This window comes from Micromonospora sp. M42, from assembly GCF_000568915.1.
GTDB classification, from domain to species: domain Bacteria; phylum Actinomycetota; class Actinomycetes; order Mycobacteriales; family Micromonosporaceae; genus Micromonospora; species Micromonospora chalcea.
The window spans coordinates 2,763,866-2,806,223 of the sequence record NZ_KK037233.1; the positions used below are offsets into that span (position 1 = coordinate 2,763,866).

Sequence of the window (42,358 nt, forward strand, 5' to 3'; positions counted from 1 at the left end):
GAGGGCCCGCGCGTACTCCGGGTCGAGCGCGTGCTCCGCGTCGATGAACGCGGCGATGCCGCCGGCCCGCTGGGCGTTCGCGACCGCGTGCAGCGCGACGGTGGTCTTACCGCTGGACTCCGGACCGTAGATCTCGACCACCCGGCCGCGCGGCAGACCGCCCACGCCGAGCGCCACGTCGAGCGCGATGGAGCCGGTCGGGATGACAGCCGTCTGCACGACGGGCCGCTCCCCCAGCCTCATCACCGAACCCTTGCCGAACTGCTTGTCGATCTGAGCGAGAGCAAGGTCGAGCGCCTTCTCCCGGTCAGGCCCTGCTGCCATCGTTGCCACCCCTGCCTTCGCCGGCGTCTTTCCTGAGCTTCGCGTCACGCGGGACACGCTAGGCGCTGGGTCCGACAGAAAACCAGCCGACGGGCCGTGAGCTGTGGACGAGCACCCCGCTGTGGACAATAGCCGAACAGGTGTACGACTGGGCAAGCGACACGCGGGATCGATGAAAAGGCTGCTCAGCGTAGTCGGGCGGGCACCCGGTCGGGGTACGCGGCGACCACGGCGCGCCACACCACGTGCGTTTGCTCACCGGCCGCGAGCGCCTGCTCGATGGTCCGCCCACCGAGCTGGGACAGCACCTGGTCCCGGGCGATGCTGGCCGCGTAGCCGGGCCCGAACGCCTCCTCGAGCCGCGTCCAGAAGTCGGTCAGCCGCACGTGTTCAGTCCTCCTCGTCGAGTGGCGCCGGGCCGGGACGGCGCAGCGCCAGCGCCACCAGCGGCACCACGGCGATCGCCGCCAGCAGGGTGAGCGTCGGGTACCCCACGGCCCGCATCACGAACCCGCTCGCCGCCGCCGCGCCCGCCCCGGCCAGCCCCATGAGCAGGTCGGACAGCCCCTGCACACCGGGCCGGTCGGCGGTCGGCACCGACTCCGACAGCAGCGTCGAGCCCGCCACCATCGTGCCCGACCAGCCCAGCCCGAGCAGCGTCAGCCCCACCGACAGCGGCGCCGTGTGGTGCCCGGCGGTGCCGGAGACCGCGCACGCGGCCAGCAGCAGCGCCACCCCGCCGAGGATCACCGGCCGCCGGCCCACCCGGTCGGTGAGCCACCCCACCACCGGCGACAGCGCGTACATGCCGGCGATGTGCAGGCTCAGCACCAGGCCGACCACCGGCAGCACGTCCTCGTCGGAGTGCCACTCGCCGAGGTGCACCGGGGTCATCGACATGACAGCGACCATCACCAGGTGCCCCACCGCGACAGCGGCGATGCCGAGGCGGGCGGCCGGCCGCCCGCGTACCGTGCGCCACGCGGCGACCATGCCACCGCGGCGGGTGACCGCCGGCGCGGCGCCCGGCGCCGGCTCGGCCGCCGCCAGCCGGCGCGCGGTGAGCAGCGGGTCCGGCCGCAGCAGGACCAGGAGTACGACGGCGGTCAGCGTGAACGCGACGGCGCTGAACGCGAACGGGCCGGACAGCGCCGGCAGGCCCCAGCCCCGGGTGGTCTCGTCGGCGAGCGCGGCGAAGTTCGGCGCGGCCACCGCGCCGATGGTGGTGGCCCACACGACCAGCGAGAGCTGCCGCCCCCGGCGCTGCGGCTCGGCGAGGTCGACCGCCGTGTAGCGGGCCTGGAGGTTGGCCGCCGTGCCGCCGCCGAACAGCAGCATGCCGACGAAGAGCAACGGCACCAGGCGCGTCACGGTGGCGACCACCACCAGCACGCCGCCGACCGCGCCGACCGCGTACGCGAGAACCAGGCCCGGTCGCCGGCCACGCGCGGCCATGAGCCGGGTGACCGGGATGGCGAGCAGCGCGGCGCCGACCACCCCGGCGCTCTGCGCGAGCCCGGCCAGGGCGGTGCCGGCGACCCGGGCGGCGAGCAGCGCGCCCACCGAGATGCCGATGGTGACGCCGATGCCGCCGATGATCTGGGTGAGGAACAGCAGCCGGACGGTACGCCGCTGGATGCCGGCGACGTCGGGCCGGGGCGGGGCCGGCGCGGTCAGGTCGGTGGACATGCGCGCTCCTGGTGGGACGGGTGCCCCATCCTCCCGCACCGGCCCGCCCGGCCGGCACCCGGTTTCGCTACAGGCCGAGGCCCCGGCCGATGATCTCCTTCATGATCTCGGTGGTGCCGCCGTAGATGGTCTGCACGCGGCTGTCCAGCCACGCCTTCGCCACCGGGTACTCCGCCATGAAGCCGTAGCCGCCGTGCAGCTGCACGCACCGGTCGGCCACCTTGGTCTGCAGCTCGGTGGTCCACCACTTGGCCTTCGCCGCGTCGGTCACCGACAGGCGGCCCGCGTTGAACTCGGCGACGCAGTGGTTGACGAACGTGCGCGCGATGGTGACCTCGGTGTCCAGCTCGGCCAGCAGGAACCGGTTGTGCTGGAACCGGCCGATCGGCCGCCCGAACGCCTCCCGGGAGCGGGCGTACTCGATGGTGAGCGCGAGCAGCTTCTCGCAGGCCGCCACCGCGGCGACGGCGATGCTCAGCCGCTCCCGGGGCAGGTTGGCCATCAGGTGGTAGAAGCCGTGGTTCTCGGTGCCGATCAGGTTCTCCGCCGGCACCCGGCAGTCGTCGAAGAACAGCTCGGCGGTGTCGTTGGCCTTCAGGCCGACCTTGGCCAGCCGGCGGCCCCGGCTGAAACCCGGCGTGCCGCTCTCCACCACGACCAGGCTCACCCCGTGGGCGCCCTGGTCCGGCGCGGTCTTGACCACCACGACCACCAGGTCGGCCATCTCACCGTTTGTGATGAACGTCTTCTGCCCGTTGAGGACCAGGCTGTCGCCGTCGCGCACCGCGCCGGTGCGGATGCCGGCCAGGTCGCTGCCCGCGCCCGGCTCGCTCATCGCGATCGCGGTGACCAGGTCGCCGGAGCAGAAGCCCGGCAGCCAGCGCTTGCGCTGGTCGTCGGTGGTCAGCTCGGTCAGGTACGGCGCGACCACGTCGTTGTGCAGCCCGAACCCGAGGCCCGAGCACCCGGACGCGACGATCTCCTCGTCGAGCACCGCGTTGAACCGGAAGTCGCGCTGCCCGCCGCCGCCGTACTCGGGGTCGACGTCGGGGCCGAGCAGCCCGGCCGCGCCGGCGGCCCGCCACACCTCCCGGTCGACGATCCCGTCGGCCTCCCAGCGCTCGTGGTGCGGCACCGCCTCCCGGGTCAGGAACCGGCGGCACAGGTCACGGAACTCGTCGTGGACGGGTTCGTAGAGATGCTGCTCCATGCCGGCAAGTCTGGCACCGCTCACCCGCCCCGGACAGGGGCGAGCCGGGCGGGGTGGCCCGCCCCCGCGCGGTGGGCCAGGATGGCCGGATGGGCACACTCACGGGGAAACAGGTCGCCGAGGCCGGGCTGGACGGGTGGACGTACCTGCTGGGGGCGTTGCAGACGCGCATCCGTACCCCCGATTTCGCGGCCGGGCTGGCGCTGGTGGCCGCGGTGGGCGCGGAGGCCGAGCGGGTCGATCATCATCCCGATCTGGACCTGCGCTACACCCACGTGGACGTGCGGCTGTGGTCGCACGACGCGGGCGGGGTGACGCAGCGTGACCTGCGGCTGGCCCGGTTCGTCTCGGGGCTGGCCGCGGACTCCGGGCTGACCCTGTCGGCCGCCGGGCTGGCCCGGCTGGAGCTCGCGCTCGACACCCCGGAGCACGCGGCGGTGCTGCCGTTCTGGCGGGCGGTGCTGGCGCCTGGCGCGCCGCCCGGCCCGGGCGGCGACGAGGTACGCGACCCGGACGGCGTGCTGCCCACGGTCTGGTTCCAGCGCTCCGGCCGGGACGAGCCCCGGCAGCGGTGGCATCCGGACGTGTGGGTCGACCCGGCCGAGGTGGACGCGCGCATCGCCGCCGCGCTGGCGGCCGGCGGGACGCTGGTCAGCGACGCGGAGGCGCCGAGCTTCTGGGTGCTGGCCGACCCGGACGGCAACCGGGTGTGCCTGTGCACCTGGCAGCAGCGCGCCTGACTCAGCGCAGCGCCTTGGCGGCCACCTTCAGGTCGGCGACCAGGCCCTCGTACGCGACGTCCTGGTTGTCGGCGCGCAGCACCGCCGACGGGTGGATGGTGGCGAGCAGCCGGGCCGCCGGGGCGTCGGCGACCGCGCCCGTCCGGTCCACCGGCACCCGTTCGAAGTCCTCCGGGTGCTGGGCGGCGGCGGGCCAGGGCAGCAGCTCGCCGCGTTGCTTCGTCACCCGGAAGCTCGGGCCGAGCAGCGCCTTGGCGGCGGTGGCGCCGAGCACCACCACGATCTCCGGGCGCAGCCGGGCGAACTCGGCGACCAGCCAGGGCCGGCAGGCGGTGACGTGCACCCGGTCCGGGGTCTGGTGGATGCGCCGCTTGCCGCGCAGCTCGAACCGGAAGTGCTTGACCGCGTTTGTGAGGTAGATCTGGGCGGGGTCGAGCGCCGCGTCGTCGACGGCCTTGCGCAGCAGCCGCCCGGCCGGGCCGACGAACGGCAGGCCCTTCTGGTCCTCGATGTCGCCCGGCTGTTCGCCGACGAAGACCACGCGCGCGTGCTCGTCGCCGCGGCCGAAGACGGTCTGGGTGGCGTCCCGGTACAGCTCGCAGCCCCGGCAGTCGCCCGCCGCGGCGCGCAGTTCGTCGATGGTGTCCGCCGACGGCGGGATGAACTCCTGCGCTCCGGGTGCGCTCTCGGTCTCGGCCATGCCGATCGTTCTACCCCGTCCGGCGGCGCGCACGCGAGTGGCCCGCCGCGCTCGCCCGGAGGTGTTAAGAAGGGGCCCTTCCTATACCGAATGCGTTAAGAAGGGGCCCTTCCTTCCGGCGGTGAGCGCGTCGGCGAGCGCGGGGATGTCGGCCTCGTCCAGCGCGCTCACCGAGACGCGCACGGCGGGGTCGGCCGCGATCCGGTAGAGCCGGCCGGGCGCCACGGCCCATCCGGCGTCGCGCAGCGTCGTGACCGTCACCGTCTCGTCGGGCACCGGCACCCAGACGTTGATCCCGGTACGCCCGTGCGCGGCCACCCCGCGCGCGGCCAGCGCGGCCACCAGCCCGTCGCGCCGCCGGTCGTAGCTGTCCGCCGCGCGCCGTACCAGCCCGGCGGTGGCCGGGTCGCGCCAGAGCGACACGACCAGCCGTTGCAGCACCGTGGACACCCAGCCGGCGCCGACCCGCGCCCGGCCGGCCACCCGGGCCACTGTGGCCTCGTCGCCGGCCAGCACCGCGAGCCGCAGGTCGGGCCCGTAGGGCTTGCTCACCGACCGGACGAACGCCCACGCCGGTGTCGCCCCGGCGAGCGGATGCAGGGGTACGCGGGCCAGCTCGGCGGCGTGGTCGTCCTCGATCAGCAGCAGGTCGGCGCGGCCGTCCAGCAGTGTCCGCAGCGCGTCGGCCCGGTCGGTGGAGACGGCCGCGCCGGTCGGGTTCTGCGCCCGGCTGGTCACGACGAGCGCCCGGACCCCGGCGGCCAGCGCCGCGCGGACGCCGCCGACTGTGGGGCCGTCGTCGTCCACCGGCACCCCGACGGTACGCAGCCCGAGCGCGGCGATCAGGTCGAGCAGGTTGGCCCAGCCCGGGTCCTCCACCGCCACCGCGTCGCCGGGGCGCAGGTGGGCGGCGAGCAGCCGTTCGATGCCGTCGAGCGCGCCGCCGGTGACTGTGAGCTCGCCGGCCGGGACCCCGTCCGCGGCGAGCCGGTCCGTCGCCAGGGCGGCCAGGTCGGGCAGCACGGCGTCGGTCGCGTAGCCGCCGGGGGGTCCGATGTCGGCGGCGAGCGCGGCGAGGTGCGGCCCGAGCGGGGGCAGCAGCCGGGGGTCGGGCTGGCCGGCGGAGACGTCGCGACCGCCGGGCAGCGGCGGGGGCAGCAGCGCGGCGCGGCGGGCGGCCACCGGTGGGCGGGGGCGGACCCGGGTGCCGTGCCGGCCGGCGGTCGCGACCAGGCCACGTTGCCGCAGTTCCTGGTACGCCTTCGCGACGGTGGCCGGGCTGACGCCGAGGTCGGCGGCGAGCGCCCGGACGGCGGGCAGCGCGTCGCCCGGCGCGAGGTCACCGCTGCGGATGCCCGATTCGACGCTGGCCGAAATCGCGGCCGACGTGGACCCGCTGACCTGATAATGTGCTGCCACAGTTTGGGAATTGTACTAGAACAAAGGTGGGATGTCACATGTACCCTCCGACCCCCCGCACCACGGCCAGCCGCGTCCGCGACCGGATGCGCTACGACGCGGCCACCGCGCACGCGCTGCTCGACGAGGCGTACCACTGCGCGCTGTCGTTCACCGTCGACGGCGAGCCGCGCGTCCTGCCGACCCTGCACGTGCGCGTCGGCGACACGCTCTACCTGCACGGCTCCACCGGCAGCCGGCCACTGCTGGCCGCCCGGGGCGAGGCCGGGCTGCCGGTCTGCGTCGCCGTCACCCACCTCGACGGGCTGGTCTACGCGCGGTCGCAGTTCCACCACAGCGCCAACTACCGGTCCGTGGTGGCGCACGGCACCGCCCGGCTGGTCGAGGACACGGACGAGAAGGCGGCGGTGCTGACCGCGCTGATCGAGAAGGTGGCCACCGGGCGCTCCGCCGAGAGCCGCCCGCCGAACCGGCGCGAGCTGGCCGAGACGGCGGTGCTGGCGCTGCCGCTGCGGGAAGTGTCGGTACGGGTGCGCACCGGCGGCGTCAACGACGAGCCGGCCGACGAGGCGCTGCCGTACTGGGCCGGTGTGGTGCCGCTGCGGCTCACACCGGGCCGACCCGAACCCGCCCCCGGGGTGAGCGCGCCGGTGCCGGCGTACCTGCGGGCGGCCCGCTCGCCGTGGCACGAGCCGGCGGTGCTGCGCGGCGAGCACGTGGTGCTGGAGCCGCTCGACCTCGCCCACGCCGACGAGCTGCACGCCGCCACCGACGACCCGCAGGTGTGGCAGCACCTGGGCGGTACGCGGCCGGCCGACGCCGACGAGATGCGCCGGGTGATCGGCGGCTACCTGGACGCGCAGGAGCGCGGCGAGCAGGTGTGCTGGGCGCAGCGCTGCGCCACCACCGGCGCGGTCATCGGCACCACCTCGTACTACGAGATCGACCCGGTACGCCGGTCGCTGGCGATCGGCTACACCTGGCTGGGCCGCCCGTGGTGGCGTACCGGCGTCAACACCGAGGCGAAGCTGCTGCTGCTGGGCCGCGCCTTCGACGAGCTGGACGCGGTGCGCGTGGTCTGGCACACCGACATCCGCAACGAGCGCTCCCAGCGGGCCATCGAACGGCTCGGCGCGAGCCGGGAGGGCGTGCTGCGGCAGCACAAGCAGCGCGCCGACGGCTCCTGGCGGGACACCGTGCAGTACTCCATGCTCGCGCAGGAGTGGCCGAGCGCACAGGCCAGCCTGCGGGAACGTCTTCGCGCGGCGGCCCCCGTGGCGTCATGATGTCCGGCGTGCTGGGGATCACCGACATCTGGACGTACGTGCTGGGCACCGTGGCGATCGTGCTGCTGCCCGGACCGAACTCTCTCTTCGTGCTGGCCACCGCCGCCCGCCGGGGCGTGGCCACCGGTTACCGGGCCGCGGCCGGGGTGTTCGTCGGCGACGCGGTGCTGATGTTCCTCTCCGCCGCCGGGGTGGCCTCGCTGCTCCAGGCGTACCCGCCGCTCTACCTGGTGATCAAGTACGCCGGCGCGGCGTACCTCGGGTGGTTGGGGCTGGCCATGCTGCGCGGCGCGTGGCGGCGCTGGCGCGACCGTAACGACCCGGCCACGCCGCGCCTGATCGACGAGGTCGAGCCGGCCGGGCCGCAGGAGCCGTTCCGGCGGGCGCTGGTGATCAGCCTGCTCAACCCGAAGGCGATCCTGTTCTTCGTCTCGTTCTTCATCCAGTTCGTCGACCCCGGGTACGCGTGGCCGGCGCTGTCGTTCCTGCTGCTCGGGCTGATCGCGCAGGTCGCCAGCGCGCTCTACCTGACCGCGCTGATCTTCACCGGCACGTTCCTGGCGGCCCAGTTCCGGCAGCGCCGTCGGCTGGCCGCGACCGGGACCACGGCGGTGGCGATGCTGTTCCTCGGCTTCAGCCTCAAGCTCGCCGCCGGCTGAGGTGTAAGGAAGGGCCCCTTCTTAACGCCTCCGGCATAGGAAGGGCCCCTTCTTAACAAGATCACGTGCCGTCGCCCCCACCGCCACCGCCGCCGATGCCCGCGCCGCCGGCCGTGCCGCCGAGCCCGTAGCCGGGCGCGACCGGACGGTCGGGCGGGCGGCTGACGTGCGCCGACTCGCGGATCGTGGCCGACCAGTCGGCGTGCGCCGCCGCTGCCGCGTGCCGGTCGATGGCGTGCCGCAGCCAGCCGTCCACAGTCGCCACCCAGTCCCGCTGGTCGGCCCCGGCGTGCCAGATCCGGAACCGGCTGATGCTCTGGTGGGTGATCCCGGCCAGGGAGAGCCGCCGGTCCAGCCAGAGCAGCACCTCCATGCCGGCCGAGTCGGTCAGCATGATCATTTCGAGTTCGGTCATCGGGCCGGCGTAGAGCGGGGCGGCCCAGAAGCCGTACCACTGCTGGAACGGCAGCGTCTGCTCCACCCCCGGCAGGCGTCCCTCGCGCAGCCCGGCCTGCCGGATCGCGAAGCCGAGCGTGTCCAGCGCGGCGAGCACGTGCTCCTGGGAGGGCAGCGGGTGGATCAGCACCGGCACCATCGCGCCCTGGTCGACCTCCGGATCCACCGACACCTCGGTACGCAGCCCGGTACGCAGGCTCAGCAGCGGCACCCCGCCGTACGTGGTCACCGGTGACTCCCACGGCAGCGGCACGGCGAACTCGACGGCGCGCCGTCGTCCGGCCGGCACCACGAACCGGCCCGCGATCGTCCACGTCTGGAACTGCACCAGGCGGCGCGGCGCCTCCGGGTCCTCCGGTTCGACCTGGGTGACCAGGCCGAGCCGGATGTGCCGGACCGGTACGTCCGATCCGCCGGCGCTGAGCGTCACCCGGCCCGGCAGGCGCAGGCCCGGCCGGGTGCTCGGATTGGGCAGCGTGGTGCTCACCGAGAGCCCCGTCCAGGCGGAGTCCCGCGACACCCCGGTCAACCGCATGCCGGGGCATTCCCGCTGCCCGCCGGGCCATGCCCGACCGAAGCGGACGCCGGACGCCGGCTGCCGGGCGCCGGACGCCGGGTGCCAGACGCCGCAACGGACGCCGGCCCGGCGAGGTGGTCTCCCACCTCGCCGGGCCGGTACGGATCATGACGGTCAGCGCATCCGGCGGCCTCGCGGCACCGGGTCGGTCTCGTCGTCGAACTCGCCGATGACCTCCTCCAGGAGGTCCTCCAGCGCGACGAACCCGATCGGCCGGGTCGGCCCGCCACCGTTGCTCACCAGCGCGAGCTGCGCCTGCTGCGCCCGCATGGCGGCCACCGCCTCGGTCACCGACGCCTCGGCCGGCAGCGTGAAGGCGTTGGTCATCAGCTCGTCCGCGGTCGCCGGGCGGCCGGTGGTGACGGCACGCACCGCCTCGCGTACGTGCACCAGGCCGCACACCTCGCCACCGGCGTCGACCACGGCGAGCCGGGACCGGCCGCTGTCGCGGGAGACGTGCTCGATCCGCTCGGCGGTCTCGTCGCGGCCCACCGTGACGATCCGGTCGAACGGCTCCATCACCTGCGCCACAGTGGTGCCCTGAAGCTCCAGCATGCTGCTGAGCAGCTGGTGCTGCTCGGCGCCGAGCAGCCCGTGCTCCCGGGACTGCTCCAGCAGGATGCGCAGCTCGTCCGGGCCGTGCACCTGGGCGAGCTGGTCCTGCTGCTGCACGCCGAACAGCCGCAGCATCGCGTTGGCGAGCCCGTTGAGCACGGAGAGCACCGGCCGGACGATCCGGGCGAAGGCCCGGAACGGCAGCGCCAGCAGCGTCGCGGAACGCTCGGCGTCGGTGATCGCCCACGACTTCGGGGCCATCTCGCCGACCACCAGGTGCAGGAACGTCACCAGGGACAGCGCGAACACCAGCGCCACCACGTGGCTGGCCGCGGTGGGCAGGCCGACCGCGTGCAGCAGCGGGCTGATCAGCCGTTCGATGGCCGGTTCGGCCAGCGCGCCCAGACCCAGCGTGCACAGCGTGATGCCGAGCTGCGCGCCGGCCAGCATGAGGCTCAGCTCGCGGACGCCGTCGAGCGCCGCGCGGGCGGCCCGGCCGCCACCGGCGGCCGACTGCTCCAGCCGGTACCGCTTGGCCGCGACGAGCGCGAACTCGGCGGCCACGAAGAATCCGTTGAGCGCGAGCAGCACCACGGAGAAGAACAACGCGAACCCGGGGGTCATGCCGCTCCCTCCCCGGACACGTCGGCGGTGGACCGCAGCCGTACCGAGTCGGCCACGTGCCGGTCCACGGCGAGCACCTCGACCAGCACCCGCGGGCCGGACGCCGGCTCGTCGCCGTCGGCGGCGACCGGGATCTCCAGCCGGTCACCGACCTCGGGCACCCGGCCCAGCTCCCGCATCACCAGACCGGAGAGCGTGTCGTACTCGGGCGCCTCGGGCAGTTCGATGCCGGTGCTGTCGGCGACCTCGTCGATGCGCCAGCGCGCGGGGACGACCCAGGAGCCGTCCTCCTGCCGCGCCGCGGCCCGGTCCGGCGGGTCGTCCTCGTCGCGGATCGGCCCGACCAGTTCCTCGGCCAGGTCCTCCAGCGTGATCACGCCGGCGAAGCCGCCGTACTCGTCGACCACGCAGGCGAGCTGCCGGTGCCCGGACCGCAGCCGGTCGAGCACCGTCGGCAGCGGCAGCGTCTCGGGCACGAGCAACGGGGGTACGGCCACCGCGTCGACCCGGGTGGTCGCGCGCTGCGCCGGGGGCACCCCGAGCACGTCGGCGATGCCGACCACGCCGATCAGGTCGTCGACGCCCTCGGCGCCGCGCACCGGGAACCGGGAGTGGCCGGTGTCCAGCAGCTCGACGATGCGGCTGACCGGCTCGTCGGCCCGCACGGTGTGCACGTCGACGCGGGGCACCATCGCCTCGCCGGCGGTCAGCTCCCGGAAGTCCAGGCCCCGGTCCAGCAGGTCGGACATCTCGGCGTCGAGGTGCCCCTCCTCCCGGGACTCGGCGATGATCTGCTCCAGGTCCTGCGGGGTGGCGCCGCTGGGCAGCTCCTCGATCGGCTCGATGCCGATGCGGCGGAGCAGCCGTACCGCGGCCCGGTCGAAGAGCGTGATCAGCGGGCCGGCGATCTTCAGGTACATCAGGGTGGACCGGGACAGCGCCCGGGCCAGCGGCTCGGCGCGGGCGATGGCCAGGTTCTTCGGGGCCAGCTCACCCAGGACCATCTGCACCACTGTGGCGATGACCAGGGCCAGCGCCACCGACAGCGGCAACGCCACCGCGCTGGAGATGCCGGTGAGGCCGAGCAGGTCGGCCAGCCCGGCGCCGAGGAACGGCTCGGCGACGTAACCGACGAGCAGGGCGGTCACGGTGATGCCCAGTTGGGCGCCGGACAGCATGAACGAGAGCCGCGCGGTGACTTCCAGGGCCCGGGCTGCGGCACGATCGCCACCGTCGGCGAGCTGCTTGAGCTTGCCCCGGTCCACGGCGACGTAACCGAACTCCTGGGCCACGAAGTAACCGGTGGCGGCGGTGAGCACGATGATGAGAAGGAGACCGACGAGGATCAGCACGGGAGGTTCAGTGCTCCCGGGGTCGTCGGGGAGGGAATTCGCCGGGTATGACCCGGCCGGCTACTGCTGCCCTCCGGGGCAGGAGAGTCGATCATGCGGCCCATTTTATCGGTACCGGCTGGACGTCCGCTGAGGGTGCCGGGAACCCTCCCCCACGTCCGGTTCACCGCCCGGCGAGCTCGTCCACGTCCAGCAGGCTCCGGTCGACCCGGCCGGACCGGTAGGCCGCCCGGCCGATCATCTGCGCGGCGACCGGCGCGGTGGAGAGCTGGAAGATCGCCACCAGGACCAGCATGCCCAGGTCCGAGGGGGTACGCAGGCGCAACGCCAGCCCGGCCAGCAGCAGCAGGACGCCGAGGACCTGCGGTTTCGTGGCCGTGTGCATCCGGTCCAGCACGTCCGGGAAGCGCACCAGTCCGATGCCGGCGACCAGCCCCAGCACCGCCCCGGCCAGCAGCAGCGCTCCACCCGCCCAGTCCGCGACGGCAGCGACGCTCACGATTCGCCCCGGACCGCGAAGCGCACCAGCGACACCGAACCGATGAAGCCGAGCAGGGAGAGCACCACGAGCACGGGCAGCGTGGTGGCGTGCCGGTTCACGGCGGCCTCCGCCCCCACCGCGGCGAGCATCGCCGTCAGCAGCAGGTCGGCGCCGACGACCCGGTCGAGCAGGGACGGGCCGCGGTAGATGCGGGCCAGGGCGAGCAGCGCGGTGGCCGAGAGCAGCACGGTGAGCGCGACGGCGAGCAGGACTGTCACGGGTGGTTCCTCCGTTCGGCGGGTTCGAGGTCGAGCCGGCGTACCTCGGCGGGAGATCCGATGGCGCGGACGATGCGCCGTTCGACGGCGAGCACGCGCTCGCGGCTGCCGGTGATGTCCTCGGGGCCGCGCACGTCGAGCACGTGCACGTAGAGCACGCCGGCGGCCCGGTCGACGTCGATGATCAGCGTGCCCGGCACCAGCGAGATCACCTCGGCGGTGAGCGCCAGGTTGAGGTCGGTACGCACGCGCAGCGGCACCGCGATGATGGCGCCGCGCGGGCGGTAACCGAAGCGCAGCGCCACGGCGGCCACGTGCAGGCTGGCGCTCACCAGCTCCGCGATGAAGGTGATCAGGAAGACCAGCAGCGCGCGGGGGCGGAACCGGCCGCCGAACGTGACCGGCGGCAGCGGGAAGAACAGCAGCACGGCCGCGCCGACCACCAGCCCGGCGATGAGGTTGCCCACTGACACGTCGCCCCACAGCAGCAGCCACGCGGCGACCAGCCAGCCGAGCGCGAGCGCCTGTTCGCGGCGCCGCCCACCCCGGCCCACCACCTGAATCGGCGCGTCGGGCTCGGGCGCGGCCCGGGGTACGCCGGTCGGCTCCCCGGTCGCGCCCCCGCCCGGGGGCAGGTCGTCGGTCATGGCACGTCCCGGGGCAGGACCGCCCGCACGTACGGGGTGCGTTCGCGCAGGTCGGTGGCCGCGTTCGAGGTGACCTGGAACAGCGGCCCGGCCGCCAGCGTGAACAGCACGCCGAGCGCGACCAGGGCGGTGGTGGCGCCGACCATCAGGCCGGGCAGCCGGGCCGGCACGGTGGTGGAGGCCAGCCGGGGCGCCCGCCAGAACGCGATGTTCCACACCCGGGAGGCCGCGTAGAGCGTGAGCAGGCTGGTCAGCGTGCCGGCCCCGACCAGCACGGCGGGCAGCGTCCCGCCCGCCGCCACGCCGGCCTGGAGCAGACCGAGCTTGCCGAGGAAGCCGGAGAACGGCGGGATGCCCGCCAGGTTCATCGCCGGGACGAAGAAGAGCACGCCGAGCATCGGGGCGACCCGCGCCAGCCCGCCGATACGGCGCAGGTCGGTGCTGCCCGCCCGCTCCTCGACCAGGCCGGCGACCAGGAACAGCGTGGTCTGGATGGTGATGTGGTGCACCACGTAGAAGATCGCCCCGGACAGGCCGGCGACGCTGCTCAGCGCCACCCCGAAGATCATGTAACCGATGTGGCTGACCAGCGTGAACGACAGCAGCCGCTTCAGGTCCGACTGGGCCACCGCACCGAGGATGCCGACCACCATGGTCAGGCCGGCCACCACCATCAGCAGGCCGGCGACCTGGCCGCCGGGGAACAGCAGCGTCTCGGTGCGGATGATCGCGTACACGCCGACCTTGGTGAGCAGGCCGGCGAAGACAGCGGTCACCGGCGCGGGCGCGGTCGGGTAGCTGTCCGGCAACCACGCCGACAGCGGGAACACCGCCGCCTTGATCCCGAACGCGAGCAGCAGCATCAGTTGCAGCGTCAGGCGTACGCCCGACGGCAGCGCGTCCAGCCGGCCGGCGAGCTGCGCCATGTTCAGCGTGCCGGTGGCGGCGTACACCAGCCCCACCGCGGACAGGAACAGCAGCGACGACAGGATGCTGACCACCACGTACGTCGATCCGGTGCGCAGCCGCACCTCGGTGCCGCCCAGCGTGATCAGCACGAAGCTCGCGGCGAGCAGGATCTCGAAGCCGACGAAGAGGTTGAACAGGTCCCCGGCCAGGAAGGCGTTCGTCACGCCCGCGGTGAGCACCAGGTACGTGGGGTGGTAGATGCTCACCGGCGCGGTCTCGCCGGTCTCCCCCCGGCCCTGGCCGATCGAGTAGAGCAGCACGCACAAGGTCACCGCTGAGGAGACCAGCACCATCAGCGCCGCCAGCTGGTCGGCCACCAGCACGATGCCCACCGGCGCCGGCCAGCCGCCCACCTGCACCACCACCGGCCCGAACCGGTACGCCTCGACCAGCAGCACCGCCGCCACCACCAGGACGCTGGACAGGCAGAGCACGCTTATCGACCGCTGCAGGCGGGGCCGCCCGGACAGCAGGAGGGTGAGCGCCGCGCCGAGCAGCGGCACCACCACCGGCAGCGGCACGAGCCCGCTCATGTCTCACCGTCCCGGCGCAGCCGCCGGCGGGCCGGCTCCGGGTCCACCTGCTCCGGGTCGTCGTCCGGGCCCTCGCCGCCGTGGTCCGCGGTCGACACCTCGTTACTCTCGGCGAGCCGGACGATCTGCCGGTCCTCCAGGTCGTCCTGCACCTCGTCGTCGCCGCTGGTGTACCAGCTGCGGTACGCGACGGCGAGCAGGAACGCGGTCAGCCCGAACGTGATCACCACTGCGGTGAGCACCATGGCCTGGGGCAGCGCGTCGCTCATCTCACCCTGCGGGGAGGAGCCCACGAACGGTGCGGCGCCGGCTCGCCCGCCGAGCAGAATGAGCAGGTTCACGCCGTTGCCGAGCAGGATGATGCCGAGCAGGATCCGGGTCAGGCTGCGTTCCAGCAGCAACGTGACACCGGCGGCGACGAGCACCCCGACCGCCAGCACCAGCACCAGCGTCGGACCGGCCGCGCCCCTGGTCACTGAGCCACCTCTGTTCGCGACTGCGGGGCTCGCAAACCCGGCTCACTCCTCGCGCTCACGGGTGCCACCTCTGTTCGCGACTGCGGGGCTCGCAAACCCGGCTCACTCCTCGCGCTCACGGGTGCCACCTCTGTTCGCGACTGCGGGGCTCGCAAACCCGGCTCACTCCTCGCGCTCACGATGGGCCGTCCCGCTGGACGATCAACCCGCGCCCCGCCTCACCGGCGGCCTCCACGTGCCGGTCCACCTCGGCGCCCAGGCTGCGCAGGATGTCCAGCACCAGCCCGACCACCACCAGGTAGACGCCGATGTCGAAGAAGAGCGACGTGACCAGGTAGAAGTCGCCGATCACCGGCAGCCACAGGCCGACCTTGACGCTCTGCAGCACGTCGCCGGTCAGCGCCAGCCCGAGCACCCCGCTGCCGACCGAGATGCCCAGACCCGCGCCGAGCACGGTGCCGGCCCCGACCGGCGCCGCCTCGGCCAGCTCGTACCGGCCGCCGGCCAGATAGCGCAGGGCCAGCGCGAGGCCCGCCACCAGGCCGCCGGCGAAACCGCCACCGGGGGCGTTGTGCCCGGAGAAGAGCAGGAACAGCGAGAAGATCAGTACGGTGTGGAAGATCAGCCGGGTGACCACCTCGAACACGATCGAGCGCCGCCGCTCCGGCAGCGTCTGCCCGCCGCGCAGCCACACCGTGCGCCGGTCACCGGCGCGCATCGCGACCGGCCGCGGGCGGCGCGGACGCGGCCCGGTGCGGGAACGCTCGTAGATCAGGCTGGCCACACCGGTCGCGGTCACCACGAGCACCGAGATCTCCCCCATGGTGTCCCAGGCCCGGATGTCCACCAGGGTCACGTTCACGACGTTGCGGCCGTACCCCTCGACGAGGGCGAGCTGGGGGAAGTCGGCGGAGATCGACGGCGCCCGGCGCGCTCCGGCCGCGGTCAGCGCCAGGCCGGCCATCACCACGCCGGCGGCGATCCCGATGCCGCGCCGCACCCAGCGGCTGCGGCGCAGCGGACGGGCCGAGAAGCGTTCCGGCAGCCGGCGCAGCACCAGCACGAACACGGCGATCGTGGCGGTCTCCACCAGGAACTGGGTCAGCGCCACGTCCGGCGCGCCGTAGAGGACGAACATCATCGCGGTGCCGTAGCCGGTGACCCCGACCAGCAGCATCGCGGTGAGCCGGCGACGCGCGCCGACCGCGAGCAGCGCGGCCACCGCGATCACCACCGCGACCACGAGCTGGGCCGGGTTGTCCCACACCGCCAGCTCGACCCGCCACGGCGCGGTGGCGAGCATCGCCCCGCCGGGCACGAACACCAGCGCGAGCAGCACCGTACCGAGGTACTGCGGCAGCGAGCCGCGCTGGGTGGCGCCGGTGACCTCGATGGCTAGCCGGTCGAAGCCGTGCGTCACCCACTCGTACCCCTGGTTGCCGCTCACCGGCGAGCGCAGCCGCGCCAGCGCGGGCGCGAGCGGGCCGCGGACCAGGTGCAGCGCCGCGCCGCCGGCCAGCACGAGGGCGGAGAGGCCGAGCGCCGCGGTCGGCCCGTGCCAGAGCGCCAGATGCTCCTCGACCGGTCCGAACAACTCCGCGTACGGCTCGAACAGGCCGCTCAGCCACCCGGCGGCCGGACCGGCGGCGAGCCCGGCCACGGCGAGCAGCGCCGGGGGTACGAGCATCGCGGCCGGTGGCCGGGCCACCTCCGTGTCCGCGACGCCGGGCCGGGTGCCGAACGCGCCCCAGACGAACCTGATGCTGTACGCGACGGTGAGCGCGCTGCCGGCCACCAGCACGGCGAGCACGAGCGGGTCGCCGGTGAACGCGGCGAGCACCGACTCCTTGGCCACGAACCCCAGCAGCGGCGGCACGCCGGCCATCGAGGCGGCGGCGAGCGTGGCGACGATCGCCAGCAGCGGCGCGGCCCGGCCCACCCCGGACAGGTCCCGCAGGTCACGGGTGCCCGCCTCGTGGTCGAGGATGCCGACGACCAGGAACAGCGCCGCCTTGAACAGCGCGTGCGCCGCCAGCATCGCCACGCCGGCCAGCGCCGCCTTCGGGGTGCCCGCCCCGAACAGCACGGCGAGCAGTCCGAGTTGGCTGACCGTGCCGTACGCCAGCAGCAGCTTCAGGTCGGTCTGCCGCAGCGCCGCCCAGCCGCCCAGGACCAGCGAGAGCAGCCCGGCGACGACGGTGACCGGCCGCCACGGTCCGGCCGCGGCGAGCGCCGGGCCGAGCAGTCCGATGAGGAAGATGCCGGCCTTCACCATGGCCGCCGCGTGCAGGTACGCGCTGACCGGTGTCGGCGCGGCCATCGCCACCGGCAGCCAGGCGTTGAACGGGAACACCGCCGACTTCGCCAGCGCGCCGGCGAGGACGAGCAGCACCGCCAGCGCCAGGTATCCGCCGCCGGGCAGCGGCGCGGACGCCACCGACGACCAGCGGTAGCCACCCGCGTGGTGACCGAGCATCAGGAACCCGACGAGCATCGCCAGGCCGCCCAGCGTGGTCACGGTGAGCGCCTGCGCGGCCGCCCACCGGCTGGACCGGCGCTCGGTGCTGTGCCCGATCAGCAGGTACGAGAAGACGGTGGTCAGTTCCCAGAAGACGTAGAGCAGCAGCAGGTCGTCGGAGACGACGAGGCCGAGCATCGCCCCGGCGAAGGCGACCATGACGGCGGCGAACCGGGCCAGCCCGACCGACCCGGGCTCGAAGTAGCGGGCGGAGTAGACGAGCACCAGCGCGCCGACGCCACCGACCAGCAGCAGCATCAGCCAGGACAGCGTGGTGACCCGCAGCGCCACGTCGAACTGCAGCTCCGGGATCCACTGGTACGTCTCGACGACAGCGCCGCCGTCGCGTACCGCCCCGGTGTGGGCCGCCGCCCAGACCGCGGTGGCGGCCGGGGCGAGCGCGAGCAGCAGGCAGGCGCGTGGACCCCACCGGCGGACCAGCAGCGGGGCGAGCAGCGCCGCCACCAGGTGCACGATCAGCAGGACGAGCACGCGTACTCCCGGTCGAGGTGACAGCGCGCCGGAACACACTGGGACACAACCGATCAGACGTCACAACCAACCCCAACCGCGCCCGTTTCCCCAAAAGCCACCCATCTCCCCCCCACCCACCCCACCCGCCTTCTCGCGGTGATCAAGGAGTTTGTGTCCGGAGCAGGCTGGTGCGGTGACACAAACTCCTTGATCAACGCGGAGTTCGGGCGCCGGTCAGGTCGGGTGGGCCGGTCAGGACAGGGCGGTGGAGTCCAGCTGGCGGGCGGCCCGGTCGACGGCGCGCTGGGCGACGGCGAGGGACCGCAGCGGCAGCCGGGCGTCGCGGCTCTCCCGGCGCTGGACGAAGTAGTGCACGGCGGCCCGCACGCGCGCCCGGTCGGCGGCACTGGAACGGGCGGTGGCGAGGATCATCTCGCGCAGCCGCCGGGCCAGTTCCTCGGCCAGTTCGAGGTCGGGACCGCGCAGCCCGGCGCGGAGCGCGGCCAGCCGGCCGTCGACCTGACGGAGGAGCAGGTCGGTGCCGGGCCCGAAGCCTCGTTCCTCGACGGTCATCCACGCCTCCAGCCCACGCCGCATCGCGAGTGAAGTTACTTTATGTTGCAGTGCACAAGCAACCAGTTAAGTAAGACTTAACGGAATAACCACCCATTTCCCTCCCTGAGCGTTGTCGCCGGGACAGATCGCTCCGGCGAGGCGGCCGGATGTCACACCGGCGCGGCAGGATGGGGTCGTGGCGGACGAGGTGACCCGGTCGGGCGGGGTGCTCCAGGAGTTCGGCGCGGCGACCCGGGAGTGGTTCACCGCGGCGTTCGCCGCGCCCACCCCGGCCCAGCAGGGCGCCTGGCACTCGGTGGCCGCCGGGCGCAACGCCCTGGTCGTCGCGCCGACCGGCTCCGGCAAGACGCTCGCGGCCTTCCTCTGGTCACTGGACCGGCTCGCCAAGGAACCGCCGCCGGCCGACCCCCGCCGACGCTGCCGCGTGCTCTACGTCAGCCCGCTCAAGGCGCTCGCCGTCGACGTCGAACGCAACCTGCGCGCCCCGCTCACCGGGATCCGCCAGGCCGCCGCCCGGCTCGGCCTGGCGCCGCCCGACGTCACCGTCGGCATGCGAACCGGGGACACCCCGGCCGACGAGCGCCGCGCCTTCGCCCGCACCCCGCCGGACATCCTCATCACCACGCCCGAGTCCCTGTTCCTGCTGCTCACCTCCGCCGCCCGCGAATCGCTGCGCGGCGTGGACACGGTCATCCTGGACGAGGTGCACGCGGTCGCGGGCACCAAGCGCGGCGCCCACCTCGCGCTGTCCCTGGAACGCCTCGACGCGCTGCTGGAGCGGCCCGCCCAGCGGATCGGGCTCTCCGCCACGGTCCGGCCGATCGACGTGTGCGCCCGCTTCCTCGGCGGCGCCCGCCCGGTCGACGTGGTGCAGCCGCCGGCCGACAAGACCATCGAGGTGAGCGTCCAGGTCCCGGTGGAGGACATGACCCGCCTCGACGAGCAGGAGCCACCGGAGGACGACCTCGGCGGCCTCGCTCCCCGCCGCCCCTCGATCTGGCCGGCCGTCGAGGAACGCGTGTTCTCGCTGATCCGCGCGCACCGTTCCACGATCGTGTTCACCAACTCCCGGCGCAGCGCCGAACGGCTCTGCGCCCGCCTCAACGAGCTGGCCGCCGAGGAGTTGGAGGCGGCGTCCGCCCCGGATGGCAGCCGCGTGGCCCGGGGCGGGGAGCCGGTGCGCGTATCCGATCTGCTGCCCGGCGTCGACGGCCCGCCGGCCGGCGACGAGGCCGGGCTCGACGACGCCGACGGGCTCGGCCCGATGTCCGGCGGCGGGCCGGCCGACGGGAGCCGGGCCCGGCGCGGGGCGGAGGCGTTCGGCGGGCCGGTGGGGCCGGTGCGCGCGCCGCGGCAGCCGGCCGAGGTGATGGCGCAGTCCGGCGCGGCGACCGGGGCGCCGGCGGTGATCGCGCGGGCGCACCACGGCAGCGTGTCCCGGGAGGAGCGCAAGCAGATCGAGGAGGCGCTCAAGTCCGGGCGGCTGCCCGCCGTGGTCGCCACGTCCAGCCTGGAGCTGGGCATCGACATGGGCGCCGTCGACCTGGTGGTGCAGATCGAGGCGCCGCCGAGCGTGGCCGCCGGGCTGCAACGGGTGGGTCGCGCCGGGCACCAGGTGGGCGCGGTCTCGCGCGGCGTCGTCTTCCCCAAGCATCGGGGCGACCTGCTCTCCTGCACGGTGGTGGCCGAGCGGATGGGCGCCGGGGCGATCGAGGAGCTGCACTACCCGCGCAACCCGCTCGACGTGCTGGCCCAGCAGATCGTCGCGATGGTGGCGCTGGAGCCGTGGCGGCTCGGCGACCTGGCCGTGCTGGTCCGCCGGGCGGCGCCGTTCGCGGAGCTGCCCGACTCGGCGCTGCACGCGGTGCTCGACATGCTCTCCGGGCGCTACCCGTCCACCGCGTTCGCCGAGCTGCGGCCGCGGCTGGTCTGGGACCGCGCCACCGACGTGCTGACCGGCCGGCCCGGCGCCCAGCGGCTCGCCGTGACCAGCGGCGGCACCATCCCCGACCGGGGCCTGTTCGGTGTGTTCCTGGCCGGCGCCGAGCGGGCCGCCCGGGTGGGTGAGCTGGACGAGGAGATGGTCTACGAGTCCCGGGTGGGTGACGTGTTCCTGCTCGGCTCGTCGTCCTGGCGGATCGAGGAGATCACGCCCGACCGGGTGCTCGTCTCCCCCGCGCCGGGGCAGGCGGCCCGGATGCCGTTCTGGAAGGGCGACCAGCTCGGCCGTCCGGTCGAGCTGGGCCGGGCGATCGGCGCCCGGGTCCGGGCGCTGCTCCGGCAGTCCGACGCCGACGCGGTGGCGGCGCTGCGCGCCGGTGGGCTGGACGACTGGGCCGCCGGCAACCTGATGAACTACCTGCGCGAGCAGAAGGCGGCCACCCGGTCGCTGCCGGACGACCGGACGGTGGTGGTCGAACGGTTCCGCGACGAGCTGGGCGACTGGCGGCTCGCCGTGCACTCGGTGCTCGGCGCGCGCGTCAACGGGCCGTGGGCGCTCGCGATCGGCCGCCGGCTGGCCGAGCGGTACGGCGTGGACGCCCAGGTCATGCCCTCCGACGACGGCATCGTGGTGCGCCTGCCGGACACCGCCGAGACGCCGCCCGGCGCCGACGTGGTCGTGTTCGAGCCGGACGAGATCGCCCAGCTGGTCGAGGAGTCGGTGGGCACGTCCGCGCTGTTCGCGTCCCGGTTCCGCGAGTGCGCAGCCCGGTCGCTGCTGCTACCCCGCCGTGACCCCCGGCGGCGGCAGCCGCTGTGGCAGCAACGCCAGCGGGCCGCGCAACTGCTCGACGTGCCCGCGAGTACGCCGACTTCCCGGTCACGCTGGAGGCCGCCCGCGAGTGCCTCCAGGACGTCTTCGACCAGCCCGCTCTGGCCGAGTTGATGCGTGACCTGGCTGCCCGCAAGTACGCCTGGTCGAGGTGGAGTCGAGCGCCCGTCGCCGTTCGCGCGGTCGCTGCTGTTCGGGTACGTCGGCGCGTTCCTCTACGAGGGCGACGCCCCGCTGGCCGAGCGGCGGGCCGCCGCGCTGGCGCTCGACTCCGGGCTGCTCGGCGAACTGCTCGGCCGGGTCGATCTGCGGGAGCTGCTCGACCCGGAGGTGCTCGCCGAGACCGCCCGTCAACTGCGCTGGCGCACCGAGCAGCGTCGGCCCCGCGACCCGGAGGACGTGGTCGAGCTGCTGCGCGTGGTCGGTGACCTGAGCAGCGCCGAGCTGGCCGAGCGGGGCGTGCCGGAGTCCTGGGCCGACGAGCTGGCGGCGGCGCGGCGGGTGCTGCGGGTCCGGATCGCCGGCGAGGACCGCTGGGTGGTCGTGGAGGACGCCGCCCGGCTGCGCGACGCGCTCGGCGTGGCGCTGCCCGTCGGGGTCGCCGAGGCGTACCTCGCGCCGGTGGCCGATCCGCTCACCGACCTGGTCGCCCGGTACGCCCGCACGCACGGCCCGTTCGCGGCGGCCACCTGCGCGGCCCGGTTCGGGCTCGGTGTGTTCGTGGTGGAGCAGGCGCTGCGGCGGCTCGCGGCGAACGGCCGGGTGGTCTCCGGCGAGTTCGCCCCGGACACGGTGGGCACGCAGTGGTGCGACGCGGAGGTGCTGCGCCTGCTGCGCCGCCGCTCGCTGGCCGCCCTGCGCCGGGAGATCGAACCGGTGCCGCCACGCGCGCTCGCCACGTTCCTGCCCCGCTGGCAGCAGGTCGGCTCGTCGGCCCGGGGCGTCGAGGCGGTCGCCGCCGCCCTCGAACAGTTGCAGGGCGTGAACGTGCCGGCGTCCGCGCTGGAACGCCTGGTGCTGCCCGCCCGGGTCGCCGACTACTCCCCTGCCCAGCTCGACGAGCTGTGCGCCAGTGGTGAGGTGGTGTGGGCCGGCGCGGGCGCGATCTCCGGCGGCGACGGGTGGGTGACGCTCGCGTACGCCGACGTCGCCCCGCTGCTGCTTCCCCCGCCGGACGAGGCGCTGACGCTGACCCCGCTGCACGAATCAGTGCTCGACGCGCTCGCCGACGGGCAGGCGCTGTTCTTCCGGTCGCTCTCCGACCGGGTCGGCGCCACCGACGACGCCGCCCTGTCCGGCGCGGTGTGGGACCTGGTGTGGGCCGGTCACCTCACCAACGACACGCTCGCCCCGTTGCGGGCCGCGGTCGGCGCGGGCGGGGCGCACCGGTCCCGGCCGTCGGCGCCGCGCACCCGCTACCGCCGGCCCGGCCGGGTGGCGCTGCCCAGCCGGGGCGGTCCGCCCACAATGGCCGGTCGCTGGTCCCGGCTGCCCGAACGCGACAGCGATCCCACCCGGCGCGCCGCCGCGCTCGCCGACCTGCTGCTGGAGCGGCACGGCGTGGTGACCCGGGGCGCGGTCGTGGCCGAACAGGTCACCGGTGGTTTCGCCGGGGTCTACCCGGTGCTGTCCGCGCTGGAGGAACGCGGGGCGGCCCGGCGCGGCTACTTCGTGGAGGGGCTGGGCGCGGCACAGTTCGCGGTGCCCGGCGCGGTCGACCGGATCCGGGCGCTCGCCGACGACTCCCAGGGCCGGGGCGGCCCGGCGGTGGCTCGCGGCCACCGACCCGGCGAACCCGTACGGCGCGGCGCTGCCCTGGCCCGAGCGCGTGGTCGACTCCGGGGACGGCGCGGCCCCCGCCACCGGGCACCGGGCCGGGCGCAAGGCGGGCGCGCTGGTCGTCCTGGTCGGTGGTGACGTGGTGCTGTACGTGGAGCGGGGCGGCCGGACGATCCTGTCGTTCACCGACGACACCGACACGCTCGGCGCCGCCGGCAAGGCGCTCGCCGACGCGGTGCACTCCGGCGCGCTCGGCGCGATCTCGGTGGAACGCGCCGACGGCGAGGCCGTGCACGCGTCCCCGCTGCGCGACGCGCTCACCGCCGCCGGTTTCCGCGCCACCCCGCGCGGCCTGCGGCTGCGCGGCTGAGGGCCCGGCCGCCCCGGTTAGGGTGTGCCGATGGCCTCGATCCGGGTACGCCAGGCGCGCGACGAGGACCGCGCGGCGCTGGCGGCGTTGCACGAGCGGGAGTGGGGCGGGCCGATCGTGGTGGTCCACGACACCCGCTACGACCTGCGTGACCTGCCCGCGCTGGTGGCGGTGGACGAGACCGGCGGGTTCGCCGGGGCGCTGGCGTACCGGGTCGACGCCGACGGGCTGGAGGTGGTCAGCCTGGCCGCGGCGGCACCGGGCAACGGCGCGGGCACCGCCCTGCTGGCCGCCGCGCAGGAGACGGCCACCGCCGCCGGGGCGGACCGGATCTGGCTGGTCACGACGAACGACAACCTGGGCGCGCTGCGCTTCTACCAGCGCCGGGGGCTGCGGATCGTCGCTGTGGACGCGGGCGCTGTCGACCGGGCCCGCGCGGTCAAGCCGACGATCCCGGAGGTCGGGGCGGACGGCATCCCGCTGCACGACGAGTTGCGCCTGGCCCGGCGCCTGACCGTGGCGGACCGGCGATGAGCGGCCCGGTCTCCGCGGGCCAGGGCCGCGCCACGCCGGGCGACGTTCCGAGCTGTGTCTCGCTGACCACCGACTACGGGCTGGCCGACGGGTTCGTGGCGGCGTGCCACGGGGTGCTGGCCCGGCTCGCCCCGGCTGTCCGGGTGATCGACGTGACGCACCTGGTGCCGCCGGCCGACGTACGCCGGGGCGCGGCCGTGCTCGCGCAGACAGTGCCGTACCTGCCGTGGGGCGTGCACGTGGCGGTGGTCGATCCGGGTGTCGGCACCGCGCGGCGCGGCATCGCGCTGGCCGCGCCCGGCGGGCTGCTGGTCGGGCCGGACAACGGGCTGCTGCTTCCGGCCGCCGAGGCGCTCGGCGGGGTGAGCGCGGTGGTGGAGCTGACCAACCCGGACTGGCTCGGCCCGGCCGTCTCCCGCACGTTCCACGGGCGGGACGTGTTCGCGCCGGTCGCCGCGCGGCTGGCGCTGGGCGCGCCACTGGCCGAGGCCGGTCCGGCCGTGGATCCGGGCACGCTGGTCCGGCTGCCGGAACCGGTGGTCCGCGCCGAGCCGGGCAGCCTCACCGCCGAGGTGCTGACCGTCGACCACTTCGGCAACGTCCAGCTCGCCGCGCCGGGCACGCTGCTCGACGGCCTGCCGCCCCGGGTGCTGGTGAACGGCCGGGAGGCGGTCCACGGCCGCACGTTCGGCGACGCCCCGCCCGGCGCCCTGGTGGTCTACGTCGACTCCGCCGGCCTGGTCGCCATAGCGGTGAACAGCGGCCGAGCCGCAGAAACCCTCCACACCACCCCCGGCGCCCTCCTCACCCTCACCACCCCCCACCCCTGACCCCCGCGATCTTGCAGTTGGCGCCCCGGCACAGAGGACAAATGCCCCACCGAAAGGGCCGAAACTGCAAGATCAACGGGGGTCAGGGGGCGAGAGGGCAGGGTCAGCAGCGGGGGACGGTGCCGCCGTAGATCGAGGACAGGTACGCGTGGCTGACGTAGGTGCCGCCGACCAGGCGGTACCACCTCGTCGTGGTGCGATAGGTACCGGTGATCTTCTGCCCGGTCACGTAGCACTGCACCGGCACCTGGGCGTACGTGGCGGCCAGGCCACGGCTCGCGTACGAGGTGCCCGCCCCGGCGCGCAGGTTCAGCGGCCCGGAGCCGACGACCGCTCGCGCCCCGCCACCTGTCCACAGCAGCGTCACGTCCACCCACGCGTTGTCGGTGAGCCGCAGCCCGTCCCAGAACGTCCCGTCGGCCAGGTCCAGCCCGGCCGGGTTGCGCACGGTGCGTCCGAACTGGTCCAGCCCGCCGTTGTAGTTGCTCTGGTACGCCGCCTGGGCCTCGGGCCGCCCGCGCGGCAGGTCCTTCCAGTTCTCCCGGATCGACGACGGGTTCCACCAGTCGTCGCGGGTGTTCCACGGGCCGACGTCCCAGACCGGGGCGTACTCGCAGCGGCCTCCGCTGGTGGTGCAGACCTTGACCGTGTAGTCGCCGGTGCCACGCGGGGACAGTCCGCGCCGGCTGGGCAGCGCCGCGAAGTGGTCCCGGGCGCGTACGGTGTGCCCGTTCGCGGTGGTGCCGCCGACCAGGCCGATCCGGGTCGCGTACACCCGGTAGGTGAGCGGGGCGGCCGGCTGGACCGCCGTGGTGGCGGCCGAGTCGGCGGCGAGCGTCAGCCCGGTGACGGTGGCCTCCGAGCGGCGTCCCGGGTGGTCAGCACGACGCGCGCCTGCACCCGGCGGACCGGTTCGTCGAACACGGCCTCGGCGGCGTCGCGCCACTCGGTCCAGCCCCGGGCGCGCCAGCCGCGCACCTGGGCCACCGCCGTACCCCCGTCGCCGGTGCGGGCGGTTAGCCGGGCGCGTACCCGGGTGGCGGGCCGGTCCAGGACGCGCGGCGCGGAGAGCAGGATGCCCTCGGCGACCGGACCGCCACGGCGGCCGGGCGGGTGCGGGCGGAGGGGCGGGGATCGGCCAGCCGGAGGCGGCCGGAACGCCAGGCGACGTTGACGTCGTCGCCACCGGCGACGGCGAGGTCGACGGACCAGCGTTCGGGGTCGGGCGCGCCGGCGCGAGCCGGCACGGCGGTGGATGGGTGCGCGGCCGACGCGGGCGTGCCGGGCAGTCCGGTGGCCACGGTGAGCAGGGCAGTCAGGGCGACGACGATACGACGTCCGGAATGAGCCATCAGCATTCTCCTCAGAACCCCCTGATCGTTGCGTTTCCGCTGATCAAGTGGAACCTCAGTACAAATGGCGACACATGCGAATTCTGTTCGGTAGGGAACAATGGCGGAGTGCCCGAAGGCGACACCGTCTGGAACACCGCGCGCGTCCTGGATCGCGCGCTGGCCGGGGCCCGGCTCACCGGGTCCGACTTCCGCGTGCCGCAGCTCGCCGCCACCGACCTGACCGGCTGGACCGTGCGCGAGTCGGCCAGCCGGGGCAAACACCTGCTGCTGCGCCTCACCGCGCCCACCGCAGCGCAGTGGACGCTGCACTCGCACCTGCGGATGGACGGCGCATGGCGCGCGTACACCCCGGGTGAGCGCTGGACGGCGCGGCCGGCGCACCTGATCCGCGTGGTGCTCCGCTCCCCCGGCGCGGTCGCCGTCGGCTACCACCTGCACGAGCTGGCGCTGGTGCCGACGGCCGAGGAGCTGTCGCTCGTCGGTCACCTCGGCCCGGACCTGCTCGGCCCGGACTGGGACGCCGACGAGGCGGTACGCCGCCTCGCGGCCGAGCCGGAACGCACCATCGGTGAGGCGCTGCTCGACCAGCGCAACCTCGCCGGGGTGGGCAACCTCTACAAGTGCGAGGTGCTGTTCCTGCGCGGGGTGTCCCCGTGGACGCCGGTGGGCGCGGTGCCGGACCTGCCGGGCACCGTCGCGCTGGCGCAGCGGCTGCTCGCGGCGAACCGGGGCCGCTGGACGCAGAGCACGACCGGGGTGTTGCGCCGGGGCGGGACCAGCTACGTCTACGGCCGCCGCGCCCAGCCGTGCCGGCGCTGCGGGACGGCCATCCGCAAGGAGGAGCTGGGTGAGCGGGTCACCTACTGGTGCCCGGTCTGCCAGCCCGACCGTTCCTGACGTGGAACTTCCACGAAACGCCAAAGATCGCCGAGAATAGGGACGATTGGGTACTTCCGTCCCACCCCTGTGGCGTCGCATGCTGCGATTGACCGCTCACCGATCGTCAGCAGCGCGTACGCCCGCCACGCCGGGGTGTCGGCCGGCGCGCCCCGACCCCGGGGAGAGCCATGGTGCTGTTCCGCAGACTCCGGCCGGGACGGCCGGACCGGGCCGGAGTCGCCGAGGAAACCGCGTTCACCGGTTCCGCGGCGCGGGGCGTTCCCGCCGCGCGCGCCGGCGACGACGAGCCGGGGACCACCCCGGCGAGCCTGGACCCGGCCGCCGTCCCGCGCCTGTTCGGCCCCGTGCCGAACACCGCCGCCAGCCCGCTGCCCACGCTCGACGCCGACGGCCGCCCGGCGCCCGGCACCGGCATCCGCAAGTTCGTCGACCCGCTGCCGCTACCAGGGCAGCCCGCCACCGACGGGCTCGGCGCCCGCCTGCCGGTAGCGGTCCCGGACACCATCACCTGGCCGGGCTGCGACTACTACGAGATCGGCCTCCAGGAGTACGCGCAGCGCCTGCACCGCGACCTGCCGGCCACCCGGCTGCGCGGCTACCGGCAGCTCAACCTGGGCACCGACGCCGCCGGCCACAACACGGTCAGCCCGCCGGACCGCCCCTGGCACCTCGGCCCGATGATCGTCGCGCGGCGGGGCCGCCCGGTCCGGATCAAGTTCATCAACCAACTCCCCACCGGACGGGCGGGCGAGCTGTTCCTGCCGGTGGACGAGACCGTCGACGGGGCCGGCGCCGGCCCGCTGGACGGTCCCGCGCCGTACCCGCAGAACCGGGCCGTGCCGCACCTGTCCGGCGCGCAGACCGGGTGGATCAGCGCCGGCAACCCGTGGCAGTGGGTGACCCCGGCCGGCGAGATCACCCCGTACCCGGCCGGGGTGGGTGTCACCCCGGTGCCGGACATGCCGCCGCCCGGCGCGGGCGCCACCACGCTGTACTTCCCGAACGAGCAGAGCGGCCGGCTGATGTGGCTGCACGACAACACGCTCGGCCTGTCCCGGCTCACCGTCTACTCCGGGCAGATCGCGCTGTACCTGCTCACCGACCCCGCCGAGGACCGCCTCGTGGACGACGGCGTGCTGCCCGCGGAACAGTTCCCGCTGGTGATCGAGGACAAGACGTTCGTACCCGACGACGCGCAACTCGCCGCCCAGGACCCGACCTGGGACCGGGACCGCTGGGGCGCCAAGGGCAGCCTCTGGCACCCCCACGTCTACCAGCCCCGGCAGAACCCGTACCGGCTCACCGGCGGCAACCCCACCGGCCGCTGGGACTACGGCCCGTGGACCCACGACCCGGACGGCGGCGCCAGCCCGTGGGTCGCCCCGGTGCCGAACCCGCACCACGACCCAGACGCCGACCCGGACGAGCCGCCGCTGGCGCCCGCCGTGCCGCACCCGTCGGCGGTGCCCGAGGCGTACGGGGACACCCCGCTCGTCAACGGCGTGGCCTACCCGTACCTGGAGGTCGCCCCGCGCGCGTACCGGTTCCGGATCCTCAACGCCTGCGCGGACCGGGCACTCAACCTGCAGCTCTACCGGGCCGCCTCAAACGGCCCGATGTGGGCCGACGACGGCAGCCCGGCCGACCCGGACGCCGGCGAGGTGCCGATGGTCGAGGCGGTACGCGCACCCGGGCGGCCCGCGTACTGGCCGGTGGACGGGCGCGACGGCGGCGTGCCCGACCCGGCCGCCGCCGGACCCGACCTGATCCAGATCGGCAACGAGAGCGGCCTGCTCCCAGCCCCGGTGGTGCTCGCCAACCGGCCGGTGGACTACCGCTACGACAGGCAGGACCCGACGGTGCTCAACGTGGACGGCCACGCGCTGCTGCTGGCCCCCGGCGAGCGGGCCGACGTGATCGTGGACTTCGCCACCGTGCCGCCGGGCAGCACGCTCATCCTCTACAACGACTGCCCCGCGCCGCTGCCCCGGTTCGACACGCGCTACGACCACCACACCGGCGCGCCCGACCGGACCGGCTCGGGCGGGCTGCCGCCGACCCGGCCCGGCTACGGCCCGAACACCCGCACGCTGCTCCAGATCCGGGTCACCGGCACACCGGCCGAGCCGTACGACACGCGCCGGCTCGCCGACCGACTACCCGGGGCGTACGCGCACAGCCAGCCGCCGCCGATCGTGCCGCAACCGGCGTACGACGCCGCGTTCGGCACCCACACGCCGCGTCCGACGCTCGTCGGCGCGCGGGACGGCTCGGTCACGTTCACCCCGCCCGGCGCGGCGGCCCCGGTCACGCTGCCGCTGGCGGTGAAGTCGGTCGGGCAGGTGTTCGAGCCCCGGCACGGCCGCGCGGTTGGCCGCCTCGGAGTCGGCCACCCGGTCAGCGGGCCGCTGCTGCCGGCCACGCTGCCGCTGGGCCCGGTGGACCCGCCACCGAGGTGCTGCACGCCACCGACCCGGCCGTGCCGGTCGGCGCGCCGGGCGACGGCACGCAACTGTGGCGGATCGTCGGCGACGCGCCGCGCACCCATCCGGTGCACATCGAGGGCTGCGACGTGCAACTGGTCAACCGGGTCGGCTGGGACGGCACGCTGCGCCCGCCCGAGCCGGGCGAGCTGGGCTGGAAGGACACCGTCCGGGTCAACCCCCGGGAGGACGTCGTGGTGGCGCTGCGTCCCGTACCGCCGCCCCTGCCGTTCAAGATCAGCGACAGCGTACGGCTGCTCGACCCGTCCCGGCCCGCCGGCGCGCGGCTGGACGCGAGCCCGGTCAGCCCGGCCGACGGCCGCCCCGCCACGGTGGTCAACCAACTCGTCAACCTGGGCTGGGAGTACCGCTGGCAGACCCGCTCGGCGGGACTGCGCGACCAGGGCATGAGCCGTCCGCTGGTGCTGCGGGTGGCACCCAAGGCGCCCACCGGGCTGACCGCCACCCCGGCGCCCGGCAGCGCCACCGCGCTGCCCGCCATCGCGCTGACCTGGACCGGCAACGGCAGCCGCCCGGTGCCCACCAGCCACCTGCTGCAACGCGCCACCGACAGCGCCTTCACCGCCGGGCTGACCGAGATCACCGTGGCCGCCACCGCGACCCGCTACACCGACGCGACAGTCACCCCCGGCGTCACCTACCACTACCGGATCCGCGCCGAGAACGCGGTGAGCTGCTCGTCCTGGTCGAATGCCGTACCGGCGGCGGTGCGTCTGGCCGCGCCGGCCCGGCTCACCGCGGCGGTGCCGCCGACCGCGCCGCTGCGGGTGGCGCTGCGCTGGGCGAACCACTCCTTCGCCACCGGTGTGGACGTGCAGCGCGCCACCAACCCGACGTTCAGCAGCGGCCCGGGGACCACCGCCATCGCCGTGGGCGAGAACCACGTGGACCCGGCCGTCGCGCCGGACACCACGTACTACTACCGGGTACGCACGACGTACCTCGGCGCGGCGTCCCCCTGGTCGACAGTGGCCCGGGTGACCACCCCGGCCCGGCCGACGACGCCCACGGCGGTGAGCGTCATCGCGAGCGCGCCGGGACCGGACACCGCCACCGTGACGCTGAGCTGGTCGGCCGAGACGCCGGCCGGACCGGGCGCCGGCTTCATCGTGCAGCGCGCCACCGACGCCGCGTTCACCAGGGAGCCGGCCACGTTCCGCGTCACCGGCCGCGGCTTCACCAACACCGGCCTGGCGCGCTCCACCACCTACTACTACCGAGTACGCACGACGAACGTGGTTGGCACGTCCCCCTGGACCCCACCAACCCCCATAACCACCCCCACCTAGCCCTCCCTCTCAGGGTCGATCATGAAGTTGACGGCAGTTTCCGAGATCAACAACACCGCCAACCTCATGATCACCGGGGCTGGCGGGGCGATGGGCGGGTGTGGGGGTGCCTGACCACGAGTTGCCCGCCCGGGCAGACCGAAGCCCTCCGCCCGCCCCCCTGTCCGCGCCGGTGATCAAGGAGTTGGTGTACGGATTCGGCCCGCCTCAGGACACAAACTCCTTGATCAACGCGCGGGACGATCAGCGCGCGGACGATCAGCGCGCGGGGGATCGGCGCGCGGGGCGGTCAGCGGCCGGGCTGGGGGGCTCGGAGGGGGGTGCGGAGTTCGGCCAGGGCCGAGGCCACCCCGTGCAGCAGGTCGGTGGCCTCGGTCAGCCGCGCGGCGGCCGGGTGCGCGGTGTCGGGACGGGCGTCCTCGGCTACGTAGCCGGCGGCGGCCACCACCAGCCGCTCGTACGCGGCCACCCCGTCCTCCAACTGGGCCACCAGCGTGGCGTGCACCTCGTCCAGCGTGCTCTGCGGGGTCAGCTTCGCCGCGCGTTCCACGCCCGCCACCCGGTTCGCCAGCTCACGCAGCGAACGATCGGCCTCGGCCGCCTCCCGGACCGCCGGCTCGGCCAGCCCGGTCAGCCGTCCGGCGAGCCCGGCCAGGGTGAGCGCGGCCCGGTCCAGCCGTGCCCACGGCTCGGCCGCGGCGGTGCCGCGCAGCGCCATGCGGGAGCGGACCCGGCGTACCTCGGCCAGGACACCCGGCCCGACGGGCAGCCGCTCGACGGCGGCGACCAGCCGGGCGCGGGAGCGGGCGGCGGCCTCCGCCGGGTCGAGCGCGGGCGGCGCCGGCACTGCTGCGAGCGCCCGGTGGTCGGCCCAGCGCCAGGCGGCGATCGCGATGGCGCTGCCCGCGGCGCCGGCCCAGGCCGCGTCCGGCAGGCCCAGTCCGGCGTACGGGGTGAGCACCGCCGCGGCGCCGCCGAGCCCGCCGGCCAGCACGCTCCACCGTCGCGCCGAGTTGCGCAGCCTGCGCAACCTGCGGAAGTGTCGGGCCCGTTCGTCCGCCATGGTGTCCGCCCCTCCGTCAGCCGGTCGTGCTCTCCCCGGTGCCGCGTTCCCGGCTCATGCTGGCCCGGATCTCGTCGAGCCGGGCCGCGGCGGCCGGGTCGGCCGGCTGCCCGACGGCGGGGGTCTCCTGCCGGCCACCGAGCTGCTCGCCGGCCATGCTCGACCGGATCTGTTCCAGTCTCGCCGATCCGGCCGAGTCGAGCGTGGCCTTCTGGATCTCCAGCATCCGGCCCTCGACCGAGTTGCCGGCCAGCTCGGCGCGGCCCATGGCGGTGGCGTAGCGGCGTTCGATCCGGTCGCGGACCTCGTCGAGCGACGGGGTGTTGGCGGGTGCGGTGAGCGACGACATCGACTCCAGCGAGCGGGCCACGCTCTCCTGCATCTTGGCCTGCTCCAGCTGGCTGAGCAGCTTGGTGCGCTCGGCCAGCTTCTGCTGGAGGATCATCGAGTTGTTCTCGACCGCCCTGCGGGCCTGGGCGGCCGCGCCGAGCGCCTGGTCGTGCAGCGTCTTGAGGTCCTCCAGGGCCTGCTCGGCGGAGACCAGCTGGGTGGCCAGCATCTGGGCGGTCTGCTCGTAGCGCCCGGCCTCGGCCTCGTCGCCCCGGCCCCGGGCCTGGTCGGCCACTGCGAGCGCCTGCCGCGCGTTGCCCTGGAGCTGTTCCACCTCGGTCATTTGCCGGGACAGCTTCATCTCCAGCTGGCGCTGGTTGCCGATCACCGCGGCCGCCTGCTGCACCAGCGCCTGGTGCTGGCGCTGCGCCTCCTCGACGGCCTGCTGGATCTGCACCTTCGGATCGGCGTGCTCGTCGATCTTCGCGCCGAAGAGCGCCATCAGGTATTTCCAACCCTTGACGAACGGGTTAGCCATCTCCGCCTCGTCCCCTCAGTAGCGTCGCGCCTACATCGTTCCAGCCGGACGCCACTCCGGCACCCGTACGCTCCTGATCAACAGTACGACGCGGACGCCAGCACCGCCCACGACGCGACAGCCGGGGTCAGGCGGCGCAGACCACGTCCCGCTCCGCGGGGCGTACCCGGGTGCTGCGCAGCGTGGCCTTGAGCGGCGAGTCCTGCCGGACCTGGACGGCGACCGCGCCGTCGGTGGTGACCTGCCGGACACCGCGGTTGGTCGCCTTACGCACGGCGGCCGTGGCCACCGGGGCCGGCTCGTCGGCCACCGGGACCAGCACGCCGGGCATCTGCTCGGCGAGGGCGACGGTGTCGCTCACCTCGCGCAGCAGTTCCGACAGGCGGGCGCCGAGCGCGTCGCAGATGGCGGCCAGCAGCTCGCTCGACGGTTCCTTCTGGCCGCGCTCGATCTCGGACAGGTAGCCCAGGCTGACGTTGGCGGCGGACGACACCTCGCGGAGGGTGCGGTGCTGCCCCTGCCTGCGTGTCCGCAGCGCGTCACCGATCACCCGGCGTAGCAGGACCATCGCACCTCCCCCTGGACGGGACCACCATGCCCGGCCGAGCCGCGCCGGGCGCCGGACGCGGAAACCGCTCCGGCGCCGACGGCGACCGTCGGAGCCTTCCCGCAACCGTACCCGTTGGTTGCCACGACGACATCCCACCCCGCCTCTGAAAATCCGTGCGGATCGGCCGGCCGGCGGGCCCGCGGCCGGGCGTGTCGGCGCCGGGCCGGCTCATCGGGGGCCGACCCCCGCCGCCTCGGCGGCGTCGGCGTCCTCGGGGAGCTGGATGCGGTCGGCGAGCAGCCGCAGCGCCTCGATCACCACGGCCGAGCGGATGTGGTCGCGGCCGCCGTCGAGGTCGAGCCGGCGCACCTGCGTGCCGTCCGGCCCGGCGACCGCCACGTAGACCAAGCCGACCGGCTTGCCGTCCTGCGGCTCCGGCCCGGCGACGCCGGTGGTGGCCAGGCCCCAGTCCGCGCCGCACCGCTGCCGTCCGCCCTCGGCCAGGGCGGCGGCCACGTCGGGATCGACCGGGCCGCGCTCGGCCAGCAGGTCCTCCGGTACGCCGGCGAGCGTCGCCTTGAGTTCGGTGGCGTAGACCACCATGCCGCCCCGGTAGATCGAGCTGACCCCGGCGATCTCCACGACCGCCGCGGCGAGCAGCCCGCCGGTCAGCGACTCGACGGTGGCCAGCGTCTGGCCGCACTCGTGCAGGCGGTGCACGACGGAGGCCGCCGGGTTGCCGGCGGGCCGCTGGTGTCTCTCGTCGGTGTCCATGCCCGCCCTCTCTTCCCGCGCCAGGGCGGCTTACTCTTCGGCCGCCCGGAGCGACGAGCCGGCTGCCCGGGTCAACGGGCCGGACGCCGCAGCCGCAACGCCTGGGCGATGTAGTCGAACCCGGTGACCACGGTGACCACCACCGCCGCGCCCATGATCCACGGGCCGATCGCGGCGAGCGCCTCCGGCATCGGCCAGAGGTACCAGGTGATCGCCAGGATCTGCAGCGCCGTCTTGACCTTGCCGCCCCGGCTGGCCGCGATCACGCCGTGCCGGATCACCCAGAAGCGCAGCGCGGTGATGCCCAGCTCACGGGCGAGGATCACCACAGTCACCCACCAGGGCAGGCGGTCGTAGACGGAGAGCAGCACCAGCGCGGCGCCGGTGAGCGCCTTGTCGGCGATCGGGTCGGCGACCTTGCCCAGCGAGGTGACCAGCTCGAACCGGCGGGCGATCCAGCCGTCGACCAGGTCGGTCGCCGACGCCACCACGAAGATCAGGCAGGCGGCCATCCGCCAGCCCGCGTGGGTCATCGCGGACGCGACCACGGTGGCCGCGAAGACGGGCACCAGCACCAGGCGCGCGCCGGTCAGCACATTCGCCGCGTTGAGCAGCGGTACGGGGGCGGCCGCCGTCGACTCCGCTCCCGTCATGTCCCGCATCGCCCCACGTGGCTTCCCCGCTTCGTCCGGGCCCGCCGTCACCGTACCGCGCCGGGCGCCGCCGAGATCATCTCATCCGGTACGGCGACCAGGTCCACGCCCTCGGTGGCGGTGACGGTGGCCCGGACCAGGTCACCGGGGCGCAACGCGGCCAGGTCGACGCCGCCGCCGACCGGCGCGACGAGCGTGGTCGAGCCGTCGACCTCGGGCGCCTGGTGGGCGGCCCGCCCCTCCACCACGCCGTCCGCGACCGAGTCCACAAGCACCTCCACCGTCGCGCCGAGGCGCTCCTCGGCGCGCTGCGAGCAGAGTTCGTCGGCCAGCGCGCTGAGCTTGTCGTACCGCCGCTTGATCGTGGCGGCGGAGACCTTGCCGGCCAGGCCGGCGGCCTCGGTGCCGTCCTCGTCGCTGTAGTCGAACATGCCGATCGCGTCCAGCCGCGCCTCGGTCAGGAACCGGACCAGCTCGGCCACGTCCTGCTTCGTCTCGCCGGGGAAGCCGACGATGAAGTTGCTGCGCGCGCCCGCGTCCGGCGCCAGCGCGCGGGCGGAGGCGAGCAGCTCCAGGAACCGGTCGGTGGAGCCGAAGCGCCGCATCCGGCGCAGCACCGGCTCGCTGGAGTGCTGGAACGACAGGTCGAAGTACGCGGCCACGCCGGGCGTGGTGGCGATCACCTCGACCAGGCCGGGCCGGGTCTCGGCGGGCTGGAGGTAGCTGGCGCGGACCCGCACGATGCCGTCGATCGCGGCGAGCTGCGGCAGCAGCTTCTCCAGCGCGCGCGGGTCGCCCAGGTCCTTGCCGTACGAGGTGGAGTTCTCGCTGACCAGCACCAGCTCGCGGACGCCGGTCTTGGCCAGCCACTCGGCCTCGGCGAGCAGCTCGTCCGGGGTACGCGAGACGAACGCCCCGCGGAACGCCGGGATGGCGCAGAACGCGCAGCGCCGGTCGCAGCCGCTGGCGAGCTTCAGCGAGGCCACCGGGCCGGTGTCGAGCCGGTGCCGCAACACCTGCCGCAGGTGCGCCGGGGTGTGCGCGTCGGTCTCCGGCGCGACCCGGGCCGGGGTGCCGTGCCCGGGCAGCGACACCGCCGCGTCGCGGCGCTTCACCGGGGTCAGCGGCAGCAGCTCCCGCCGGTCGCGGGGGGTGTGCGCGCCGATCGCCTCACCGGCGAGCACCGAGTCGAGGCGGGCGGCGATGTCCGGGTAGTCGTCGAAGCTGAGCACGGCCTGCGCCTCGGGGAGGCTGTCGGCCAGCTCACGGCCGTACCGCTCGGCCATGCACCCGGCGGCGACGACCTTCGCGCCGGTGTCGGCGGCGGCCAGCAGCGTCTGGATCGAGTCCTGCTTGGCCTTCTCGACGAAGCCGCAGGTGTTCACCACCACCACGTCGGCGCCCTCGCCGTCGGTGGTGACCTGCCATCCGTCGGCGTGCAGCCGGGCGGCCAGCTCCTCCGAGTCGACCTCGTTGCGGGCGCAGCCGAGGGTCAGCAGGGCGACCCGGCGCCCGTCGGATTGCGGGGTGGAGGAGGTGGCAGACACCATCCGAGGGTACCGGGCCGGTTCCGTACCGCCACGCCGCCCGTCCGGCACGCTCAGCGGGCGGGAGCGGCCACGCGGGCCAGCCGGTCGAGCAGGAACACCTCGGTGCCGGCCAGACCGGTGGAGCAGAAGACCGAGATCTGGTCCGCGCCGGTCCGGCCGGGGACCGCCCCGGCCAGCACCGCGCCCAGGTCGCGCAACCGACCGGCGTACGGCTCGACGGCGGCGAGCATCGGCGGCACGTACGCGGCGGCCTGCCCCAGCGAGTCGGTGACCAGCAGGTCGGCGGCGTCGAGCAGGTCGGGGCCGAACTCGTGCCGGTCGGTCTGCTTGAAGCCAACGGTGTTGACGTGCGTGCCGGGGGACAGGTCGGCGGCGTCGATCACCGGGACGGTGCTGGTGGTGGCGAGCACCACCACGTCCCGGTCGCGCACCGCGGCGGCGGCCGAGCCGACGGCGCGGGACGGCACGCCCAGCTCGGCGCGGACCCGGGCGGCGAACGCCTCCCGCCGGGCCGCCGAGCGGCTGTACACGGTCACCTCGCGCAGCGGCCGGACCGCCGCGGCGGCCCAGACCTGGGTCCACGCCTGCCGGCCGGAGCCCACCACGCCGAGCGTGGCGGCGTCCGCGCGGGCCAGGGCGTCCACCGCCACGCCACCGAGTCCTCCGGTACGCCGCGAGCCCAGCTCCTCGCCGACGGCGATGGCGCGTACCGCGCCGGTGGTGGCGTCGTGCAGCACGACCAGTTGACCGCTCTCCGGGTGGCCGAACGTGTCGTAGGAGCGGAAGCCGTACCACTGCCCGGTCAGGTGCCCGGCGGTGAGCACCATCCGGCCCCCGCCCAGCGGCGCGGACGCCCGGGGCGGGGCGATGAGCCGCCCGGCGTATGCGGCCAGCAGCGCGTCCCGCATGGCCGCGACGGTGAGCGGGGCGTCCACGGCGGCCGCGACGTCGTCGTCGGAGAAGAGCACGGTCATGCCTTCCATCGTGCAACCTGAAGTTGACGTCAACTCCACCCATGGTGGGCTTTCTCACCCCGCCGCCCGTTCCGCCCGGCCGGTGCTACCGTCGGCCACGACGGCCCGCGGGCCGTCCCGGACGAGTGGTGGGCGTACCCGGTCAGGCCAAGACGCCCCGCGTGACCCGACCGTCGCCCGGCCCGCTCCACGCCGGGCCCGCCCGTCAGAGGTGATCTCATGGCCTGGCTCGTACTGGTGCTCTCCGGACTCCTGGAGACCGCGTGGGCGATCGCGCTCGATCGCAGCGCCGGCTTCACCCGTCCCCTCCCCTCCGCCGTCTTCGGCGTCACGCTCGTCGGCAGCATGGCCGGCCTGGCGTACGCGCTGCGCGACATCCCGGTCGGCACCGGCTACGCGGTGTGGGTCGGCATCGGCGCGGTGGGCACCGCGCTGGTGGGCATGCTCGCGCTCGGCGAGCCGGTCAACCTGCCGCGCGTGGCCTGCCTGCTGCTGGTGGTCGCCGGCGTGATCGGATTGAAGTTGTTCGCCTGATCGATGCCGCATCCGGTTTGGACGACGCGGCGGCCGGGGTACCGGATCTTTCGTTGACCGGTAGCGAGATCACTCACGGAGGAACCCCATGGCCGACATCCACGCCAGCGCCCGTCCGCGTACCAACGCCGCCCGGATCTGCACGATCATCGCGTTCGTCTTCGCGGCTCTCGCGATCTTCCTGTCCCCGCTGATCTTCGGCGTCCTCGGCCTGATCCTCGGCATCGTCGGCGCCGTCCTCGGCGACAAGCCGCTGGGCTGGTACGCCGCCGCCGCGAGCGTGGTCGGCGCGATCATCGGCGCCGTGCTCGTCGCCGCGCTGCTCAACTGAGCCGGAAACCGCCGACGGCGGCTCCCACCTGACGGTGGGGGCCGCCGTCGTCCGTCGTGGGTCGTCAGTCCTCGCCGCCGCGCAGGCCGGCCAGGACCTCCTCCAGCTCGTCCGGCTTGACCAGCACGTCGCGGGCCTTGGAACCCTCGGACGGCCCGACCACGCCGCGGGTCTCCATCAGGTCCATCAACCGGCCCGCCTTGGCGAAACCGACACGCAGCTTGCGCTGGAGCATCGAGGTCGACCCGAACTGCGAGGTGACCACCAGCTCGACCGCCTGCACGAGCAGGTCCAGGTCGTCGCCGATGTCCTCGTCGATCTTCTTCTTGCTGTCCTGCGCCGGGGCGAGCACGTCCGGACGGAACTCCGGCTCCCGCTGGTCCTTGCAGAACTTGACCACGTCGGCGATCTCGCGCTCGGTGACCCAGGCGCCCTGGATGCGCTGCGGCTTCGACGCGCCCATCGGCAGGAACAGGCCGTCGCCGCGGCCCAGCAGCTTCTCCGCGCCGGGCTGGTCCAGGATGACCCGCGAGTCGGCGAGCGAGGAGGTGGCGAACGCGAGCCGGGACGGCACGTTCGCCTTGATCAGGCCGGTGACCACGTCCACCGAGGGCCGCTGGGTGGCCAGCACCAGGTGGATGCCGGCGGCGCGGGCGAGCTGGGTGATCCGGACGATGGAGTCCTCCACGTCGCGCGGCGCGACCATCATCAGGTCGGCCAGCTCGTCCACGATCACGAGCAGGTACGGGTACGGCCGCATCTCCCGCTCGCTGCCCGGCGGCGCCTTGATCTCGCCGTTGCGCACCTTGCGGTTGAAGTCGTCGATGTGCCGGACCCCGTTGGCGGCGAGGTCGTCGTAACGCATGTCCATCTCGCGGACGACCCACTCCAGCGAGTCGGCCGCCTTCTTCGGGTTGGTCACGATCGGCGTGACCAGGTGCGGGATGCCCTCGTAGCCGGTCATCTCGACCCGCTTCGGGTCGATCAGCAGCAGCCGCACCTCGTCCGGCGTGGCCCGGGTCAAAATGGACACAAGCAGACTGTTGAGGCAACTCGACTTGCCCGCGCCGGTGGCGCCCGCGATCAGGATGTGCGGCATCTTCGCGAGGTTGGCCACCACGTAGCCGCCCTCGATGTCCTTGCCGAGCGCCACCACCATCGGGTGGTGGTCGCTGGTCGCCTCGCGGGAGCGCAACACGTCGCCGAGCGACACGTTTTCCGGGTCGGTGTTCGGGATCTCCACGCCGACCGCGCTCTTGCCCGGGATCGGGCTGAGGATGCGCACGTCCGGCGACTTCACCGCGTACGCGATGTTGCGGGACAGCTGGGTGATCCGCTCGACCTTCACGCCCGGGCCCAGCTCCACCTCGTACCGGGTGACCGTCGGGCCGCGGGTGAACCCGGTGACCGCGGCGTCCACGTCGAACTGCTCGAAGACGCCGGTCAGCGCGGCGATCACCTCGTCGTTGGCCTTGCTCCGGCTCTTCGGCTTGGCGCCGCTGCCGAGCAGGTTCGCCGGCGGCAGCGTGTAGTCGCCGGCCAGCCCGGTGAGCGCGAGCTGCTCGGCGCGGGTGGGCAGCGGCGAGTGCTCCGGAGGCTCGACCGGCTTGCGGTTCGCCGGCACCCGCGGCGGCTTGCGCGGCAGCACGAGCGTCTCCTGGAGGTCGACGCCGGCCAGTTCGTCGTCCGGGTCCAGCGGCTCCAGCGGCGACGGCATCCGCTTCGCCGGCCGCTTACGGGCCGGTTTCGCCGCCGCCTCGGCCTCGGCTTCCTCCTCATCGTCCTCGGGCGCGGCCGGGTCGGCGCGCAGGCCGAGCCGCTCCGGGATCTTGTTGATCGGGGTCGCGGTGACCACGAGCAGGCCGAACACCAGCAGCAGAAGCAGCAGCGGCATCGCCACCCACGCGGTCACCGCCGACTTCAGCACGTCGCCCACGCCCGCGCCGATCAGGCCGCCGGCGTAGTCGCGCTGGACCTCGTCGACCGGGTTCTGCCCGATGTGCAGCATCGAGGCGGTCGCCAGCATCATCGAGCCCCAGCCCACCAGGCCGCGACCGCGGTGCTCGGGGTCGGCCGGGCTCCGCATCAGCCGCCACGCGCCGACCATGAACAGCACCGGAAGGATTATCGAGATGGCGCCGATGAACAGCCGTACGGTGTCGGCCAGGTGCCGGCCCACGGGCCCGGCGCCGCCGCCCCAGATGCCCACCGCGCTGAGGATGGCCAGGCCGAACAGCAGCAGCCCGGCGCCGTCGCGGCGGTGCTCCGGATCCAGCTCCCGGGTGGACGCGGCCTGCCGGCCGGCGGCCCGGAACGCCCAGCCCACCGTGTGGGCCAGTCCCATCCAGACGGCGCCCGCGGCGCGGCCGACGAACGCGGCCGGGGCCGGCCCGCGGCGCGCCGGCCGCCGCGCCGGTTTCCGCGCCGCCGCCTTCTTCGCCGGTTGCCGGGCGCGGTTGTTCGTGGTGCCACGCGGCGACGCGCCGCGCCGCCGGCTCGCCTGAGAGGTACGGCCCGCCATAGAGTCACGGTAACGGCGGCACCCGGTGGAACGCCGCTTTTCCGGGTCGTGTCCGCGCGTCGCAGCACGGGTCGGACCGTCGTTTGTGTTATTCGCCTCAGAAGGGATGCCCGATGGCGTCGCCGGAGATCGAGGACGGTCCGGACGGTCCGCTGACCGGACACCCCCAGGCGCTGCGCCCGCTGACCGGCGAGCTGATCGCCGCCGTGCTGGCCCACCGGGGGTACGCGGTGGTCGAGGAGCCCGACGGCGCGCTCGTGGGCCGCTGGGAACGGAACCTGATCTGGTTCCACCGCCGGGGCGCGGCAGGTGAGCTGCTCCAGGTACGCACCGTCGTGGCGCCGCACTTCGGCATCGAGCACGTGCCCGAGCTGCACGCCTTCTGCAACAGGTGGAACCACGACCGGCTCTGGCCCAAGGCGTACGTGCACGTGGCCGACGACGGGTCGGCCCAGATCTGCGGCGAGGTCACCACCGACCTGGAGCGCGGCGTCACACCGCACCAGCTCGACCGGCTGGTCGACTGCGGTGTCACCACCGGCTGTCAGCTGGCCGCCGCCGTCGCCGAGCTGACCGGCGGGACGCTCCGATGACCACGGCACGCGACCGGGGGCTGGCCGCCGCGCTCGCCGACGCCCGGGACCGGCCCGACGGCGAGGAGCGCTGCGCCGAGCTGGAGCGGATCGCCTCCCGCGCGGACGCCACCGGTGACCCGCGTACCGCCCTGTCGGCGCGGTTCGCGCTGGTCGAGGCGTACCTGCACCTGGGTGAGCGGTGGCGCGCGGTGGAGCCGGTGCGGCGGATGCGGGAGACGGTGGCCCGGCACCCCGGGCTGCTGGACGCCCGGCCCGACGAGCTGACCCGGCTGCGCCGGCACCAGCGGCAGGCGGTGGAGGCGCTGTTCGGCACGCCCCGGGTGGGCCTGGATCAGGCCCGGTCCCTGTTGGACACGCTCGCCGGGGAGCTGGGCGAGGACGCCGCGCCGGTCGCGGAGCTGCGCTGCCGCGTCGCCGACCACCTCGGCGACGAGCCGGCGGCCCGCCGGGCGTACGAACGCTGGTCGGCCGCCGACGCGACGGACCCGGTGGTGGCTGTGCGGGGTGCGCCCCGGCGCGGCGGGCCGACCTGCTGGCCGGGTGGGGTGACCCGGAGGCGGCGCTGGCGGCGCTCGCGCCGGCGCTGACCGGCTGGGTCGAGCCGCAGGGGCCACCGACCCGGCGGGCCGAACGGCAGACCGCCGCGACAGTGGCGACGACCTGCACCGACCAGCCCGAGCGGGCGCTCACCGTGGGGCTGCTGCCGTGGCTGCGCACCGGCGCGGTGACCGAGGCGGCCCGGGCGCACGTACGCGCGTACCGCCGGCACCGCCGGGAACGGGCCGCGTTTCCGCTGCTCGCCGCGCACCTGCGCTTCTGCGCGCTGGGCGGCTACCTGCATCGCGGGCTGGAGGTGCTGACCGAGCAGCTGCCCCGGCTGGACCGCCCGGCCGACGACCTGTCCGCGATGGAGTTCGCCGCGGCCGGCGCGCTGCTCTGCGGGCTGGCCGCCGAGGCGGGGCTCGGCGGGCGGCGGATCCACCGCCCCGGGCACGGTTCCCGGCCGGCCGCCGAGGTGGACGTGGCGACACTCGGGCATTCCAGGCGCTTGGCCACGGCGCTCGCCG

Annotated in this window: 35 protein-coding genes, 5 pseudogenes and 1 riboswitch; of the genes and pseudogenes, 13 read left to right on the forward strand and 27 right to left on the reverse strand. The window is 74.6% G+C overall.

Annotated features, from left to right (window positions below):
• From MCBG_RS34000 to MCBG_RS12440, 4 genes and pseudogenes are all read right to left on the reverse strand, one after another.
• Nucleotides 1–324, reverse strand: a pseudogene (locus tag MCBG_RS34000) (hypothetical protein); the annotation flags it as partial.
• Nucleotides 325–509: 185 nt separating this feature from the next.
• Nucleotides 510–710 carry a DUF3046 domain-containing protein gene (locus tag MCBG_RS12430; RefSeq protein ID WP_030504158.1) on the reverse strand — a complete coding sequence of 67 codons (201 nt, stop codon included), beginning with the start codon at nucleotides 708–710 and terminating at the stop codon, nucleotides 510–512.
• Nucleotides 701–2,013, reverse strand: a pseudogene (locus tag MCBG_RS12435) (MFS transporter). The gene MCBG_RS12430 and the pseudogene MCBG_RS12435 overlap by 10 nt, the downstream one beginning before the upstream one ends.
• A gap of 67 nt (nucleotides 2,014–2,080) precedes the next feature.
• Nucleotides 2,081–3,223 carry an acyl-CoA dehydrogenase family protein gene (locus MCBG_RS12440; protein WP_043325741.1) on the reverse strand — a complete coding sequence of 381 codons (1,143 nt, stop codon included), beginning with the start codon at nucleotides 3,221–3,223 and terminating at the stop codon, nucleotides 2,081–2,083.
• Nucleotides 3,224–3,312: 89 nt separating this feature from the next.
• On the opposite strand from MCBG_RS12440, the gene MCBG_RS12445 reads away from it, so the two are divergent.
• Entirely contained in the window at nucleotides 3,313–3,963 is a 651-nt protein-coding gene (locus MCBG_RS12445) for a 4a-hydroxytetrahydrobiopterin dehydratase (protein WP_043325743.1), read from the forward strand.
• A gap of 1 nt (nucleotide 3,964) precedes the next feature.
• Here the strand turns inward: MCBG_RS12445 and MCBG_RS12450 are convergent, their stop codons facing one another.
• Nucleotides 3,965–4,663: a UdgX family uracil-DNA binding protein gene (locus MCBG_RS12450; protein WP_043325745.1), complete on the reverse strand. Its 699-nt coding sequence runs from the start codon at nucleotides 4,661–4,663 to the stop codon at nucleotides 3,965–3,967.
• An 81-nt stretch (nucleotides 4,664–4,744) separates the two neighbouring features.
• Nucleotides 4,745–6,082 carry an aminotransferase class I/II-fold pyridoxal phosphate-dependent enzyme gene (locus MCBG_RS12455; protein WP_043325747.1) on the reverse strand — a complete coding sequence of 446 codons (1,338 nt, stop codon included), beginning with the start codon at nucleotides 6,080–6,082 and terminating at the stop codon, nucleotides 4,745–4,747.
• 38 nt (nucleotides 6,083–6,120) lie between these two features.
• Between MCBG_RS12455 and MCBG_RS12460 the strand changes: the two genes are divergently transcribed.
• Nucleotides 6,121–7,368 carry a bifunctional pyridoxamine 5'-phosphate oxidase family protein/GNAT family N-acetyltransferase gene (locus tag MCBG_RS12460; protein ID WP_043325748.1) on the forward strand — a complete coding sequence of 416 codons (1,248 nt, stop codon included), beginning with the start codon at nucleotides 6,121–6,123 and terminating at the stop codon, nucleotides 7,366–7,368.
• Nucleotides 7,365–8,027: a leucine efflux protein LeuE gene (leuE, locus tag MCBG_RS12465; RefSeq protein ID WP_043325749.1), complete on the forward strand. Its 663-nt coding sequence runs from the start codon at nucleotides 7,365–7,367 to the stop codon at nucleotides 8,025–8,027. The genes MCBG_RS12460 and leuE overlap by 4 nt, the downstream gene beginning before the upstream one ends.
• Nucleotides 8,028–8,088: 61 nt before the next feature.
• On the opposite strand, the gene MCBG_RS12470 is transcribed toward leuE, so the two are convergent.
• From MCBG_RS12470 to MCBG_RS12515, 10 genes are all read right to left on the reverse strand, one after another.
• On the reverse strand, nucleotides 8,089–9,018 hold the full coding sequence (locus MCBG_RS12470; RefSeq protein ID WP_043325751.1) for a sporulation protein: 930 nt from the start codon (nucleotides 9,016–9,018) through the stop codon (nucleotides 8,089–8,091).
• Nucleotides 9,019–9,174: 156 nt separating this feature from the next.
• Nucleotides 9,175–10,239: a hemolysin family protein gene (locus MCBG_RS12475; protein ID WP_043325753.1), complete on the reverse strand. Its 1,065-nt coding sequence runs from the start codon at nucleotides 10,237–10,239 to the stop codon at nucleotides 9,175–9,177.
• Nucleotides 10,236–11,591 carry a hemolysin family protein gene (locus MCBG_RS12480; protein ID WP_043325755.1) on the reverse strand — a complete coding sequence of 452 codons (1,356 nt, stop codon included), beginning with the start codon at nucleotides 11,589–11,591 and terminating at the stop codon, nucleotides 10,236–10,238. Before MCBG_RS12480 ends, MCBG_RS12475 begins: the two co-directional genes overlap by 4 nt.
• A gap of 163 nt (nucleotides 11,592–11,754) precedes the next feature.
• Nucleotides 11,755–12,090 carry a monovalent cation/H(+) antiporter subunit G gene (gene mnhG / locus MCBG_RS12485; protein ID WP_043325757.1) on the reverse strand — a complete coding sequence of 112 codons (336 nt, stop codon included), beginning with the start codon at nucleotides 12,088–12,090 and terminating at the stop codon, nucleotides 11,755–11,757.
• Nucleotides 12,087–12,350 (reverse strand): MrpF/PhaF family protein, encoded by a 264-nt coding sequence (locus MCBG_RS12490; protein WP_043325758.1) that lies wholly within the window; start codon nucleotides 12,348–12,350, stop codon nucleotides 12,087–12,089. The genes mnhG and MCBG_RS12490 overlap by 4 nt, the downstream gene beginning before the upstream one ends.
• Nucleotides 12,347–12,997, reverse strand: a complete 651-nt coding sequence (locus tag MCBG_RS12495; RefSeq protein ID WP_043325760.1) for a Na+/H+ antiporter subunit E — start codon at nucleotides 12,995–12,997, stop codon at nucleotides 12,347–12,349. The genes MCBG_RS12490 and MCBG_RS12495 overlap by 4 nt, the downstream gene beginning before the upstream one ends.
• Nucleotides 12,994–14,499, reverse strand: coding sequence for a Na+/H+ antiporter subunit D (locus MCBG_RS12500; RefSeq protein ID WP_043325762.1), 1,506 nt, complete (start codon nucleotides 14,497–14,499; stop codon nucleotides 12,994–12,996). Before MCBG_RS12500 ends, MCBG_RS12495 begins: the two co-directional genes overlap by 4 nt.
• Complete coding sequence (locus MCBG_RS12505) at nucleotides 14,496–14,975, reverse strand: Na(+)/H(+) antiporter subunit C (RefSeq protein ID WP_043325764.1); 480 nt, start codon at nucleotides 14,973–14,975, stop codon at nucleotides 14,496–14,498. Before MCBG_RS12505 ends, MCBG_RS12500 begins: the two co-directional genes overlap by 4 nt.
• 175 nt (nucleotides 14,976–15,150) lie before the next feature.
• A complete protein-coding gene (locus MCBG_RS12510; RefSeq protein WP_043325765.1) occupies nucleotides 15,151–17,985 on the reverse strand; it encodes a Na+/H+ antiporter subunit A in 2,835 nt (944 codons plus the stop codon).
• Nucleotides 17,986–18,219: 234 nt separating this feature from the next.
• On the reverse strand, nucleotides 18,220–18,540 hold the full coding sequence (locus MCBG_RS12515; RefSeq protein WP_030504176.1) for a hypothetical protein: 321 nt from the start codon (nucleotides 18,538–18,540) through the stop codon (nucleotides 18,220–18,222).
• A gap of 178 nt (nucleotides 18,541–18,718) precedes the next feature.
• Between MCBG_RS12515 and MCBG_RS12520 the strand changes: the two are divergent.
• From MCBG_RS12520 to MCBG_RS12530, 3 genes and pseudogenes are all read left to right on the forward strand, one after another.
• Nucleotides 18,719–23,465: pseudogene (locus MCBG_RS12520) on the forward strand (DEAD/DEAH box helicase).
• A 30-nt stretch (nucleotides 23,466–23,495) separates the two neighbouring features.
• Nucleotides 23,496–23,999: a GNAT family N-acetyltransferase gene (locus MCBG_RS12525; RefSeq protein ID WP_043325767.1), complete on the forward strand. Its 504-nt coding sequence runs from the start codon at nucleotides 23,496–23,498 to the stop codon at nucleotides 23,997–23,999.
• Nucleotides 23,996–24,829, forward strand: a complete 834-nt coding sequence (locus tag MCBG_RS12530) for an SAM hydrolase/SAM-dependent halogenase family protein (protein ID WP_051611192.1) — start codon at nucleotides 23,996–23,998, stop codon at nucleotides 24,827–24,829. Before MCBG_RS12525 ends, MCBG_RS12530 begins: the two co-directional genes overlap by 4 nt.
• Nucleotides 24,830–24,932: 103 nt before the next feature.
• On the opposite strand, the gene MCBG_RS34005 is transcribed toward MCBG_RS12530, so the two are convergent.
• The 3 genes from MCBG_RS34005 to MCBG_RS34015 all read right to left on the reverse strand — a co-directional run bounded on the left by MCBG_RS34005 (nucleotide 24,933) and on the right by MCBG_RS34015 (nucleotide 26,181).
• The gene (locus tag MCBG_RS34005) at nucleotides 24,933–25,604 is read right to left on the reverse strand and encodes a hypothetical protein (protein WP_223201201.1); all 672 of its coding nucleotides are present in this window, start codon (nucleotides 25,602–25,604) and stop codon (nucleotides 24,933–24,935) included.
• Nucleotides 25,605–25,666: 62 nt separating this feature from the next.
• Nucleotides 25,667–25,816: a hypothetical protein gene (locus tag MCBG_RS34010; protein ID WP_223201202.1), complete on the reverse strand. Its 150-nt coding sequence runs from the start codon at nucleotides 25,814–25,816 to the stop codon at nucleotides 25,667–25,669.
• 29 nt (nucleotides 25,817–25,845) lie between these two features.
• On the reverse strand, nucleotides 25,846–26,181 hold the full coding sequence (locus tag MCBG_RS34015) for a hypothetical protein (RefSeq protein ID WP_223201203.1): 336 nt from the start codon (nucleotides 26,179–26,181) through the stop codon (nucleotides 25,846–25,848).
• 108 nt (nucleotides 26,182–26,289) lie between these two features.
• On the opposite strand from MCBG_RS34015, the gene MCBG_RS12540 reads away from it, so the two are divergent.
• On the forward strand, nucleotides 26,290–27,081 hold the full coding sequence (locus tag MCBG_RS12540) for a DNA-formamidopyrimidine glycosylase family protein (protein WP_064447098.1): 792 nt from the start codon (nucleotides 26,290–26,292) through the stop codon (nucleotides 27,079–27,081).
• 170 nt (nucleotides 27,082–27,251) lie between these two features.
• Nucleotides 27,252–30,877: pseudogene (locus tag MCBG_RS12545) on the forward strand (multicopper oxidase domain-containing protein).
• Between the two features lie 289 nt (nucleotides 30,878–31,166).
• On the opposite strand, the gene MCBG_RS12550 reads toward MCBG_RS12545, so the two are convergent.
• The 7 genes from MCBG_RS12550 to MCBG_RS12580 all read right to left on the reverse strand — a co-directional run bounded on the left by MCBG_RS12550 (nucleotide 31,167) and on the right by MCBG_RS12580 (nucleotide 37,309).
• Nucleotides 31,167–31,940, reverse strand: coding sequence for a phage shock envelope stress response protein PspM (locus MCBG_RS12550; RefSeq protein ID WP_043325768.1), 774 nt, complete (start codon nucleotides 31,938–31,940; stop codon nucleotides 31,167–31,169).
• A 16-nt stretch (nucleotides 31,941–31,956) separates the two neighbouring features.
• Nucleotides 31,957–32,808, reverse strand: coding sequence for a PspA/IM30 family protein (locus MCBG_RS12555; protein WP_030503385.1), 852 nt, complete (start codon nucleotides 32,806–32,808; stop codon nucleotides 31,957–31,959).
• A gap of 127 nt (nucleotides 32,809–32,935) precedes the next feature.
• Nucleotides 32,936–33,376: a helix-turn-helix domain-containing protein gene (locus MCBG_RS12560; protein WP_043325770.1), complete on the reverse strand. Its 441-nt coding sequence runs from the start codon at nucleotides 33,374–33,376 to the stop codon at nucleotides 32,936–32,938.
• A 210-nt stretch (nucleotides 33,377–33,586) separates the two neighbouring features.
• Nucleotides 33,587–34,132, reverse strand: a complete 546-nt coding sequence (locus MCBG_RS12565) for a CinA family protein (protein WP_043325772.1) — start codon at nucleotides 34,130–34,132, stop codon at nucleotides 33,587–33,589.
• A 71-nt stretch (nucleotides 34,133–34,203) separates the two neighbouring features.
• Nucleotides 34,204–34,785 carry a CDP-diacylglycerol--glycerol-3-phosphate 3-phosphatidyltransferase gene (gene pgsA, locus MCBG_RS12570; RefSeq protein WP_030503388.1) on the reverse strand — a complete coding sequence of 194 codons (582 nt, stop codon included), beginning with the start codon at nucleotides 34,783–34,785 and terminating at the stop codon, nucleotides 34,204–34,206.
• Nucleotides 34,786–34,832: 47 nt separating this feature from the next.
• Entirely contained in the window at nucleotides 34,833–36,335 is a 1,503-nt protein-coding gene (gene rimO, locus MCBG_RS12575) for a 30S ribosomal protein S12 methylthiotransferase RimO (protein WP_043325775.1), read from the reverse strand.
• Between the two features lie 50 nt (nucleotides 36,336–36,385).
• Nucleotides 36,386–37,309 (reverse strand): ornithine cyclodeaminase family protein, encoded by a 924-nt coding sequence (locus MCBG_RS12580; RefSeq protein ID WP_043325777.1) that lies wholly within the window; start codon nucleotides 37,307–37,309, stop codon nucleotides 36,386–36,388.
• A gap of 96 nt (nucleotides 37,310–37,405) precedes the next feature.
• A riboswitch (guanidine-III (ykkC-III) riboswitch) is annotated at nucleotides 37,406–37,471 on the forward strand.
• Nucleotides 37,472–37,528: 57 nt separating this feature from the next.
• On the opposite strand from MCBG_RS12580, the gene MCBG_RS12585 reads away from it, so the two are divergent.
• Entirely contained in the window at nucleotides 37,529–37,843 is a 315-nt protein-coding gene (locus tag MCBG_RS12585) for a DMT family transporter (RefSeq protein WP_043325778.1), read from the forward strand.
• Between the two features lie 88 nt (nucleotides 37,844–37,931).
• Complete coding sequence (locus MCBG_RS12590; protein WP_043325780.1) at nucleotides 37,932–38,174, forward strand: hypothetical protein; 243 nt, start codon at nucleotides 37,932–37,934, stop codon at nucleotides 38,172–38,174.
• Between the two features lie 64 nt (nucleotides 38,175–38,238).
• Here MCBG_RS12590 and MCBG_RS12595 read toward each other — a convergent pair whose 3' ends face one another.
• Complete coding sequence (locus tag MCBG_RS12595) at nucleotides 38,239–40,695, reverse strand: FtsK/SpoIIIE family DNA translocase (RefSeq protein WP_043325782.1); 2,457 nt, start codon at nucleotides 40,693–40,695, stop codon at nucleotides 38,239–38,241.
• Between the two features lie 113 nt (nucleotides 40,696–40,808).
• On the opposite strand from MCBG_RS12595, the gene MCBG_RS12600 reads away from it, so the two are divergent.
• From MCBG_RS12600 to MCBG_RS35180, 3 genes and pseudogenes are all read left to right on the forward strand, one after another.
• Nucleotides 40,809–41,288, forward strand: coding sequence for a type III secretion system chaperone family protein (locus tag MCBG_RS12600; protein ID WP_043325784.1), 480 nt, complete (start codon nucleotides 40,809–40,811; stop codon nucleotides 41,286–41,288).
• Nucleotides 41,285–41,878 (forward strand): hypothetical protein, encoded by a 594-nt coding sequence (locus tag MCBG_RS35175; protein ID WP_369799302.1) that lies wholly within the window; start codon nucleotides 41,285–41,287, stop codon nucleotides 41,876–41,878. Before MCBG_RS12600 ends, MCBG_RS35175 begins: the two co-directional genes overlap by 4 nt.
• A 62-nt stretch (nucleotides 41,879–41,940) precedes the next feature.
• Nucleotides 41,941–42,358: pseudogene (locus tag MCBG_RS35180) on the forward strand (YbjN domain-containing protein); the annotation flags it as partial.

Bases quoted from the DNA above. Each gene is read 5' to 3' on its own strand.
- MCBG_RS12440 (WP_043325741.1), bottom strand. From the start codon at position 3,223: ATGGAGCAGCATCTCTACGAACCCGTCCACGACGAGTTCCGTGACCTG.
- MCBG_RS12445 (WP_043325743.1), top strand. From the start codon at position 3,313: ATGGGCACACTCACGGGGAAACAGGTCGCCGAGGCCGGGCTGGACGGG.
- MCBG_RS12450 (WP_043325745.1), bottom strand. From the start codon at position 4,663: ATGGCCGAGACCGAGAGCGCACCCGGAGCGCAGGAGTTCATCCCGCCG.
- MCBG_RS12460 (WP_043325748.1), top strand. From the start codon at position 6,121: ATGTACCCTCCGACCCCCCGCACCACGGCCAGCCGCGTCCGCGACCGG.
- leuE (WP_043325749.1), top strand. From the start codon at position 7,365: ATGATGTCCGGCGTGCTGGGGATCACCGACATCTGGACGTACGTGCTG.
- MCBG_RS12470 (WP_043325751.1), bottom strand. From the start codon at position 9,018: ATGCGGTTGACCGGGGTGTCGCGGGACTCCGCCTGGACGGGGCTCTCG.
- MCBG_RS12475 (WP_043325753.1), bottom strand. From the start codon at position 10,239: ATGACCCCCGGGTTCGCGTTGTTCTTCTCCGTGGTGCTGCTCGCGCTC.
- MCBG_RS12495 (WP_043325760.1), bottom strand. From the start codon at position 12,997: ATGACCGACGACCTGCCCCCGGGCGGGGGCGCGACCGGGGAGCCGACC.
- MCBG_RS12500 (WP_043325762.1), bottom strand. From the start codon at position 14,499: ATGAGCGGGCTCGTGCCGCTGCCGGTGGTGGTGCCGCTGCTCGGCGCG.
- MCBG_RS12515 (WP_030504176.1), bottom strand. From the start codon at position 18,540: ATGACCGTCGAGGAACGAGGCTTCGGGCCCGGCACCGACCTGCTCCTC.
- MCBG_RS12525 (WP_043325767.1), top strand. From the start codon at position 23,496: ATGGCCTCGATCCGGGTACGCCAGGCGCGCGACGAGGACCGCGCGGCG.
- MCBG_RS12530 (WP_051611192.1), top strand. From the start codon at position 23,996: ATGAGCGGCCCGGTCTCCGCGGGCCAGGGCCGCGCCACGCCGGGCGAC.
- MCBG_RS34015 (WP_223201203.1), bottom strand. From the start codon at position 26,181: ATGGCTCATTCCGGACGTCGTATCGTCGTCGCCCTGACTGCCCTGCTC.
- MCBG_RS12550 (WP_043325768.1), bottom strand. From the start codon at position 31,940: ATGGCGGACGAACGGGCCCGACACTTCCGCAGGTTGCGCAGGCTGCGC.
- MCBG_RS12555 (WP_030503385.1), bottom strand. From the start codon at position 32,808: ATGGCTAACCCGTTCGTCAAGGGTTGGAAATACCTGATGGCGCTCTTC.
- MCBG_RS12560 (WP_043325770.1), bottom strand. From the start codon at position 33,376: ATGGTCCTGCTACGCCGGGTGATCGGTGACGCGCTGCGGACACGCAGG.
- MCBG_RS12565 (WP_043325772.1), bottom strand. From the start codon at position 34,132: ATGGACACCGACGAGAGACACCAGCGGCCCGCCGGCAACCCGGCGGCC.
- pgsA (WP_030503388.1), bottom strand. From the start codon at position 34,785: ATGACGGGAGCGGAGTCGACGGCGGCCGCCCCCGTACCGCTGCTCAAC.
- rimO (WP_043325775.1), bottom strand. From the start codon at position 36,335: ATGGTGTCTGCCACCTCCTCCACCCCGCAATCCGACGGGCGCCGGGTC.
- MCBG_RS12580 (WP_043325777.1), bottom strand. From the start codon at position 37,309: ATGACCGTGCTCTTCTCCGACGACGACGTCGCGGCCGCCGTGGACGCC.
- MCBG_RS12585 (WP_043325778.1), top strand. From the start codon at position 37,529: ATGGCCTGGCTCGTACTGGTGCTCTCCGGACTCCTGGAGACCGCGTGG.
- MCBG_RS12590 (WP_043325780.1), top strand. From the start codon at position 37,932: ATGGCCGACATCCACGCCAGCGCCCGTCCGCGTACCAACGCCGCCCGG.
- MCBG_RS12595 (WP_043325782.1), bottom strand. From the start codon at position 40,695: ATGGCGGGCCGTACCTCTCAGGCGAGCCGGCGGCGCGGCGCGTCGCCG.
- MCBG_RS12600 (WP_043325784.1), top strand. From the start codon at position 40,809: ATGGCGTCGCCGGAGATCGAGGACGGTCCGGACGGTCCGCTGACCGGA.
- MCBG_RS35175 (WP_369799302.1), top strand. From the start codon at position 41,285: ATGACCACGGCACGCGACCGGGGGCTGGCCGCCGCGCTCGCCGACGCC.